The organism is Acinetobacter towneri (genome assembly GCF_001758345.1).
Classification (GTDB): domain Bacteria; phylum Pseudomonadota; class Gammaproteobacteria; order Pseudomonadales; family Moraxellaceae; genus Acinetobacter; species Acinetobacter towneri_A.
In genome coordinates, this window is record NZ_MKQS01000021.1 from 1 (window position 1) to 42159 (window position 42159).

Here is a 42159-nt window from a genome sequence, read left to right on the forward strand (position 1 = left end):
CAGCACCGTACTAGTAATGAATTACGCAAGAAGGGTGTATTCGTTTCAGGGAGTGGGGTTCGCTCTATATGGCTTCGTCATGATTTAGAAAACTTTAAGAAGCGTTTAAAAGCACTTGAGGCTAAAGTGGCACAGGATGGTATTGAATTAAATGATCAGCAGATTGCGGCACTTGAACGTAAGCATGAGGATGACGTTGCTTGTGGTGAAATCGAAACAGCTCATCCAGGCTATTTAGGCGCGCAAGACACCTTTTATGTCGGGAATCTCAAAGGTGTTGGACGAATCTACCAACAAACATTCATCGACACTTATAGTAAGGTCGTTCATTGCAAGCTCTATACAACAAAAACACCGATTACAGCGGCTGATTTACTCAATGATCGTGTGTTGCCATTCTATCAATCTCAGGACTTACCAATGCTTCGCATCCTCACAGACAGAGGTACTGAGTATTGCGGTAAGGTAGAACAACATGACTATGAGTTGTATCTGGCAGTTAATGATATTGATCACACGAAGACAAAAGCAGCTTCCCCGCAAACAAATGGTATATGTGAGCGTTTCCATAAGACGATTTTGCAGGAGTTCTATCAAATTACGTTTAGGAAGAAGCTTTATAGCTCATTGGAAGAATTACAAGTTGATCTAGACGATTGGCTGAAATTCTATAATACTGAACGGACTCATCAAGGAAAAATGTGCTGTGGTCGTACACCACTTGAAACTTTACTTGATGCCGCAAACAAATGGTATATGTGAGCGTTTCCATAAGACGATTTTGCAGGAGTTCTATCAAATTACGTTTAGGAAGAAGCTTTATAGCTCATTGGAAGAATTACAAGTTGATCTAGACGATTGGCTGAAATTCTATAATACTGAACGGACTCATCAAGGAAAAATGTGCTGTGGTCGTACACCACTTGAAACTTTACTTGATGGAAAACGGATTTGGGCTGAGAAAAATTTAGCTCAAATTTAACCTGACAGGCACAATAAAAAATGGGTAACTGTCAGATCAGGTTTGAGCTAGTACAAATTAAAGACCCATTTCTTGCTCTTTGAGTAAGTTCAGGCGCAATTTCTTGCATGGCTAAATAATGTGACAAATAAACTTTTCCATTTAAATGCTGTAAAAGTTTTGAATGCTGTAATTTGTCCATTACAGGGCCTTTAATTTCTGAAAAATGCAGACAGATATTTAATTTTTCGAGTTCAAGATTTAAATCTTCCAGCATTTCGAGTGCGCTTAAATCAATACTGCTAATACTCGAACAATTCACCACAACATGCTTTAACTCAGGGTTTTGACTGACTTGATTAATAAAAAAGCCTTTTAAAGTATTGGCATTTAAAAAAGTTAGATTTTCGTCAATTCGCATAGAAAGCACATGTGGCGCGGTACGTACTTGATGTCGCTCAATATTACGAAAATGTTGTGTGCCTTCAAGTAAACCGATTACTGCTATATGTGGTCGGCTAATACGCCACAACATTAGAATAAAGGTAGAAATTATACCCATAATTAAACCTGTCGAAATATCAATTAACACAACACTAAAGAACGTAACCCACATGGCTAGACCATCGGCTTTGGAATAACGCCAAGTTTCTATAAAAGATTGGAACTCAACCAGTTTCCAAATTGAAACAATAATGGTTGCAGCCAAAACAGCCAGTGGTAAGTCCTGGAAAAATCCCGTGAAGTATAAACTGACAATAACAATCAGGATGGAGGTGAATATACCTGCCATTGGTGTTTTTGCACCTGCATCGGCATTGACAACGGTACGTGACAAACTACCCGTGACGGGAAAAGAGGAACTGACACCTGCACCAAGATTGGCTAATCCGAGTGCAATGAGTTCCTGATTGCTATTTAAGTGACTGCGTTGCTGTAAGGCAGTGGCTTGCGCAATAGACAATGACTCTACAAAACTAATCATCGAAATCATGGCTGCGCCTGGCATAAGTTGGAGAACGAGTTGTGTATTCCATTCAGGGAGTTGAATAGGCGGGAATCCTGAAGGAATTTCTCCTACTGTTTTAATGCCGACCTGTTGCAAATGCAGTGAATAAACCAAAGCAATTGAACCGATCACCAATACCAATGGCAAGGCTTTTAAGAGAAAACCACTACCTCGAACACGTTCACGAATGGCATTACTGTTGATGATTTTAGGCGCACAAATTAGAAATAAAATGGCAGCAACACCCAAGAGCACGCTATAAAGATGGGTTTTTCCCACATATTGCCAAAAGCTGTGTAAGAATTCAGGTAAGTTATTGGCTTTAAGGGGGATGTCTAAAACAAATTTAAGCTGTCCAATGGCAATCATTAATGCAGAGGCAATAATGAAGCTTTTAATGACAGGATGGCTAATGAGTTGAATTAAAAAACCGAAACGAAAAACACCTAAAAGTAGTGAAATAATGCCGACCAACAGGGCAAGTAAACAGGCTGCTTGAATATAAGCCGCCGAACCAACTTCAAACAATGGATTGAGCGTCGCAAAGGTCATCATGGAAATAATGGCGACTGGGCCAATGGACAAGGTTGGGCTGCCACCAAACAAGGCGTACATGATCATGGGGATCACGCTTGCATATAAACCCATGACAGGAGGTAAACCTGCAAGCATTGCATAAGCCATTCCTTGAGGTACCAATATGGCTATGACGATAAACGCAGACAACAGGTCAGTTTTAAATGTTTCTGCATTGTATTTTCGCAGCCATTGCCAAGCAGGTAGCACCCGTGCCAATAGTGAATTGAAATCTGACATAGTAAAATCTAAATCATAAATTTAGATATATTATGAACAAAAAATGCTAAGAAGTCTTTGAGATAGGAGGGGGAATTAAATTTTATGGATATGCCTGATATATAGGCATCATTATTTAGTCCTGTGGGCAATAAAGTGAGTATAGGATATTAAGAATCTGCACCATTTTGTCATCTTTAATTGAATAAAAAATTTGCTTGCCATCACGACGGGTATTCACTACATCACTTTTACGCAGCATCATTAATTGTTGCGATAACGTAGGTTGATGAATTTGGGTTAACTCTTCAATTTGAGAAACATTTAATTCTTGCTGAGATAAATGACAAAGAATTAAAAGGCGGTCAGTATTCGCCAAAGATTTTAAAATTCCAACAACCGTATCCGCAGATTCGCGCATTGATGTGATTTCAAGCCCATCGTTCATTGTTTATTCTCTTAATTTACAGCTAACCCAATATATTAGGCGGGAGTGGAAGATAAATGATATAACATAAATCATTGGTTATATATGAGAACAATTATGCTTTTTTAAATCATATCAGCCCATCATAAATATAGGGCTGATATTCTAATAAAAAAGTTGATCAAAATGTGGTTGAGTTACAATTAAACCTATTTTTTTATCTGTTCAAAATTTTTTAATTCTTTCTCACTAAATTCACTAGACGCAGTTAACAATTCCTGAATTTCTGGGTTGTACCAAGCAAAACATTCTGACATTTTGGTTCTAAAAGTATCATCTAGGATTATATGTGTAGCATTGTGTTGTAAGATGCCTTGTTGATCTAAACTGCTAACAAAACTTTTTAAGGTTGCACTATCAAAATAATAACCAGACTTAAATTGTGCAGAATCTGCAGCGCGTTGTAATACTGTTTTGGCCATTTTTTCCAAAACTTTTAGATTTAAAGGAATGTGTTGGCTATAATGCAGCAAAAGTCCTTGAATCAATACGAAATTATTTAAACTTGGTTTTGCCAGTTCCGCTAAGGCATAGAATTCATGCTGGGTAATTAGGTTCGGCAGTAGTTGTTGATTTGTTTCTGTCATCCAGTTTTGTTGGATAAAATACGCCACAATTTTTTCTATTTCTTGAGCAAGGTCCTGTGGTGCCCATGCCAAGAAAAACTCTTGTTTCAAATATGGATAAATCGCCTGCATTTTTTGCATTAATTCTGCGCGGGATAATACTAAGTTTTGTTCATTAAACTGCTGCACAATTAATGCGACACACGCCGGTAAAATAAAGCAATGTAAAATATTATTGCTAAAATAGCTCAATAAGATTTTTTGGCTTTCAGCGACTCGAATTCGTTCTATATCATCTTCTTTAAAATGCTGCACTTGTTTAAGTTTTAGTGCATATTCAATAATTTCTTGTGGATTTAATTCCGTAATAATCATACGGGGGTCATAACATAATTGTTTGAGCAAATAGCGATATTGTTCAATTCGTCTGAGTAGCTCATCTTGTGTCAAGGCATGCTGATCGACATTTAATAAAATCAGTGAGATGAGTGCAATTGGATTAATCACTACGGCTTTATTGATATTTTCCAAAATCGCATGCGCAGTATGATCTACCGTATGAATTACAGAGCTCGGTAGTTCGTCATTGATATTCAGTTTTACATTGTGTGCTTGGTTGGCTACTAAAACATCATCTAAAAATACAGGTTCACCAAAGTTGACATAGACCTTACCAAAGACTTTTTCAATTTTACGGGCAGAGTTTAAAATGCCCCATAAAGATTCGGCTTCTTTGGGTTTGCCGTTTAATTCATTTAAATAAGATGTACCCTCAATCAGTTTTTCATAACCAAAATACGTCGGAATAAATGCAATAGGTTTGGTTGCTCCGCGTAAATGACTTTGAATAGTCATCGACAACATGCCTTTTTTCGGTGGTAACAATAAACCTGTGCGTGATCGTCCACCTTCAATAAAGTATTCAAGTGGGGTGTTGCGTGACAATAAGCTGTGTAAATATTCTTTAAATACTGAGGTGTATAATTCATTGCCGCTAAAAGTACGGCGAATAAAATACGCACCACCACCACGCATGAGTTGACCTACAATCGGTAAATTTAAATTAATACCTGCTGCAATATGCGGTACCATCAATCCACGATTGAAAATTACATAAGACAGCAATAAATAGTCGATGTGGCTACGATGACAAGGGGTATAGACAATTTCATAATCTTTGGCGAGTTCACGTACTGTGTCAAAGTGATGCACTTCAATGCCATCATAGAGCTGTGTCCAAAGCTTGGTCAGTGCCAATTCAGCAAAACGCAAAGTCGAATAAGAAAAGTCCGATACAATTTCAGTTAAATAGTTTTTAGCGCGCTTTTCTGCCTCAAACATACTCACTTTTTGTTCGATACTTTCTTTGCGAATAGCTTGTTGTACAGCTTCAGTTTTCATCAAAGTATGAATTAGATTACGGCGGTCAGATAAGTCTGGACCCAAAATTGCTTCTTTGTATTGATTAAAATTATGTTCTAGATGTTTCTCAATAAAGTGTGCAGGAGATAAGTGTGGCTGTTGTAGCGTGGCTTGTGTAATGAGCTGACGTAAAGAAATCGCTTTATGAAACTCGATATAGTTATCACGTGAATAGAGTGAAATATTAAGAATTTGTTTGAGCTTGTTTGGCGTAGACCACGCATCGGCAAATAATGCTTTAAACCAAGAGTCTTCGTATTCGGGTGAGCGCCCCCAAAGTACTGTCACGGGAACGAACAGCACATCATGTTCAGGATGTTGCTTTAGGGTTTCAATTAAACGAATCAATTTGGCAGAGTAGTGATAAGCACTGTGCTGTGGGTTTTTCTCATGCAAGACCAAAATGGAATCATCTTCCTGGTGCCCTGCAATGATCAAAGGCGCATATACGGAAGGTAAACCCCGAGATTGCGTCTGCTGATCAATCAAGGCGATATTGCTGAGAGAGGCATCTTGCAGCACATAACAAAATTGTGTTTTTTCAGAGCTTTGAGCAATACGATGTTCTAATTCTGCAGTCGTGCCTAATACTTGTGGCGTCACAATCTTATTTAAGATTTTTTTAGTGAAATTACGATAAAGCTGACTGTAACGTTTATTAGACATTGCATTCCCTACATTTTGTTATGTGTTGCTATTGTCAAAAAATAAATAGCGAATTTCAAACCCAAGTGCCGATAAAATCGACAGTTAAACTGAGGTTGTCATTGCTTTATTCTAATTCGTGTTTTGTTGAAAGCTAATCATATTTTGTATAAAACAATTTTAACGAAACATCGGCAACAAAATTATAAAAAGGTATGATAATTTAAAATTTGTTTATATAGATATAACGTAGGAAATTATCATGACCACAGATGCAGCTTTTCCAACACCAGCAAACTTAGGCATTGCCGTATATAGTAATAACGCCGAAGCGATTGGTAACACGCCATTGGTACGCATTAACCGTTTAATTTCTGGCGGTGCAACGGTTTTAGCCAAGGTGGAAAGCCGCAACCCTGCATTTTCTGTGAAATGCCGTATTGGAGCAGCTTTAATTGCCGATGCAGAAAAACGTGGCGTGTTAAAAGCGGGCATGCATATTGTCGAACCGACCAGCGGTAATACAGGAATCGCTTTGGCATTTGTAGCTGCAGCAAAAGGTTATGAAATTACACTAACTATGCCTGCAAGCATGAGTATCGAGCGCCGTAAGGTTTTGAAAGCTTTGGGTGCAAATTTGGTGTTGACTGAGCCTGCAAAAGGCATGAAAGGCGCGGTGGATGAAGCAGAGCGTTTAGCAACTGAACATCCAGAAACTTATTTTTTGCCGCAGCAGTTTAATAACCCTGCCAATCCACAAATTCATGAAGAAACCACAGGTCCCGAAATTTGGGCAGCAACAGGTGGGAAGGTAGATATTCTTGTTGCCGGTGTAGGTACAGGCGGTACCATTTCTGGTATTTCACGTTATTTCAAAAAGGTAAAAGGTCAGGCATTGCATAGTGTTGCAGTTGAGCCTGCAGAATCTCCAATTATTGGTCAAACAAAGCGTGGCGAAGCCCTTACACCTGCACCACATAAAATTCAGGGGATTGGCGCCAACTTTATTCCAAAAAATCTAGATTTAGATTTGGTGGATGAAGTGATTAGCATTGAAAGTGCTGAAGCAATTGATTGGGCGCGTAGAACAGCAACTCATGAAGGTATTTTAGTCGGTATTTCTAGTGGTGCAGCAATGGCTGCAGCAGCTAAATTGGCTGCACGTCCTGAAAATGCAGGTAAAAATATTGTGGTGATTTTACCTGATAGTGGTGAGCGTTATTTATCATCAGTGTTGTTTGAAGATATTAGTGCAGAATAATGTGTCTTCAGATTGACAGAATCCTTTAAAAAATCCCAAAGTTATGACTTTGGGATTTTTTTGGAGAATAAATTGATGAGGTGGATAAAGAGACATTCTGCAAATCAACTTTCTTTGTACTGAGACTCTAATCTTTAGTAGGTTCAGCAATGAATCAAACTCAAATAATGGAAGATACTTTATCTAGCATCATCAGAGCTACCATTATTATATAACTTGATTAATCGTTCACGTCATCCATGGCTTTTTGAGAATTTATGGAGTGGAGTAATAATGAGGCACAATAATTCACTTTGTAAATATAATATAGATAATTACTCATCGACATGGTGCTGTAAATCATGACTACTTTATGTATAGGTGGGGTGAAGTAACCGCAATTGCTGTGGAGCGAATTTAAGCCCAGTTTGATTCATTGTTGATTCATCTATAAAAAAGAGCTCTCGAAAGAGCTCTTTTTTTAACTTTTTTAACAATAAAGTTTTATGCTTGGATAAATTGCTTCACCGCTTGGTTAAATTCGTTTGACAATTCTACGTTAGAAATGTGCGATGCATTGATTTCAAACAATTGGCTATTGGCAATACGTTCAACCATAAATTGAGCATCGGCAACAGTTGTTATAGGGTCTTGCTGACCTGCAACTACTAAAACAGGCACACTGATGTCTTTAAGTTGTTCACGTACATCCGCTTTAGCCAAAGCTTCGCAACAGCTCGCATAACCTTCGGCGCTGCCAGCTGCCAAGTCGTTTTGAAGATTGTTGACCACTGTCGCGTTGCTCTGGATAAAGGGTTCAGTAAACCAGCGTGATGCTGCAGTCGAAGCAATCGGCTGTAAACCTTGTTCGCGTACCAATGCGGCACGGTCATTCCAAGCCTGTTCTTGACCAATTTTTGCTGCGGTATTACATACCACCACCTGATTAAAACGTTCAGGGCGATGAATCGCTAACCATTGACCTGTTAAACCACCCATAGAAATACCACAGAATGCCGCTTTTTCAACATTCAAGTGATCGAGTAGATTTACAAGATCTTGACCCAATTGATCAATGCTATATGGGCCTTGCGGAGCTGATGATGCACCGTGACCACGTGTGTCGTAGCAAATGACAAAAAAATCTTGCTGGAAAAAATCAATCTGTGCTTGCCACATTTTGAAATTTGTACCAAGCGAGTTTGAAAAAATCAGTGCAGGTTTTGCAGCATCACCAAAAGTTTGGTAATTGATTTGCGCATCATTTGAGGTAAAAGTTGGCATTTTTTTAAAATCCTTAATCTTATAGATCCACCTAAATCCCTCTTATGAAAGGGGGCTTTTAATGAGGATTAAACACGTTCAATGATCAAAGCAATACCTTGACCGACACCAATACACATTGAACATAAACCGTATTTTCCGCCAGTTTGTTCAAGTTGGTTCAGTGCTGTAGTGACTAAACGTGCACCAGATGCACCAAGTGGGTGACCCAAAGCAATTGCACCACCGTTTGGATTGACTTTCTCTGAACCATCTTCGATGCCTAAGTCGCGAGTACATGCTAACGCTTGAGCAGCAAAGGCTTCGTTCAGTTCAATCACGTCCATTTGTTCAATGGTTAAACCTGTTTGTGCCAACAATTTTTTGATCGCAGGCGCAGGACCAAAGCCCATAATACGTGGTTCAACACCAACAACAGTTGAAGCAATGATTTTGGCACGTGGTTTTAAGCCGTGTTGTGCAACCGCTTCTTCAGAAGCAATCAGTAGGGCAGCCGCACCATCGTTAATACCTGACGCGTTACCTGCAGTCACAGTACCGTCTGCTTTTACCACTGGCTTTAATTTTGCCAATGCTTCTGCTGTGGTTGATGCACGTGGATGTTCGTCTGCAGCAACAACGACAGGCTCGCCTTTACGTTGTGGAATTTCCACTGCAATAATTTCTTTGTCAAAGAAACCGCGTGCTTGTGCAGCAGCAGTACGTTGTTGGCTGGTTAGAGCAAACAAGTCTTGATCGGCGCGGTTAATATTGAACTGTTCCGCTACATTTTCAGCAGTTTGCGGCATAGTTTCTACGCCGTACATTTCTTTGAGTTTCGGGTTAATGAAACGCCAGCCCATTGTGGTGTCTTCAATTTTTTGACTACGACCATAAGCAGATTCTGATTTACCCATCACAAATGGAGCGCGGCTCATTGATTCAACACCACCTGCAATAATCAGGTTTGCTTCACCTGCTTTAATTGCACGTGCGGCCATTGCAATTGCGTCTAGCGATGAACCACATAAACGGTTTACAGTGGTTGCTGGCACTTGGTACGGTAAACCTGCTAAAAGTGCAGACATACGACCCACGTTACGGTTGTCTTCACCTGCTTGGTTGGCACAGCCGTAAATCACGTCATCAACTTGTTCCCAGTTTACAGATGGATTGCGTTGCATAAGTGCTTTGATCGGTAATGCGCCTAAGTCATCAGCACGGACTGGAGCTAAACCACCTGCATAACGACCAAATGGGGTACGGATGGCATCGACGATATATGCGTTTTTCATATTTTATTTTCCAAATATCTTAATCTCTCCCAACCTCCCTTTAAAAAAGGGAGGAGATTCCCACCTAAAATTACTTGATGGAAGTCCCCCTTTGAAAAAGGGGGATTTAGGGGGATTAAAAATTATATTTAAAGACGATTAAGCCTGAGTCGCATCAATCAGCTTTGCACCAGTCAATGACTGTAATTCTTCAAAGCTCAAGCCTTCAACTTTTTCAAGAACTTTCATACCTTCAGGAGTGACATCAATCACACACAAGTCTGTGTAAATGCGATCTACACACTTTAAGCCTGTAGCGGGATAAGTCAGTTCAGCTACAATTTTAGCTTCGCCTTTTTTGGTGACGTGATCGGTTGTAATAAAGACTTTTTTTGCACCCACGGCCAAGTCCATTGCACCACCAACCGCAGGAATCGCGTCAGGAGCGCCAGTATGCCAATTTGCCAAGTCACCATTTTCAGCCACTTGGAAAGCACCCAATACTGCGATGTCTAAGTGACCGCCACGCATCATGGCAAATGAGTCACCATGGTGGAAGAATGAACCGCCTGTAAGCATGGTTACGAACTCTTTACCGGCATTGATTAATTCAGGGTCTTCTTCTCCTGCAGAAGGTGGTGGGCCAAAAGCCAATAAACCATTTTCAGAATGTAAGAATACGTCTTTTTCTGAAGACAGGTAGTTAGAAATTTTAGTTGGTAAGCCTATGCCAAGGTTAACATAAGCACCGTCTGGAATGTCTTGTGCCACACGTTCAGCGATTTGATCACGTGTTAATTTGGTATAGCGCATGATGTTCTCCTTCATGTGACAGTTATGCAGATTGTTCAGGTTGTTTTGCGCCAACGGCAACAACGTGCTGAACGAAAATACCCGGAGTGATGATGTGTTCAGGATCTAACGCGCCTAACTCAACCACTTCAGAAACCTGTGCAATCGTCACATCGGCAGCCATCGCCATGATTGGTCCAAAGTTACGTGCAGATTTACGGTACACCAAGTTACCCCAACGATCACCTTGCTGTGCTTTAATTAAAGCAAAGTCTGCGCGGATTGGATTTTCAAGTACGTAGTCTTTACCTTCATACTTTAGGGTGGGTTTGCCTTCAGCAAGCAAAGTACCAAAACCTGTAGGGGTATAGATTGGACCGAGACCCATACCTGCAGCCTGAATACGGCATGCCAAGTTACCTTGTGGCACAAGTTCAAGCTCGATTTTGCCTGCGCGGTAAAGTTCATCAAATACCCAAGAGTCAGACTGACGTGGGAATGAACAGATGATTTTACGTACTGCGCCAGCTTTTAATAGCTTTGCTAAACCGTAGTCACCATTACCTGCGTTGTTGTTTACAATAATTAAATCTTTGATGCCAAGTTCAATCAAACCATCAATGAGTTCCGCTGGCTGACCTGCGGTACCAAAACCACCAATCATGATGGTTGAACCATCTTTAATTTGCGAAAGGACTTCTGTTAAAGAAGTTTGACTTTTATCAATCATAATGTGTCCTAGACAATTGCCTGTCCATTAACTTTTGGAACTTTGAGTTGAAGGTAGGGGGGGCGGTTGAGCTGTTACGTTTGGTTAATACCCAATGTGCGATCAAACCAATACAGATACCCCAAAATACAGAACTTAGCCCTAAAAACTGCATACCAGAGGCGGTTGCTAAAAAGGTGATGAGGGCCGCATCACGCTGTGATTCTTTACTCATTGCCACTGAAATATTGGTAGCAATTGCACCCAAAAGTGCAAGTCCAGCTAAAGCTGCAATCAGTTCTTTAGGCAATAGGCTAAATAGCATGACAATGCTACCCGCAAATAACCCACCTAAAATATAGAAAATACCGTTGGCAACACCTGCAATGTATCGCTTTTCTTTCAGTTCGTGCGCATCTTTACCTAAGCACAATGCCGCGGTAATAGAGGCTAGTACAATGGTAATGCCTCCCACACATGCAACGGCAAGAGAAGCCATACTGGTCGCACTAATAATAGGCTTAGCAGGCATGTCATAACCGCTAATTTTAATAATTGCCATACCGGGTAAAAACTGCCCAGACAAGCTGACTAAAATTAAAGGTAATGCCAAGTTTAAGGTTGAACTCCACGTCCATTCAGGAGCAATAAACTGTGGAATTGCTAAAGTAAAATTGGTGGTCACTGGGTTAATTTGACCGAGCATTAAGCTCAGTATAATGCCTGCAGCAAGCACCCAAATCATGGCATAACGTGGACTAAAACGCTTTGCCAATAAAAATACCGCCAGCATCCCAAATACAATGTATGGCAGAGTATTGGTTGCACTAAATAGGCCTAAACCAAATTGAACCAAGATACCTGCCATCATGCCTGCTGCGACTTCTTGCGGAATCCACGACAGGAGTTTGTCAAAATATCCTGTGATTCCAACCAAGAAAATCACCACAGCAGAGGTAATGTAGGCTGCAACAGCTTCATTCAGGCTAATATCGGGAAACAGAGTGACCAGCAATGCGGTACCAGGTGCTGACCAAGCGGTAACCACAGGCACTTTGTATTTAATGGATAAAAAGATACCTGCGACAGCAGCACCAATAGAAATTCCCCAAATCCATGAAATCATCATGTCTGGGGAAACGTGGGCTTGCTGTGCTGCTTGGAAAAAGATGATCAATGGTCCTGAATAAGAGATCAGCACTGCTAAAAACCCTGCAACAGTGGCTGAAATTGACCAGTCATTTTTTAAAGTTTGGAACAGGTGACTCATTGACGATTTGCCTCCTTGCGTCAAGCAATGATCCTGTAGAAGTTGGTCATGATCTTGGCTTAACCCTGATCACCACCACCTACAGGTACAACAGTGCCTGTGATGTACGATGATTCATCAGAAGCAAGGAATAGAATCGCATTCACTTGTTCCTGAATGGTGCCGTAGCGACCCATGAATGTACGATCAATTGTTTGATCGACCACTTGCTGCATCCACGCTTTTTCATTTTCAGACAATGGATTGGCATTGCGAGGCACTTTACGTGGTGGTGCTTCTGTACCACCAGTTGCAATGGCATTGACACGAATACCATCTTTGGCATGTTCAAAGGCGAGGGAAGCAGTTAAAGCGTTCACACCACCTTTAGACGCTGAATATGGCACGCGGTGAATACCACGAGTTGCAATAGAAGATACGTTTACGATTGTACCTTTTTGATTTTTAATCATTTCTGGAAGTACTGCACGGCAGCACCACATCGTCGGAAATAATGAGCGGTTCACTTCCTTAATGATTTCTTCTTCAGAAAATTCTTCAAAAGGTTTCATCCAAATTGCACCGCCTACGTTGTTAATCAGCACATCAACACGACCGTAGATTTCAAGTGCTTTAGCAACCACAGATTCTGCATCTGCAAAAGTTTCAAGGTTGGCTTTTACGGTTACTGCATCGCCACCATGTTCTTCAATTTCAGCCAACACTTCTTCTACATAGGGAGAAAGGTCAGCCATAACGACTTGGGCACCTTCACTCGCCACTTGTAAAGCCACACCGCGACCAATGCCTTGAGCGGCACCAGTCACGATTACAACTTTCTTTTCAAATCTTTTTGCACGGTTCATTTGATGCTCCTACAGCGGGTCAACTTAGTTCGCTGAAAATTTTTCGAACAGGAAGTTTGCCGGTTTAACACCTTCTGTATCGAGCCAACCACGAACTGCTTCTACCATTGGGACAGGACCACACAGGTAAATATCAATATTGCCGCCATTCAGCCATTCATTTTCGATATGACCTGTCACATAACCCTTACGCGCATGTGCAGATTCAGGATTTGCAACTACAGTGCGATATTCGAACCAAGAGAATTTTTCTTGGAGTTCATTTAATTTTTCAATTGCCACCAAGTCAAAGTCATTGGTTACACCAAATACTAAACGTACTGGATGTTCTGAACCTTTTTCTTCAAGCACTTGCAGCATAGACATGAATGGTGCAATACCTGTACCGCCTGCTAACATCAGCACTGGACGTGCTACATTACGCAAGTAGAAGCTACCAAATGGGCCAGTAAAAGTCATTTTGTCGCCCGCTTTAGCATTTCGGCTTAAGAATTCGCTCATTTTTCCGTTTGGTACGTTACGTACCACAAAGCTTGTTAAGCGCTTACCAGGCTTAGAGCTAAAAGAATAAGAACGGGTTTCTGTTGTACTAGGAATACCCACATTCACATATTGACCTGCAAGGAAGTGAATATCTGGTTGACCTTCATCTAACTGAATGTCAAAAGTAATGGTTGAGTCAGATAGGTTTTCTACCCCAGCCAAAGTACCTTCAAAAGCATGAATTTCAGTTTTACATACATCAGAAGTGGCTTGAATTTGGAACACTGCGTCAGAAGTTGGTTTACATTGGCATGCAAGAATGTAGCCTTGTTCAGCTTCTTCTGGTGTCAATGCATCTTCAATGTAAGTTTCTTCAGGCATGTCATACGAACCTGATTCACAAAACGCACGGCACGTTCCACATGCACCATCACGGCAGTCCAAAGGAATATTGATCTTTTGACGGTAAGCTGCGTCTGACAGTGTTTCACCATCTGTAACAGAAATAAAACGCGTAACGCCATCTTCAAATTGAAGTGCAACATTGTGGTTTGACATGGCTGAATATCCTTTAGAAATCTTTAAAACTTGACCCCCTCAGCCAAATTCCATCTGGCTGAAAGGTTTTACCTAGCTGTAAATCTATACAGTCTTAGAGGTGATAAATATCGATTACTTGGTTGATATAATCGTTTTTCAGCACCACGTACTTGCTTAAAATTTGTGGTTTGTCGCCAGAAAAATCGATTTCATAGCGTGACATCCCAAAATAGCTGTAGTTAGTTTTGTAACGGAAACTTAAAGTGTTCCAGTTAAAACGTACAGTGACTTTATCGCCTTCACGTTCCACAATTTCAATATTGCTAATGTTGTGGCTGGTACGTGTATCAGGCATGGTCGCAGATGAGCGTTCAGTCTTGATACGGAATACACGGTCTTCTAAACCTTGACGGTCTGGATAGTAAATCAAGGAAATTTCGGACTGTGGATCTTCAGTTAAAGTGTCATTGTCATCCCATGCAGGCATCCAGAAAGATGCATTAGGGGCATAGCACTGTAGCCAGTCATCCCATTGCTCATCATCTAAAAAGCGGGCTTCCTGATACAGGAACTGTGCAATGTTTTCTAAAGTGATGTCGCTCATGCGGTTTCTCCTTCAGTGTTTGCAGCAATTTCTTTTTCAGTCGCAATACCTTTTTTGATTAGATCTAACCAATGTTGGTGCTGTGAAAGATATAAACCTTCGTCTTCAGTTTTAATACCTGAAAGTTTTGGTTTTAAACCGATTTCGTTTGCAGCATCGTCTGGACCTTGGATCCAATGCTTAGAACCACGGCACATATCGTTCCACTCAAGTGCGATACCTGCGTAGCCAACTTGACATGCACGGAATTCTTCAAGATCGTCTGGTGTAGCCATACCTGATGCGTTAAAGAAGTCTTCGTACTGACGAATACGGCGTGCGCGTGCTTCTGGCTCTTCACCGACTGGACCGATACAGTAAATCGTCACTTCAGTCTTATCGACAGAAAGAGGACGTAACACACGAATTTGTGAACCGAACTGATCCATGAAGTACACGTTTGGATAGATACACAAGTTACGTGAACGCTCGATCATCCATTTCGCCATTGCTTCACCGAATTGCTCGGTGTATTCGTTTTTCTTGGCAAAGTTAGGACGGTCTTCTGGGTTAGCCCATTGCGTCCAAAGGAGCATGTGACCATTTTCAAAGCCGTAAGAACCACCGCCTTGTTTGCCCCATGAACCTGCGCTCATAGCACGAATATTGTCGCCAGCTTCTTTTTCTTTACGTTGCTGAGTCGTTGCAGCGTAGTTCCAGTGTACTGCAGACACGTGGTAACCATCGGCACCGTTTTCAGCAGTTAACTTCCAGTTACCTTCATAAGTGTAAGTAGAAGAACCACGTAAAACTTCAAGACCTTGTTGTGATTGCCCCACAATCATGTCAATGATTTTAGTTGCTTCACCTAAGTATTCTTCTAAAGAAGGAACATCTGGGTTCAAGCTACCAAACAAGAAACCTTTATAGCTTTCAAAACGGGCAACTTTTTTCAAGTCGTGTGAACCGTCTTTGTTGAAGCAATCTGAATAACCTGCATCTGCTGGGTCTTTCACTTTTAACAACTTACCAGAGTTGTTAAAAGTCCAACCGTGGAATGGGCAAGTATAAGTTGCTTTGTTACCACGCTTGTAACGACATAACTGTGCACCACGGTGTGAACACGCATTGATCATGGCATTCAATTCTCCATTGCGGTTACGCGCAATGATGATTGGCTGACGACCAATATAAGTGGTGTAGTAGTCATTGTTGTTTGGAATTTGGCTTTCGTGTGCCAAATAAACCCAGTTGCCTTCAAAAATGTATTTCATTTCTAGGTCAAACAAGGCTTGGTCTGTGAATACTGAGCGGTGTAGTTTAAATTCACCAGATTCAAAATCATCAACCAATAGCTCATCAATGCGGTCTAAGTGGCTGGTGTTAATTACAGGAATACGAGGCATGTCCTTTCTCCGGCTGTCCAATGAGGGGCAGTCAATCGGGAAGTGCCTGATTTATATTCAAGACACGTCCCGCTTTCCTTTTTGGGAATTAAGCGCTTGCGCGACGACGGTCGACTTCAGTGCTAGGCGCGTTTTCTTTTTCTTTCACAAGTTCAATATTGAACTGGATGTGTTTGAAAGGACCCTTTAGGCCACGGCGTGCAATTTCAGCTTCATCAGTTACATCAACAGCGGTTGCAACAAGGCCTTCTCGTGTAGCGAATGCAAAGTCATCCCACAGGTATTTATCACCCTCAATGTTGAATTGAGTAGTCAGTTTGCGGTAACCCGGTGCAGATACGAAATAGTGCACATGAGATGGGCGGTTACCATGACGGCCTAATTTGTCCAATACGAACTGAGTAGTACCTTCTGGTGGGCATCCATAACCAACTGGCATTGTAGTCAGTGCAACATATTTACCATCTTGGTCAGTGAAAATAGAGCGACGCAGATTGAAGTCAGACTGTGACTTATCAAAGAATGAGTAGTTACCCAAGCTGTTGGCGTGCCAAACTTCAACTTTAGCGCCTTCAATAATATTGCCTTCGGTATCAGTTACAGTACCTTCGATGATTAGAGTCGGGATTTTACCTTCTTCAGAACCATCATCCATACGTGCAAAGCCAACTGATTCAGGTGCGCCTGCTACATAAAGTGGACCTTCAATAGTCCGTGGTGTGCCACCGGTGATACCTGCTTTAGCATCAGCTTCATCTGCACGCAAGTCCAAGTAGTGCTCTAGCCCTAAGCCTGCAGCTAATAGACCTAACTCATTTGCTTGGCCCGCATCCGTAAAGTATTCCAAACCTTTCCAAAGCTCAGTTTGAGAAATATCAAGATCTTCAATCGCCTGGAACAGGTCACCTAACAAGCGCACAACAATCTGTTGTACTCGCTCATCTACAGGACCAGTCGCAGTATCGACGTTAATTTTCTTAACTAATACATCAATTTCTTGGCGGTTCATACTATTGCTCCTAAAACTATGTTTTTCATATTTTAGTGGCGCATCTTTAGCTTTATTAGCTGGCTAAATTTGGCTGGCCACAATCCCTTGTTGCAGTACTTTCTGTTTGGCTTTTGGATGAGAAATCTTGCGATTCCTCATCCGGTAATCAATTAACTGTCATCCTCTCGAACTGAAGATGGATGACGGTTTAATGGCATCACTTCAATATTCATGTATGGGTAGAGCGGTAGACCTTGTAAAATGTTGTGAAGTTCTTCGTTGCTCTCAACATCAAAAATACTGATGTTTGAATACTGGCCAGTAATACGCCAAATATGACGCCATTTACCTTGACGCTGTAATTCCTGTGAATATGCTTTTTCAACGACTTTAATTTCGTTTGCAGTTTCTGCTGGCATATCCAATGGAATGTTTACATCCATACGTACATGGAAAAGCATAAGTTTCTCCTAATTACTGACGACGCAAGTTGTCAATTTTGTCTTCATCCAACTCAACGCCTAAACCCGCACCTGATGGAAGGTGTAACTCAAAGTCTTGGTATTGAAGTGGGGTTTTTAAAATTTCTTCGGTCAGTAGTAATGGACCAAATAATTCTGTGCCATAAGTTAAATTCTGGAAGGTCGAGAACACATGCGCAGATGCAATCGTGCCTACAGGACCCTCAAGCATGGTGCCGCCATAAAGGTCAATACCTGCCAATTGTGCAACTGTGGCTACTTCACAGCCTTCAAGCAGACCAGCAGATTGGGCAACTTTGACTGCAAATACAGATGCAGCATGACGTTTTGCCAACTGATAAGCACTTTGTGGGCCTGTTAACGATTCATCTGCCATGATGGCAATATCAAATTTGCGCGTTAGACGCTCCATGGCATCAATGTTGTCAATTGCGCATGGTTGTTCAATTAAGTCGACACCGCCATCTTGTAAAAGCTGGATGCCTTTAATTGCGTCAAGCTCTGACCAAGCACGGTTTACGTCTACACGAATAGAAACGTCTTTACCTAAAGCTTGTTTAATAGCTAATACGTGTTCTACATCTTGCTCTACTGGGCGTGAACCGATTTTGAGCTTGAAGGTGTGGTGACGTTTTGCTGTAATCATTTTTTGTGCTTCAGCAATGTCTTTTTCTGTATCGCCAGATGCAAGTACCCATAAAACAGGAACCGAGTTGCGTAAGCGACCACCTAAAATTTCGCTTAAAGGTTGGTTTAAGCGCTGTGCTTGAATATCTAATAAAGCAGTTTGAATGGCACACTTCGCGAAACGGTTACCATTAATATTCTTTTTAATGACCTGTAAAGTTTGCGCAACATTTAAGCCAGCTAAAGTTTTTAGCAATGGTGCGAAATATGTTTCAATATTGGTTTTCACACTTTCTGGGCTTTCTTCACCATAGCCCAAGCCACCAATCGTGGTTGCTTCGCCCCAGCCAACAAAACCATCTTCAGTGGTGATTTTGACTAATACCAGAGTTTGGGTTTGCATGGTTGCAACAGCCATCTTGTGTGGACGGATGGTTGGTATTTCCAGCAGCAAAGTTTCTACTGACTTATACATGGTTTGCCCTTCATGTCATTGCTTTATTACATCTTGTGATATACCTTAAAAGAATAAATTGAATTGGTCTAAGATCAAATTTGCATTTTTTTATACTTTAAAGGTATTCTTAGCCATGGAACTCAGACATTTACGTTATTTTGTTGCTGTTGTAGAAGAGCAAAGTTTCACCAAGGCAGCAGAAAAACTCTTTATTGCTCAACCACCTTTGAGCAGACAGATTCAAAATTTAGAACAAGAGCTTGGAATTCAACTATTCGAGCGTGGAAGCAGGCCGCTTAAGACCACTGAGGCAGGGCAATTCTTTTATCAACATGCCGTTAAACTTTTGTCTAATGCGGAAGAAATTAAGTCGATGACAAAACGAGTCGGTATGACCGATCGTACCGTGACTATTGGCTTTGTTGGTTCTTTATTGTTCGGATTATTATCAAGAATTGTGTATTTGTTTAAGCAGCAGCACCCGCATTTAAAAATAGAAATGGTGGAAATGAGCACCAATGACCAAATTCAAGCACTTAAAGAAGGGCGTATAGATGTTGGTTTTGGACGTTTAAGAATTTCTGATCCTGCAATTAAACGTATTTTATTACGTGAGGAACGCTTGATGGTTGCAGTCCATTCTAGCCACCCGTTCGCGACACAAAAAGAAGGTGTATATTTAGCAGATGTTGTTGATCAACATCTATTTTTATATCCAAACCACACTAAGCCAAATTTTTCTACTCAAATTCGTGGCGTGTTTTCTGAGCATGGTTTAGAACCTCGAAAAATTCGTGAAGTACGTGAATTACAATTGGCATTGGGTTTTGTTGCTGCAGGAGAGGGTGTGTGTATCGTGCCAGAAAGCGCTCAAAACATTCATTTGGCGCATTTGCATTTTATACCTTTATTAGATAACACGGCTGTAAGTCCTATATTTATGGCAATCCGTAATATGGATGAAAGTGAAGATATTCGATCTTTGTTTGACTGTATTTATCAAGTCTATGATTTGGAAGCTGTCACTTATGACCGCAATGTATTCTAGTAAAACTATATAAAACAAACATTTATAAATATTTTTCTTGAGAAGAGCACAGATATTTTAAAAAAATACTGTTGTGTGAATTGCCCTGAAAAACTTGTTTAAGCATCACATCGCAGTATTTTTTTTCGCCTTATTATTTTTATTCAATTAAAAATCAATATATTACAATGTTGTAGACTTTTTAGGTATGTATTCATGCCTATTCAGTTTTGGACAAATTTTAACTTTTTATCCATTGTGTGCATCTGAGTTGGAGTAACGGACTTCACAATTAGGAGGTGGAGCAAGATGCAAAGCAATAAAATTAATATTAATACCTTGATTGACGAGGCCAAGTTCACGCCATTTCATTGGGGTGTATTGTTTTGGTGTCTGATGATCATTATTTTTGACGGTTATGATTTGGTCATTTATGGGGTTGCATTGCCGCTGCTCATGCAAGAGTGGGGTTTAAGTGCAGTTCAAGCTGGCTTACTGGCCAGTACCGCATTATTTGGAATGATGTTTGGTGCCATGACCTTTGGTACGTTATCGGACAAGTTAGGCCGAAAAAAAACCATTATGATTTGTGTGGCTATTTTCAGTGGCTTTACATTCTTAGGTGCATTTGCAAGCAATCCAGTGGAATTTGGTATTTTACGTTTCCTTGCAGGGCTTGGTATTGGTGGTGTCATGCCAAACGTTGTGGCATTAATGACTGAATATGCACCAAAACGTATTCGTAGTACTTTGGTTGCGCTCATGTTTAGTGGTTATGCAATTGGCGGTATGACATCAGCATTATTGGGAGCATGGTTAGTGCCACAATTTGGGTGGAAAATCATGTTCTACATCGCGATTATTCCTTTAGTCGCTTTACCGCTCATTTGGAAATTCTTGCCTGAGTCACTCATGTATTTGACCAACAAGAAAGAAATTGAGCAAACCCGTACAATCGTGCAAAAAATTTCACCAAGCCATCAATTAAATGGTGACACTGAGTTTGTACTAAATGAGGTGACTAAAGGCGATGAAGCACCTGTAAAAGCATTGTTCCAACAAGGTCGTATGTTCAGTACTTTCATGTTCTGGATCGCATTTTTCATGTGCTTGTTGATGGTGTATGCATTGGGCAGTTGGTTACCAAAATTAATGATCCAAGCGGGTTACTCACTTGGTGCAAGTATGATCTTCTTATTTGCCTTGAACATTGGCGGCATGATTGGCGCAATTGGAGGGGGTGCATTGGCTGACCGCTTCCATATCAAAAAAGTAGTGACCATTATGTTTATCTGTGGTGCAGCAGCATTAATTTTGCTTGGCTTTAACAGTCCACAAATTGTGTTGTATACCTTAATTGCAGTTGCAGGTGCAGCAACCATTGGTTCACAAATCCTGCTTTATACTTTTGTCGCACAATATTACCCATCTACTGTACGTTCTACAGGTATGGGCTGGGCGTCAGGTATTGGTCGCATCGGTGCAATCGTTGGGCCAGTACTCACAGGTGCACTATTAACCATGAATTTACCGCACCAAATGAACTTCTTTGCTATTGCGATTCCAGGTGTAATTGCTGCCTTAGCAATCTTCATGGTGAATTTAAAAACATCTGTAGAAGCTAAAGCCGCTGTGGAACCTGTTTTAAACAGCAATCCAGTCACACAAAAAGCAACCCAATAATTTTTTATCTTTTCTTTAATCTCAAGTCATCAACGATATAGATCGCCATCGTAAGCGATGGTGATCTGTTGCTAGATTTTGATGGCACAATAATAAGTGAGTTTAGGATGAACACGAAAACATTAACCCAATCCACACATTTTCAACCTACAACGGTTCGACCAACAATGCAGCGCACGCTCATGATGAGCATGATTGCATTGAGCATGGGCGGTATAAGTGTTGTAGCACAAGCGCAAACTGATCAGCAAAAAGAAATTGAACAACTTAGACAAGAAGTTCAGGCTTTACGTGGTTTGATTGAGCAGCAAAAAGTACAAAATGCACAAACAGCAACGGCAATTGCCAATGTTCAACGTACTGCAGCAGCACCAGTTGCTAATCCTGTGTTAAAAACTGCCAAAGGTGCCGAATTTAATTTATATGGTAACGTGCGTTTAGATGCTTCTTATCAGGTAGAAGGCGGCGCTAAAGATATGCCGTATAACCAAATTAACGGTGTACCACTTGAAGGAAATAATGAACAAAGTGATCGTTTAAGATCAACACTTTCAGCAACCCGTATAGGTTTAGATTTTAAAAGCCCAGTGGGTGATCAAGACGTAAAAGGTAAAATCGAAGTTGACTTCTTAGGTGGAGCAAACCTTGATAATTTACGTATTCGCCATGCTTATTTGAACTACGGAAATTGGTTGATTGGTCAAACTTGGTCAAACTTTGCGATTCCAGACTATATGCCTGAAACCATTGATGCTTTGGCGTATGTTGGTGGCGCGGTAAAACGTACACCTCAAGTACGTTATACAACAAAGTTTAGCCCACAAACCAATTTAGTGGTTGCAGCTGAAGACCCTAAAGACAGTTCAATCAACCAGCGTTTACCTGCATTAACTGCGCGTTTAAATCATCAGTTTGCAGATAATTTAAATGTCAGCCTACGTGCGATGGGACATGAAAAACGTGTCAATTCTGATGAAGAAATGGCTTGGGGCGTCGGTGTCGGTGCAAAATATGATGTTGTACCAGGCACGACTTTAAAAGCCGATTATTACCATGTAAAAGGGGATAGCAGCTTTGTGTCATTCACGAATAAAGGCGTGGTTGCTCAGACAAATGGTAGTCTTATTCAAAGCGAGTTTGACTCAATCATGGTTGGTATTACACAAAAGTTTGGTGACAACGTGCATGGTACTTTAGGTTATGGTTATATGAATTTTGACAAAGACCCTAACTATATTGCAGCTACACCAGACAAAACTACGATTAACAAAGATTTATGGCAAACTTGGGCAAACGTATTCTATAGCCCTCGTAAACCGTTAAGCTTTGGTCTTGAATATGTTTATGGTGAGCGTGAAGCATTCGGTGAAGCTGCGAATGGCAATAAAACAGGTGAAGATAATCGTTTAAATCTCGTGGCGATTTATAACTTCTAAAAATGCACTTTAAACTACAAAAGAGCTGAGTCAAAAACTCAGCTTTTTTTATTGTCGGGTGATCGGCTCTGTAATTCTAGGCATGAGTATATTGCGTGATGTGCTGTTGTATCACCTCAGACAAAACATCTAGTGCAGCAGCAATATTACTGTTCCAAGCAAAAGAGCAATTTAAACGAATAAAGTTTTGGCTGACTTGTTCAGAACGGAACAGTTGGCTTGGCGCAATGCCAATATTATTTTGAATCAATTGCTCATAAATTGTATAGCCATCTAAATATGCAGGCAGTTCAATCCATAAAAAATAACCACTAGAATAGTAGTGAATTTTGCAAGCTGGATTTAAGCGCTTTTTCAACTGCTGATAAAACACTTTCTTATGTTTTTCCAGTTCTTTGCGTAATTGGCGCAAATGTTTTTCGTAATGATGGTGTGAAAGAAAATCGACCAAAGTATTTTGGAGTAATGGGCTTGCCGAAACCGTGCTCATTAGCTGAAAATGCTGAATAGCATGGGAAAATTGTCCTGCATAAACCCAACCGACCCGCACAGCAGAACCCAATGTTTTAGAAAAAGAAGCGCAATGCAGTACGCGTTGTTGTCGGTCAAAATACTTCATGGGTAGCGGTTTTTGCGTACCGTAATACAATTCTTGATAGACATCATCTTCAATTAAATACACTTGATATTCTTCAAGCAAACTTGCAATACGTTGCTTAATTTCATCTCTGACACTAAAGCCAATAGGGTTATGAATATTCAACATCAACCAGCAGACTTTAATCGGGTATTGTTTTAAGGCTTGTTCAAATGACTCTAAATCGAAACCTGAAACAGGGTGTTCTGGAATGGTAATCACCTGTAAACCAAGACGTTCAGCTGCTTGCCATGCACCATAGAAAATAGTTTCTTGTAATAAAATAAAATCTCCAGGTTTGGTCAACGCCTGTAATGACAAATTGAGCGCATCTAAAGCACCTGATGTGATGACAATATCATTTGCATGGGTGGGTATGCCTTGCAAACAGTAGCGATTTGCAATGATAGTTCTTAATTCATAATTGCCTGGTGGCATGTGGTCATGGCTCATATAACTGGCTTTTCGCTTGGCATGCTGAGCTAAAATTTGCATGAATTTGGGGTTAAACAGCAATTCTGCATTGGGGAAGGCAGAACCCAAAGGGCTGACATCTGCAGGCTGAATTGATTTTAAATAGCCAAAGACCAAAGAGTTCATTTGAATATGTGCATTTAAACTCAAGCTACTTGGTACAGGTAGCTCCGTTTGATTGAGACGTTCTGCAACATAAAAACCTGACTTTTGTTTGGTATATACCAATCCCTGCGCTTCAAGTTCTTGATAAGCGTTCAGTACGGTCATTAAGCTATAACCACTGATTTGTGATTGTTCTCTTAACGAAGGCAACTTACTATGTGCTTTCCATGCGCCATTTTCAATGAGTTGCCGAATGTTTAACGCCAATTGTTCAGATTTATACATGGTACGACCAATCATTTTTGCATCTGTTAATTATTTTGATCTATTTTTGGATTTAAAACATTAAATAAATGTTATTTTTATAACAGATGAGTATGAATCTAAAATAATCTGTTATAGTTTTTAATGAATATTTTGTATCTATAGTAATAGATTAAAATTTTGCATAATCGCTATATTCCCCAAAATCTGGTTAGATTGGAGTTGATATGCAAGAAGATAACTCACGCAAACCTCAGAAATATGCCGATAGCAGTATTTCAGATAAAGCATTTAAGCACATGATTATTTGGTTTACCGTGTACGTGGCTTTATTTTGTATTGGCGTAGCTGTAGTGATAAATTTAGATAAGTTATAACAGTCTCTTGAATAACAGCATCTCTAAATCGGCTCAAGATATGAAAGCATTCATTTGAATTTTAATGAATGCTTTTTTGTTGATAAAACGATCATAAAGGTATATCTGAAAAGCAATAAAGATCGCAAAAATAATAGAATAGGCGTAAATTAAAGCTTTATTTGTAACGCATTTGTGGTTGTAATGATTTCGAGTTGGGTGCTCTTTACCTTAATGGCTGCATTTATGCAGGCATGGCGCAACGCCTTTCAAAAACAACTCAGCACAAGTGTCGATATTTATGGCGTGACTCTGGCGCGTTTTATTTTTGCCTTGCCTTTTGCACTGGTGTATTTAAGCATTTTACAATGGCAGCAGCCTGTTCAAGCCGAACTACATTTTAGTTCGATGTTTTGGCTGTATATCATCATTGCAGCAGTGTGTCAGATTTTAGCCACGGCTTTAATGGTAAAACTGTTTCAACAAAAAAATTATGCAGTAGGTGTCGGGCTTGCCAAAAGTGAGGCAGTTTTAGCTGCAATTGTAGGCGTGATTTTCCTACAAGAACATTTAAGCGCATTGGCTTGGTTAGGTGTTGCGATTGGTGGGATTGCAGTATTTCTGTTGAGTAAAGGCAGCCAACGTAGTGATTTTTCATTCACGACTTTAGCCATTGGAATCGGAAGTGGATTCAGTTTTGCTGTTACGTCACTTTTAGTACGAGAGGCCAGTTTAGAACTCGATTTCTTACCGTTTATTCACCGCGCTGCATGGGTTTTGGTTTGGGTCATTGGTTTACAATGCTGTATTTTATTGGTGTATTTAGGTATGTTTAGACGACATACCTTGTATGCCATGTGGCAGCGGGTGGGATTAACTTTTAAAGTGAGCGTCTGCAGTTTTTTAGCATCATTAGGTTGGTTTAGTGCCATGAGTATGCAAACTGTAGCGATTGTGAAAACACTCGGACAAATTGAAATATTATTCAGCTTACTAATTTCAGCCTATTTCTTTAAAGAAAAACTTGCTCGTACCGATCATTGGGGATTGGGATTGGTCGTACTTGCGGCAATGTTGGTGATTTGGGCGTAGGGTTATATTTCAAAGCTATGTAATTTCAAATTCATGTTATATCCTTTGCATTTGATTTAAGAATCTCAGAAATATAAAAATAAAGATTCTCTATCCGTACAATCTCGTTAGAATACTCACAGCTTATCTTAGAGAATTGTCATGTCTAAACCACAGCAAAAGCAAAAAAACTCAGCCTTAGCAGAATTGATAGAAGAACAAAAACTGCTCTGTGAAGAGTTTGGTTCAGCCTATATTGCAGTGAGTGGCGATGATGTTGTCGCAATTGCAGTCCAGACCTTAAATAAAGACCCAATTGTGGGATTGCGTAAAGCGCCAGAAGGGGAAGAAAAAGTTGCGTGGTATATTTATGGCGGTGAACTGGGTGAAGATGAAGTGAGCTTTGAAACCATGCCTGTGCGTGAGCTACAAGATATTTTGCCTGATGTGCTTCCATACTTGGCTTTAGAGCAAGGCTACCGCTTTATGATTGATGCAGATGACTATGAAGATGTCTGGAAAGAAGGCGATGCGTCTTAAGTTTATGCGTATGCCAATCATGGCAAAAATATTGGTGAGGATGATGCTTGGACTGCAAAGTCTGAGCGTAATGGCACAAGGTATCCAAGCGCAGCAGTTGGCGCTTGAAGCATCCTATACACCAATTACAATCCAACACGCAGTCAATGGATTGACTCAAACGCAATATCAAGACTTATTAAATCAATACACGCAAATTGTGAATGACAGCAAAAAAGTATTGGATGATCCTGCTAGCCAAGCAACGGCAGAACAACAAAAACAGGCATTTTGTGCACGCTATCACGCCTATAAAAATATTGCTGAAATTTCCGAGCACAATCCAAGTTTGTATCCTGCACCTATGATGTTAATGGTGGCAAAGCGATATCTAGAACAGCAGCACAACAGTTTTACGGCATCAGGGATGACCGAACAAGTTTTTTGTGCGGGTTCTACATCTAAATAGTAATCTGCCTTATAAGTAAATAATAAATCTGAAGATGCCAACATATAAGACTCAAAATTGAGGATTACTTTTATGCAGATTGTCAAGTCATGCATCATTTTTATTCATTTTCATGTAAAACTGACTTTGCAAAGCCTGTAGAATCTTTTAACTTGCATGTAGTGGACTGCGGGATAGGCGACATACATGAAATGGGATGAAATTGGTGAGCAGCCTTGTTCGATTGCACGAACTTTGTCGGTGATTGGTGACCGTTGGACGATGCTGATTATTCGTAATGCCTTTATGGGCATGCATCGTTTTGATGATTTTCAACAACATTTGGGCGTAACGCGGCATGTATTGTCGGATCGTTTAAAGCGTCTGGTGGAACATGAAATTTTAGTCAAAGTGCCTTATGTAGAACGCCAAGAACGTTTTGAATATAAATTGACTGAAAAAGGCTTGGAGCTTTATCCCTTAATGCTGTCTATGGCAAATTGGGCAGATAAATGGATGGATCAAGGTTTAGGTAAGCCTGTGGAATACATCCATAAAAATTGTGCTAAAACGTTTCAGCCTGTCGTGGTATGTTCAGAATGTGGCGAAGAACTTCATGCCAAACAGGTGAAGCCACAATTTACCTCAGTGTATTATCAGTACATCCAAGCACAGCAGAATTTAAAACAAGTCTAAATCAGTGTCGTATTCATCAGGAGCAATTTTTTATAAGCAGTTCGCTGGTTTAGGAATACCCGCTAAACGGCTTAAATGACGCGCCACTAAACCTGTATTAAATTTATCCTGCAAAACAGCATTGTTAATTTCTGGGCTTACAGTTTTCATTAAAAATTTGATTAAAGGGCGGGTTGCAGGTGAGTGTCCAAATTGCTGATAAAATTGGCGTACCGCATGCAGAACTTCAAAATGCCAAGCCGTGAGTTCGAGCGCTAAACTTTGCGCCAGTTCTTGTGCTACTTGTTCATTCCAGACAGTGTAATCCAGCAAATGTCCATCTTGATCTAATTCTAGTGTCATCTCTTGTTTCATTTACCATTAAAATTGCTTTGAGTTTTGTATCATTACGGCGTGTTATTTTAAGCTAATACAGCGCTGATGTGCTAAACACAGCGTTGCAAAAGCTGCATAATCAATCGGATGTACGTTTTTTGCCAAATGACCATTCAATATTTCTGCATCATTTTCCAGTACATATATTTTGTCTAGCTGGGCACAAAGCGGATGGTGTTGATGCAATACCGCATCACCCATCAGTACAACGCTATCTTGCGGAGCGTACATGGCATTTAGCTGGGCTAAACTTGTCGTAGTACTATCAAAACTTGCCTGGATTAAATATAAATTTGCGTCAGTCATGCTTTTCTCTATAGATGTTTAGATGTGGTCAAATGATCAATCAAACTGTTAAAGCGCCGATCAATCTACCAATATAAAACCCGATCAAAGGTTTGAATCAGCTCCCGATTCAGTTCCACCCATTCAATCTCATGTATCGTATTTTTAATAAACGGTGAGTGAGCATGTTTATGTTCAATCAAAATTGGGCTGAGGTCATAAAACTCAAAGCTATCGACCAAGTTGGATGCCACTTTAAAGGCGTGTTTAAATGAATCAAAAGCCAGTTCCGACTGTAATAGGCTTAATGCCGCATCTTGTAATAATACTTTGACTTCACAACCAAAAGTTGCCAGTACCATTGTTGCTGACAAGCTTTCATGTACTTGTAAGCTGTTTAAATTGGCCTGACGTAAAACCACGAGTACAGTTTTCACACAATTTACCTTTTTAATGCAACAGATTTACAAAATGAATCGCTTAAAATTGAATCAGGCGTTCTGTGGTTTGCACTGCATCGGCCAGTTCGCCCAAGCCAACCAATTCAAAGCCTGCAGCTAAATTGTGTTGGCTTAGTTGATGGCGTTTAGCATTGTCTGCATCGCTAATACCACGTGCCAGTGCTGCACTTACACATACCGGTAAACGAATAGACAATTTTTGCCATTCTGTTTTGAGGTTGCGTTGATCATCGGGTACCCATTGCAACTCATTCGCTACAGCAACGCCATCTTGATAAAAAAACACACGAAAAGCCTCATTTTTCTGTTGTAAGGCTTGAGCAAGACCAAGTGCATGCCATGCATGAATAGAGGTTGGTGCGGAGGTTATTAGTAATAAGGTGCTCATCAAAATTCACTAATGCAATGTGCTAAGGCGCATTCAGACTTTGTAAAAAAGGTAGTATAAATGATTTTAGTGACTGGTGGTTTAGGCTTTATAGGCTCACACATTGCATTAAGCCTCATGGCTCAAGGGCAAGAGGTCATTATTGTAGATAATTTATCCAATTCAAGTATGCAGACCTTAGAGCGACTTGAATATATTACAGGACGTTATGTGCCTTTTGCCAAACTAGATGTTAGAAATACGCCCGCGCTGAACAAAGTTTTTGAACAATATTCAATTACTGCAGTGGTGCATTGTGCAGGGTTTAAATCTTTAGAAGAATCAGTACTCAAACCGCTCGAATATTATAACGATAATGTCAGTTCTATTATGAGTTTATTGCGTTCTATGCAACGTACAGGCGTGCGTAGTTTGGTGCATCTTTCAAGTATAGCGGTCTATGGAAAGTCTGGATTAAATCTAGAAGAAAGCCAGAGCTTTAATTACAGCTACGCCAATCCCTATGTAAAATCTCAACAGATGGTTGAAGAAATCATCCGCGATACTTTTAGAACTGATGATGAATGGAACATTGCTATTTTGCGCTTGAGTAATATAGCAGGCGCATTTGAACACGGTATTTTAGGCGAAGTCGTTGCACCATTACCTAAAAATATTGTTCCTTTGGCGATGCAAGTTGCAGTAAAACAGCGTGAAGCAATTGAATTACGTCAGCAAGCCAATACTGCAGATCAAACCGTAGAACGCAGCTTTCTGCATGTACTAGATGTCTGTGAGGCTGTCATCGCAAGCCTGCATTGGTTATTCGAACAAACACATAGCTGCGAAGCCTTTAATATTGCAGGAGAAGTCGTCTCAATTCAGCAGTTACTTGCACGTATCGCTGAAGTCACCGATGCGGAAATTGCTACAGTCCCTGCAATTCATTATGAATATCCTGAGTTAGATCAGTTAGGTGCAGTTATAGATAAGGCACAACAGTATTTACACTGGCAGCCAAAACGTAGTTTAGAAAAAATGCTAGAGGATGAGTGGCGTTTTTATCAAAATACGCTCAAGCATTAAAACTAGTGCTATACAACTCTTTGAAAGTTTATTACGAAGCCTTATAGCTGAAACAAATACAACGCAACGGAACTATTGATAATAATTATCATTTACTTGACCAGCTGGTTTTTATAAGATCAATATATGAATACTTGACATCATAATCTATTCACGAAGGAATGAGGCTGAACATGCAAACACGTATTGAACATGACACCATGGGTGAGGTTCAAGTCCCGAATGATGCACTTTGGGGCGCGCAAACTCAGCGCAGCTTACAAAATTTTAAAATAGGTAATGAGCGTTTACCACGCGCCATGATTCGCGCGATGGGCTTAGTTAAAAAAGCGGCGGCAATCACTAATGCAAACTTAAGGCAAATCCCTCAAGAACTGGCGCAGTACATTGTTGGTGCAGCAGATGAAGTCATTGCAGGGCAGTGGGATAGTCAATTTCCTTTGGTGGTGTGGCAAACCGGTTCGGGGACGCAAAGTAACATGAACTGTAATGAAGTGATTGCCAATATTGCCAATCAGAAACTAGGTCATCCGTTAGGTGCACAGAATCCTGTACATCCGAATGATCATGTCAACCGTGCCCAATCAACCAATGATTCTTTTCCAACTGCAATTCATGTGGCAGCGAGTTTGCAAATTAATGAACTGCTCATTCCTGCAGTAAAGAGTTTGCGCGATACGTTGCATGCGAAAAGTGAAGAATTTTCTGAAATTGTCAAAATTGGACGTACACATTTACAAGATGCGACACCATTAACTTTAGGGCAGGAATTTAGTGGCTATGTATCGCAGCTAGATCATGGTTTAAAACGTCTAGAACAGGCTTTAACAGGCTTGTATGAGTTGCCATTGGGCGGTACAGCAGTCGGTACAGGCTTAAATGCACACCCTGATTATGCGGTAGAAGTAGCTGAAAAATTGGCACAGCTTACAGGCTTAGCTTTTGTGACTGCACCCAATAAGTTTGAGGCTTTGGCTGGGCGTGATGCTGCGGTATTTGCTTCAGGTGCATTAAAAACTTTGGCGGTGAGTTTAAATAAAATTGCCAATGATATTCGTTGGTTAGCCAGCGGCCCCCGTTGTGGTTTGGGTGAATTGCGAATTCCAGAAAATGAACCAGGTTCAAGTATTATGCCGGGCAAGGTTAATCCAACACAAAGCGAAGCAATGACCATGGTAGTTGCACAAGTGTTGGGTAATGACACCACAATTAACGTGGCAGGTGCGTCGGGCAATTTTGAGCTCAATGTATTTATGCCAGTGATCGCATATAACTTATTGCAATCTATTCAACTCTTGGGGGATGCTTGCAATAGCTTTAATGAACATTGCGCCGTGGGCATTCAAGCAAACCGTGAAAAAATAGATCACTTTTTGCATGATTCACTCATGTTAGTCACTGCTTTGAATCCTGTAATTGGTTATGAGAATGCAGCGAAGGTAGCTAAAACGGCTTATAAGGAAAATAAAACCTTAAAGCAAGTTGCAGTAGAGCTGAATTTGGTCACAGCAGAGCAGTTTGATGAAGTGGTACGTCCAGAACAGATGATTGCACCAAACACCAAATAGTCAGTTTAAGCATAGTTAAAGGTCTGTGTTTGTCTGCTTATGATGCGAGATAAACACAGACTTTGTTTATAAAAATCAGCGAAATTGTTGCAGATTAGTAAGGAGTAACCCGAACATTATTGATGTTAAGTCAAATTCATTTTATTTATAAACAGATATCATGAAATAAGGAAATTAATATGAGCAATATCAATTCATCTAATCAAGAATCTAACCCTCAAAAAGAGTCCAATGAGGATAAGGGTAAGCACGATCTTTATAAAAATACCGAGCCACAGAAAAAGCCAAATACAGAACCAGACCATCCGCTTAAGGAGCAAAAGTAAGTAGTTTGGTCTGAGATTTAAAACCAAATGGTAAGATAGTCGCAATTTGGCGGCTCTCTTCTTTGTGGGACTTTAGCTGAAGTACAAGCAACAATACAGCATTGAATAAATTATGATTGTTGATAAAATGCATCTCTCTTGTTGTTTAGGTGTTTGTGTATTACGCCGTAAATAACAATTTTTAGAATTTAAGGTTTTATTCAATGCTCTCAATTTATTTAACAGATGTTCAGCAACACGTGCAATTTAAAGATTACCCTGGTGAGCAGCCTGTTAAATTCATCTTGAATTTTAAAAAGATTTTTCCAAGTGTAATGGAGCTTTTACTCCCTGTATTGCCTGAAAACGAAAATCTGGAAGAAATGACGTGGGAATCGACCACTGCGGATTTAGAATTGTTTAAATTGCTGCTCAGTGGGTGGGGTGTGATTGAATTACGTTTAAATGCGCTCAGTCAGTTCAAGGGCAAGACATTTGCAGATCAGTTAGTGAAACAAGCCCAACAAAAACGTAAAGACTTCGCCAAAGCACAGCAACAATTACAAACTGTAGAGCTAGATTACTTATTTATGCATGAAACACATACTTTAATTGATGCTGAATTGGTAGAAGTAGGTGAGAAATTCTATTTGCAAATTTTGCGTGATTTATGGAAAGGTAAAGTATCTACAAAGGTATTGGAAGCGAAGTTTTAAGAACAATCCCTAATTAAAAAGCTGCCTCGGCAGCTTTTATTTTATAGAGCTTATACAATTAGCAACCATTGCGAATTTAAGATTAACTCAAAATAGCCTAAGCAAAAATTTTAGAAATTTCCTCTCTTAAAAAATAATGCCTTGAATTTTCCTGTAAATCTTTATGCCAAAACATCCCCATATTAATCAAAGGCAGATTTACAGGGACTTGAAAAATATTCAATTTTTGGCTCATATTTAAATGCTTTAAAATCATTTCAGGTATGGTCAATATTGCTTGAGGATACTGCTGTAAAATCTGTAAGGCCGTAGAATAATGCTGACAACGCATAAAAACCTGCCGTGATAATTGCTTTTGATGCAAATAAATATCTTCTAGCAACATACCTGTACGCCGTGATGAAACCCCAATATGTGCAGAAGATAAATACAGTGCGGTATTCATTTCTTGTTGTGAGCTACAAACTACAAAATGGTCTTGCACTAAGGGTTGAAACTGAATTTTATCACCAAAATTTTGTTCTAAATCAATTACAAAATCAATTTGTTGTGCCGCCAAATCTGCCACAACCATTTTACGGTCTAATTTGTGGCTCAGAAATTGAATATCCAAATTCAGCTTTTGAAAATGTGCCACCAATTTAGGAAAAATAATCGGTTCAATTTCATCATGGATGGCAATTTTAAGCGATTGCAACATATTCGGCTCAAATTGCTGCTTCTGTATTGCAATACTCTGAATCGCCAACAGGGCATTTTTAATCGTCGGATAAATTTGCTCGGCAAAAGGCGTAGGCAGCATTTGATTGCCACTTCGTACCAGTAAATCATCTTGTAAATGTTGTCTTAAACGTTGCAAAGCGTGACTGGCAGCAGATTGGCTAATACACAAAATTTGTGCAGCTTTGGAAATACTGCGCTGCTCATAAATTGCAACAAACATCGGGTATAAATTGATGTCTAAACGATGAAAAACGGCAAGATCAACTTTTGCATTGTTATGAACATGATTCATAGTGTTTTATTGAATTAAATCATTTTGTTCATATTAGTTTTCAAGTTAAGGTGTTGTAAAGCATTGAATACAATATTTTAAGGGATTTGAACCATGTTTGAGCTATCTGCACGCGCCAAAGACTATATAGAACGTGCCAAAGCCTTTATTACCAAAGAAATTGAGCCGATTGAAGCTGAATTCTGGCCAGAAGTTCACGAATCAAATCAGGGCGGTGACTGGACAAAATGGCAATGGCCGGCAGAGCTTGAAATATTGAAAGATAAAGCCAAAGCGGCAGGTCTCTGGAATATGTTTTTGCCTTGTCCAGAATTAGGTCAGGGATTATCCGTTCAGGAATATGCACATATCGCTGAACTTTCTGGACGAAGCCTGATTGCACCTACCGTCTTTAACTGTAATGCGCCAGATAGCGGTAATATGGAAGTATTGTGGCGCTATGGTTCTGAAGAACAAAAACAGCAATGGTTGATGCCACTTCTGGAAGGGAAAATCCGTTCAGTGTTCTGTATGACTGAACCTGCTGTGGCTTCAAGTGATGCTACCAATATGCAGGCGACGGCGGTAGTTGAAGGTGATGAAATTGTTTTGAATGGTCGTAAATGGTGGTCTTCAGGTTTGGGTGATCCAAATGCCAAAATCATCATCTTTATGGCACATACACCGGATGAATCCAAAGACCGTCATCATCAGCATTCCATGGTTTTAGTTCCAKTCGATACTGCAGGCGTAAAAATCGAACGGATGCTTCCAGTCTTTGGTGACTATGATGCACCACATGGCCACGGCGAAGTCAGCTTTGATAATGTTCGTGTTCCAGTTTCGAATTTTATTGGGGGTGCAGGTCAAGGCTTTGAAATTGCCCAAGGGCGTTTAGGGCCAGGCCGTATTCACCATTGTATGCGTTGCATCGGTGCTGCTGAAAAATCATTAGAGTTGATGATTGACCGGGGTATGAGCCGTACCGCATTTGGTAAAGAGATTTTAAAACTGGGTGGTAACCTGGAACGTGTGGCAGAAGCTCGCGTTGCCATTGATCAGGCTCGATTATTAACCTTGTATGCTGCCTATAAAATGGATACTTTAGGGAATATGGCAGCACTGACTGAAATTTCTGCAATTAAAGTGGTCGCGCCAAGTGTGCTGGAAAAAGTCGTGGATATGGCGATGCAGATTCATGGCGGCGCAGGCGTGTCTAGAGATACACCGCTGACAGCCTTTTTTGCTCAAGCGCGAAGTTTACGTCTTGCTGATGGGCCAGACGAAGTACACAAAGGCATGATCGCCAAACTTGAGTTGGCAAAACGTGGTTATCGTAGCAGCCGAAAAAAATAAGTCAGTTGCGAATTTTTTATTGTGTCGCTCGATAGTGTATTGGCAATATTTTCTATATTGCCGATACATCACAAGTGAACACCGAAAATCTATGTTAGATTAAAAAAATGGGAAATTAGGGAAAAATAATGTCAGTTATTGATGTAGGCGGCACAGTACGCAAAGGTGAAGAACTCGATATTCAGGCAGTGACAGCATGGTTAAAACAACAAAATGTCGATGTCTTAGAACCTGTAGAAGTCACACAATATTCAGGCGGTGCATCTAACTGGACATATCGCCTCAAGTACAGCAATGCTGATTTAATTTTGCGTCGTCCACCTAAAGGTACTAAAGCTAAATCCGCACACGACATGGCGCGTGAATATCATGTACAAAAGAATTTAGCCCCGTTTTATCCTGTATTACCTGAAATGGTAGCACTATGTCAGGACGAATCTGTCATTGGCAGCGATTTTTACGTGATGCAACGTATTGAAGGTATTATTCCACGTGCAAAATTGCCACCTGAGCTTGATTTTAGCGAAGCGCAAGTGCATGAACTTTGTGTAAATGTCATTGATAAACTCATCGAGCTGCATCAAGTACCTTATGCAGGAACTGAGCTAGAAAAATTAGGGAAAGGTGATGGTTATTGCCGACGTCAGGTAGAAGGTTGGGATGCACGCTATGCCAAAGCGCATACCATTAACGTGCCATCTTTTAAATATGTGCGTAAATGGTTACTAGATCATATTCCTGCAGATTCTAAAACCTGCATTATTCATAATGACTGGCGTTTTGATAATGTGATTTTAGACCCCAAAAATCCAACTCAAGTGATTGGGGTTTTGGATTGGGAAATGGCAACACTGGGCGATCCACTCATGGATTTAGGCTCTGCTTTGGCATATTGGGTGGAAGATAGCGATAACCAAATTTTTAAAGCAACTCGTCGTCAACCAACTCATTTAAAAGGCATGTTCACACGTCAGCAAGTCGTGGATTATTATTTACACAAAACAGGCTTGAGTACCGATAACTGGACATTCTATGAAGTGTTTGGAATTTTCCGTTTAGCAGTAATCGCCCAGCAAATTTATTATCGTTATTTCCACAAGCAAACCAATAATCCTGCATTTAAAGATTTTTGGATTGTCATTCATGCTTTGCATATCCGTGCTTTAAAGTTAATTGGCTTGCAAAAACTAGAAGCAAATGAATTGGCGCAAAAATATATCACCAAATTTAAGGAATTGATGCCGAAATGACCACTATTTATTTAATTCGTCATGGGCAAGCATCTTTCGGGGCAGAAAGTTATGACCAACTTTCGCCCAATGGTGAGTTACAAGCCAAATTGCTCGGACGTTATTTTGATCGCATTTTAAAAGAAGCACCTTATGTGGTGGCTGGTTCAATGCAGCGTCATCAGCAAACTGCTCAATTGGCTTTGTCAGAATGTTTTCCTGAGGTTGAAATTCATACCGATAGTGCATGGAATGAGTTTAATCATCAACAGGTTTTTGCTCAGTATGAACCGCGTTTTAATCAACCTGAATTGATGAAAGAAGATGTCGCGAAAGAGGTCAATCCTCGTGCATATTTGGCAAAAATCTTTGAAGGTGCGATAGAACGCTGGACAGGCGGTGAATATCACCACGAATATGAAGAATCTTGGCCGCATTTTAAACAGCGTGTCGAAAATGCATTGCAGCATTTATGTGATGATTTAGCCCAAAGACAACCACGATATGCTGTGGTATTTACTTCTGGTGGTGTGATTTCGGTGGTGGCAGGTAAAATTTTAGGCTTAACGCCCAATAAAACCTTTGCATTGAACTGGGCAATTACCAACTCAAGTATCACCACTTTGCGTTTGGTCGGCAGTGAACCACAACTGTTGAGCTTGAATGAACATCATTTTATCAAAGCTGAAAACTCAAATTTATTGACTTGGATTTAAGGATCAAACCATGACAAAAACAATTCTAATTACAGGTGCAAGTTCGGGTATTGGTGCGGGTATGGCACGTGAATTTGCTCAAATGGGTTATAACCTTGCGATTTGTGCCCGACGTATAGAGCGTTTAGAAACACTGAAACAAGAACTGGAAAGCCAGTTTGGTGTTCGTGTCATTGCAAAAACGCTGGATGTCACCAATTATGATCAAGTGTTTCTGGTATTTCGTGAATTTAAACAAGACTTTGGACAAATTGACCGCATTATTGTCAATGCAGGCGTAGGCGAAGGGCGCCGCATTGGTAAAGGTAATTTTGCCATTAACAAAGCTACGGTAGAAACCAACTTTATTTCAGCTTTGGCGCAGTGTGAAGCAGCGGTTGAAATTTTCCGTGAGCAAAACTCAGGACATTTGGTGATGATTTCATCTATGAGCGCTATTCGTGGGATGCCAAAACATCTTACTGCTTACGGCGCAAGTAAAGCTGCAGTGGCACATTTGGCAGAAGGGATTCGTGCAGAATTAATTGATACACCTATTCAAGTTACGACTATTTTCCCAGGTTATATTCGTACCGAAATCAACGAAGGTGCAAAAAAACTGCCTTTTGAGGTTGATGAAAAAACAGGTTCTCGCTTACTTGCAGCAGAAATTGAAAAAGCACCCATCAAAGCCTATGTACCTAAATGGCCATGGTTGCCACTAGGATTAGCTATGAAAGTTTTACCATTAAAATTGGTCAATAAGCTCGGATAAATCGCAGTAATCATAGTATTGAATAGCATCCTGAAATTTAAAGCTGATGATGAATGAAAGCACTTTCAATGACACGATGCTATTTTTTTATTTAAGTATCTACTTTTATTTAGGTTTTAAATTTTTTCGGTTTTTACATTTAAGAGCGAAGTGTGATGTGGCTTAGAACAGCAACCCTTGCTTTATTTCCTGCCTTGTTGATTCAGGGAAATCGGGTTAAAAAGAACACGATTCGATTGTCAGAAGCCGAAGGAGCACGTGACGGAATTACAGGGCAAGGGCAAACGCTAACATTATTGATTTTAGGTGATTCTGCCGCTGCAGGCGTTGGGGTAGCACATCAAAATGATGCACTATTGGGCGCGGTGGTTTCTGCCTTGCAACATCAGTATCAAGTACATTGGCGTTTAGAAGCACAGTCTGGAGATACGACCTCACAAGTTATTCAAAAGACCCAAAAAATGGTAAATCAAAAATATGATGTCGTGGTTACTTCTGTGGGTGTCAATGATGTGACTCGCTTAATGTCAGCACGGACTTGGATTAAACAACAGCAACAATTTTATCAGCTTATACAAGCGAAATTCCAACCTGAATTAATCATCGCTACGGGCGTTCCACCGATGCATTTATTTCCTGCATTACCCAATCAATTGTCTTGGTTATTTGGGCAATATGCGAAACAAATGAACTTACAACTAGAAAAAATGGTTTCAAAACAAAAAGATATGCAATGGATTGAATATGATATTCAAAAATATCAATCCATGAATTTAGAAATGGCAAAAGATGGTTTTCACCCAAGTAAAGAAATTTACCAAATTTGGGGCAAAGAAGTCGCGGATAGGATTTTAGAACGGTTTTAGGTAGAATTATTGTGACCTAAGATGTAAAAACTACTTTTGTTCTCCATTCATTTATTTTTTGTAGGCTATTTTGCTAAACGCAGATTCAAATCACTAATGCCCGCAGCATGCCCCAACGAGCTATAGACAGATACGGGGTTAGGATGTGAACCATGATATCGCTCGTTATTTTACTTGGCGAGGTTGTACCCGATTTTGATATTGTACTAAAAGTAGTGCATGCGTTGGGTTAAAATTTCGCTGTAACACATAAAACTACTTCTGCAAGCGCTTGACTCAACTTTAAGAAGTATAGTGAATGTCATATTTTATTTGTAATAGGCTATGGCTCTGTCAAGCACCTAGCTTCATTATTCATCTGTATATTTTGGAAGTAACTTTGTATAGCTATTTTCGAAAACTCCACTGTCAATTAAGTGATAATTTCCAGGCAAAAAAATCATATTGTGAAAATTTTGTGAATTTGATTTTTTAGCTAAATAATTAAACTCAGATCATTGCACTTTCCAGCTAAAATATATGCGATGATATACTTAATTTATATTAAATTCTTAACTTGTAAATGACTGATTCTAAAATAGAAACCCACCCACTCAAACCCTTTTTACCCACCAATGCTCAGCTGTTAATGCTAGGCAGTTTTCCACCACCTAAAAGCCGCTGGAAAATGGATTTTTATTATCCGAATTATCAAAATGATATGTGGCGAATTTTTGGCTTATGTTTTTTTCAGGATAAAAACTACTTTTTAAATGTAGAAGCTAAAAGTTTTCATCTTCATAAAATTATTGATTTTTTAAATACTACAGGTATTGCTATTTCAGATACCGCACAGCAGGTGATTCGCTTAAAAGGCAATGCATCAGACAAATTTTTACAGATTGAAAAACCAATGGATATTGCCGCACTTTTAAGCAATATGCCTTTGTGTCAAAGCATTATGACCACTGGCGACAAGGCAACAGATACACTTATGTTATCCATGCCTGAAACTGCCAAAAAACCTCAAATTGGGCAGGCGACACATTGTTATTTTGCCAACCGTGATTTGCATTTATATCGGATGCCTTCATCTTCACGAGCCTATCCGTTGGCTTTAGAGAAAAAAGCAGAGGCGTATTTTAACTTATTTAAAGAAATAGGCTTACTATAAGAAACATTGAAGTAATTGTAGGGGAAAGAAATATGATTCAATCAACTCATGCATATCCAATGTCATTACATCATCCATTCAATAGGGAATAATGACACTGTTTTCATTATAAACCGTTGAAATGGTGTAGTTTCAGGATCATGGTGATACGTTTGAATACTGCCATTTGCCTGATGATCTAACCAAATAATTTGATCGTTGTTATCTAATTTTAGTTCATACGCAATTTGTGGCAAATAACGATCTAAAGACTTGAAAACATCTTCTTGTAATTGTTCAGATTCTAACACCAAGCCAACCTCGGTATTTAAGTAGGCAGAACGAGGATCAAGGTTAAAAGAGCCTACAAAGACCATACCATCTATATCAAAGAATTTGGCATGTAAACTTGAGGCATTTTTGCCTTTTGCGGGAATTACGTTACCCGTTGCAACTTCATACCAAGTACGTTTTTTTCGCTCAATATAAGGCTTAAACTCATATAAACGAATGCCTGATTTAAGTAAATCTACGCGGTACTGCTGATAAAATGCATGTACTAAAGGCACATCATTGGCTAAAAATGAATTGGTTAATACGCGTATCTGTATTCCTTTTTTAGCCAGTTGAGTAAGTGTTTTTAGCCCATCTTCCGTTGGAACAAAATAGGCAGAAACCAGTTCCAAATGTTGTTTTGGTTCACCCATTAACTTTAACATTTGTTTATAAATCAGTTGCTCGCCTTGTGCTGTACCTCGAATTTTATTTGGCGAATCTGCCACAAAATACGCTCGTACCCACTGTACAGGTCTTCGGTCTAATTTGATGCTAATTTCTTCTTGTGCATTAGCCACACGTTCACGAATTTTATCTTTATATTTGTCATTTAAATCATAGCGATGACGTAATTCACGCAATTGCAACGCGTTTCCTGTGCCTAATAATTGCTTTACCGAATAGCTTAGTTCGTCATTCCAAAACTCTAAAAAAACATCATTAGCTTGGGGAACAGTACTGCCATAGAATAGAATATCCATATCTGTAAATTGAAAATTTTCACTGGCATCGAAATATTCACGGCTAATATTGCGCCCACCTGTCACGGCAATTGCACCATCGGCAATAATTAATTTGTTGTGCATACGGCGATTGATTTGTTTAAAACGAAACAAATAATCCATGACACGAAAATGCCGATATTTGTATGGATTAAAAATTTTTATTTCAAAATTAGGATGTTGGACAAGATGTTTGAATGTTTGATCAAGTTGTGTACCATTTTGATCGTCAATTAATAAACGCACTTTTACACCACGATCTGCAGCTTTAAGCAGTTCAGCCAACATCAACTGACCGATTAAATCATTTTCCCAAATGTAATATTGTAAATCTAAATGATGCTGTGCTTTTTGAATCAAATATAAACGCGAGGCGATGCTACCAAAGGCATCATTTAGCGAAAGATAAGCCGTTAAATTTTTAGCTAAGTGCGCATCAATTTCCTGACCATTCAGCCAATGATCTACATAAGGTTCGACAGGGCTATCCTTGCTCGCTTGATTCATCGGTAAACTGCATCCAGTCAGTAAAATAGCGTAAAAAGCGAACATTCCAAGCCAGTAATAAAATTTTTGGATTTTCATGATTATTCTTATGTCATTCTGTATTTATACATTGAGATCATCCTCATGTTAATGCTTTAAACTCTGAATAGAAAGAGGATATTGTTAGTCCTCTATTAATGTGTTTTTTAGGGATAATTAGCTCTTGAAATCACACGCAGCCGTCGCATTCGGCCTACGTTAGCCGCTTGAAAATGTTGAAATTCATGTTGTACCACCGTACGCTGAAGTAGTGTTGGTCAAAATTACCCACATAGGGCTATGCTATACCGATGCATTTACCTTATCGGGTGAAGCCCCTGAAGGGGATTTTTCCTGCAGTTCTTGGGTATAAAGGTGGAGGTATTATGGTGGAAGTTGGTGAAGGTGTGACCAGTATATTGGTGACAGGTCGTACTTGGAAAGGAACAGCATTTGGTGGTAAAAGGTCGTTCGCAATTGCCAGACATGCTTGAACAGGCTATGAAGGTGTATTAGTTCAGACTTGATCGTACATTCTTCTTGAAAAAGAGAAAGTTACCCGTTTTGATAAAGGTGTCGAAATCTTAATCAAACAAAGGTAACTTTCTTATGTTGCATACTAACAATCAAATCATTAAACACAAAGTAGGTCTGCTCAATTTAGCTGAAGAGCTTCAGAATGTATCCAGAGCATGCAAAGTGATGGGTGTTTCAAGAGATACATTTTATCGCTATCAAGAGTTAGTGAAGTCTGGTGATATTGACGCACTGATCAATAAATCCCGTCGAGTACCAAATTTAAA

43 protein-coding genes and 2 pseudogenes are annotated in these 42159 nt (G+C 39.9%); 23 read left to right on the forward strand and 22 right to left on the reverse strand.

Translation table 11 applies throughout. The features are described from left to right. Both BJN41_RS10605 and BJN41_RS10610 read left to right on the forward strand, forming a co-directional pair. Positions 1–762, forward strand: a 762-nt coding sequence (locus BJN41_RS10605; RefSeq protein ID WP_070155106.1) for an IS481 family transposase, incomplete at its 5' end; no start/stop codon positions are given. After that, positions 740–982, forward strand: a pseudogene (locus BJN41_RS10610) (integrase core domain-containing protein); the annotation flags it as partial. The gene BJN41_RS10605 and the pseudogene BJN41_RS10610, both read left to right, overlap by 23 nt. A gap of 31 nt (positions 983–1013) precedes the next feature. On the opposite strand, the gene BJN41_RS10615 reads toward BJN41_RS10610, so the two are convergent. The 3 genes from BJN41_RS10615 to plsB all read right to left on the reverse strand — a co-directional run bounded on the left by BJN41_RS10615 (position 1014) and on the right by plsB (position 5906). Further along, on the reverse strand, positions 1014–2786 hold the full coding sequence (locus BJN41_RS10615; protein ID WP_070155110.1) for a SulP family inorganic anion transporter: 1773 nt from the start codon (positions 2784–2786) through the stop codon (positions 1014–1016). Positions 2787–2901: 115 nt separating this feature from the next. Beyond that, positions 2902–3213 (reverse strand): ArsR/SmtB family transcription factor, encoded by a 312-nt coding sequence (locus tag BJN41_RS10620; RefSeq protein WP_070155112.1) that lies wholly within the window; start codon positions 3211–3213, stop codon positions 2902–2904. A 188-nt stretch (positions 3214–3401) separates the two neighbouring features. Further along, on the reverse strand, positions 3402–5906 hold the full coding sequence (gene plsB, locus BJN41_RS10625) for a glycerol-3-phosphate 1-O-acyltransferase PlsB (protein WP_070155114.1): 2505 nt from the start codon (positions 5904–5906) through the stop codon (positions 3402–3404). 241 nt (positions 5907–6147) lie between these two features. On the opposite strand from plsB, the gene cysK reads away from it, so the two are divergent. Continuing rightward, positions 6148–7146, forward strand: coding sequence for a cysteine synthase A (gene cysK / locus BJN41_RS10630; protein ID WP_070155116.1), 999 nt, complete (start codon positions 6148–6150; stop codon positions 7144–7146). A gap of 483 nt (positions 7147–7629) precedes the next feature. Here cysK and pcaD read toward each other — a convergent pair whose 3' ends face one another. The 12 genes from pcaD to BJN41_RS10690 all read right to left on the reverse strand — a co-directional run bounded on the left by pcaD (position 7630) and on the right by BJN41_RS10690 (position 18865). Then, a complete protein-coding gene (pcaD, locus tag BJN41_RS10635; RefSeq protein WP_070155118.1) occupies positions 7630–8409 on the reverse strand; it encodes a 3-oxoadipate enol-lactonase in 780 nt (259 codons plus the stop codon). Positions 8410–8477: 68 nt separating this feature from the next. Continuing rightward, positions 8478–9683, reverse strand: coding sequence for a 3-oxoadipyl-CoA thiolase (pcaF, locus tag BJN41_RS10640; protein ID WP_070155120.1), 1206 nt, complete (start codon positions 9681–9683; stop codon positions 8478–8480). A gap of 138 nt (positions 9684–9821) precedes the next feature. Next, a complete protein-coding gene (locus BJN41_RS10645; RefSeq protein ID WP_070155122.1) occupies positions 9822–10475 on the reverse strand; it encodes a 3-oxoacid CoA-transferase subunit B in 654 nt (217 codons plus the stop codon). Between the two features lie 22 nt (positions 10476–10497). Continuing rightward, positions 10498–11184 carry a 3-oxoacid CoA-transferase subunit A gene (locus BJN41_RS10650; RefSeq protein WP_019837575.1) on the reverse strand — a complete coding sequence of 229 codons (687 nt, stop codon included), beginning with the start codon at positions 11182–11184 and terminating at the stop codon, positions 10498–10500. Continuing rightward, positions 11177–12433: a benzoate/H(+) symporter BenE gene (benE, locus tag BJN41_RS10655; RefSeq protein WP_070155124.1), complete on the reverse strand. Its 1257-nt coding sequence runs from the start codon at positions 12431–12433 to the stop codon at positions 11177–11179. Before benE ends, BJN41_RS10650 begins: the two co-directional genes overlap by 8 nt. A gap of 59 nt (positions 12434–12492) precedes the next feature. Further along, positions 12493–13278: a benzoate diol dehydrogenase BenD gene (gene benD, locus BJN41_RS10660; RefSeq protein WP_070155125.1), complete on the reverse strand. Its 786-nt coding sequence runs from the start codon at positions 13276–13278 to the stop codon at positions 12493–12495. Between the two features lie 24 nt (positions 13279–13302). Then, on the reverse strand, positions 13303–14319 hold the full coding sequence (gene benC / locus BJN41_RS10665) for a benzoate 1,2-dioxygenase electron transfer component BenC (protein WP_070155127.1): 1017 nt from the start codon (positions 14317–14319) through the stop codon (positions 13303–13305). Between the two features lie 94 nt (positions 14320–14413). Further along, complete coding sequence (benB, locus tag BJN41_RS10670) at positions 14414–14905, reverse strand: benzoate 1,2-dioxygenase small subunit (RefSeq protein WP_070155129.1); 492 nt, start codon at positions 14903–14905, stop codon at positions 14414–14416. Further along, entirely contained in the window at positions 14902–16290 is a 1389-nt protein-coding gene (gene benA, locus BJN41_RS10675) for a benzoate 1,2-dioxygenase large subunit (protein WP_070155131.1), read from the reverse strand. The genes benB and benA overlap by 4 nt, the downstream gene beginning before the upstream one ends. An 88-nt stretch (positions 16291–16378) precedes the next feature. Next, positions 16379–17299, reverse strand: a complete 921-nt coding sequence (catA, locus tag BJN41_RS10680; RefSeq protein ID WP_070155137.1) for a catechol 1,2-dioxygenase — start codon at positions 17297–17299, stop codon at positions 16379–16381. 152 nt (positions 17300–17451) lie between these two features. Continuing rightward, positions 17452–17742: a muconolactone Delta-isomerase gene (catC, locus tag BJN41_RS10685; RefSeq protein WP_019837569.1), complete on the reverse strand. Its 291-nt coding sequence runs from the start codon at positions 17740–17742 to the stop codon at positions 17452–17454. 13 nt (positions 17743–17755) lie between these two features. Further along, on the reverse strand, positions 17756–18865 hold the full coding sequence (locus BJN41_RS10690) for a muconate/chloromuconate family cycloisomerase (RefSeq protein WP_019837568.1): 1110 nt from the start codon (positions 18863–18865) through the stop codon (positions 17756–17758). Between the two features lie 115 nt (positions 18866–18980). Between BJN41_RS10690 and BJN41_RS10695 the strand changes: the two genes are divergently transcribed. The 3 genes from BJN41_RS10695 (at position 18981) to BJN41_RS10705 (ending at position 22993) form a co-directional block, all read left to right on the forward strand. Continuing rightward, the gene (locus BJN41_RS10695; RefSeq protein WP_070155139.1) at positions 18981–19895 is read left to right on the forward strand and encodes a LysR family transcriptional regulator; all 915 of its coding nucleotides are present in this window, start codon (positions 18981–18983) and stop codon (positions 19893–19895) included. Positions 19896–20183: 288 nt separating this feature from the next. Beyond that, a complete protein-coding gene (locus tag BJN41_RS10700; protein WP_070155140.1) occupies positions 20184–21557 on the forward strand; it encodes an MFS transporter in 1374 nt (457 codons plus the stop codon). A gap of 107 nt (positions 21558–21664) precedes the next feature. After that, positions 21665–22993 carry a DcaP family trimeric outer membrane transporter gene (locus tag BJN41_RS10705; RefSeq protein WP_026438173.1) on the forward strand — a complete coding sequence of 443 codons (1329 nt, stop codon included), beginning with the start codon at positions 21665–21667 and terminating at the stop codon, positions 22991–22993. A gap of 76 nt (positions 22994–23069) precedes the next feature. Here the strand turns inward: BJN41_RS10705 and BJN41_RS10710 are convergent, their stop codons facing one another. Further along, the gene (locus BJN41_RS10710; RefSeq protein ID WP_070155171.1) at positions 23070–24494 is read right to left on the reverse strand and encodes a PLP-dependent aminotransferase family protein; all 1425 of its coding nucleotides are present in this window, start codon (positions 24492–24494) and stop codon (positions 23070–23072) included. Positions 24495–24700: 206 nt separating this feature from the next. Between BJN41_RS10710 and BJN41_RS15630 the strand changes: the two genes are divergently transcribed. The 5 genes from BJN41_RS15630 to BJN41_RS10730 all read left to right on the forward strand — a co-directional run bounded on the left by BJN41_RS15630 (position 24701) and on the right by BJN41_RS10730 (position 27563). Further along, positions 24701–24850 (forward strand): hypothetical protein, encoded by a 150-nt coding sequence (locus tag BJN41_RS15630; protein WP_019837564.1) that lies wholly within the window; start codon positions 24701–24703, stop codon positions 24848–24850. A gap of 183 nt (positions 24851–25033) precedes the next feature. Further along, positions 25034–25921: a DMT family transporter gene (locus BJN41_RS10715; RefSeq protein WP_070155142.1), complete on the forward strand. Its 888-nt coding sequence runs from the start codon at positions 25034–25036 to the stop codon at positions 25919–25921. 141 nt (positions 25922–26062) lie between these two features. Further along, a complete protein-coding gene (locus BJN41_RS10720) occupies positions 26063–26440 on the forward strand; it encodes a hypothetical protein (protein ID WP_070155144.1) in 378 nt (125 codons plus the stop codon). Next, positions 26430–26888: a hypothetical protein gene (locus tag BJN41_RS10725; RefSeq protein ID WP_070155146.1), complete on the forward strand. Its 459-nt coding sequence runs from the start codon at positions 26430–26432 to the stop codon at positions 26886–26888. The genes BJN41_RS10720 and BJN41_RS10725 overlap by 11 nt, the downstream gene beginning before the upstream one ends. A 186-nt stretch (positions 26889–27074) precedes the next feature. After that, positions 27075–27563, forward strand: coding sequence for a winged helix-turn-helix transcriptional regulator (locus BJN41_RS10730; protein ID WP_019837560.1), 489 nt, complete (start codon positions 27075–27077; stop codon positions 27561–27563). Positions 27564–27593: 30 nt separating this feature from the next. On the opposite strand, the gene BJN41_RS10735 is transcribed toward BJN41_RS10730, so the two are convergent. The 4 genes from BJN41_RS10735 to tusD form a co-directional block, all read right to left on the reverse strand. Further along, a complete protein-coding gene (locus BJN41_RS10735; protein ID WP_070155173.1) occupies positions 27594–27905 on the reverse strand; it encodes a TusE/DsrC/DsvC family sulfur relay protein in 312 nt (103 codons plus the stop codon). 54 nt (positions 27906–27959) lie between these two features. Continuing rightward, on the reverse strand, positions 27960–28244 hold the full coding sequence (locus BJN41_RS10740) for a DsrH/TusB family sulfur metabolism protein (RefSeq protein ID WP_070155148.1): 285 nt from the start codon (positions 28242–28244) through the stop codon (positions 27960–27962). Between the two features lie 65 nt (positions 28245–28309). Then, the gene (locus BJN41_RS10745; RefSeq protein WP_070155150.1) at positions 28310–28660 is read right to left on the reverse strand and encodes a hypothetical protein; all 351 of its coding nucleotides are present in this window, start codon (positions 28658–28660) and stop codon (positions 28310–28312) included. Between the two features lie 43 nt (positions 28661–28703). Beyond that, the gene (gene tusD, locus BJN41_RS10750) at positions 28704–29072 is read right to left on the reverse strand and encodes a sulfurtransferase complex subunit TusD (protein ID WP_019837556.1); all 369 of its coding nucleotides are present in this window, start codon (positions 29070–29072) and stop codon (positions 28704–28706) included. A 60-nt stretch (positions 29073–29132) separates the two neighbouring features. On the opposite strand from tusD, the gene BJN41_RS10755 reads away from it, so the two are divergent. The 4 genes from BJN41_RS10755 to BJN41_RS10765 all read left to right on the forward strand — a co-directional run bounded on the left by BJN41_RS10755 (position 29133) and on the right by BJN41_RS10765 (position 32726). After that, positions 29133–30137 carry an SDR family NAD(P)-dependent oxidoreductase gene (locus BJN41_RS10755; RefSeq protein ID WP_070155152.1) on the forward strand — a complete coding sequence of 335 codons (1005 nt, stop codon included), beginning with the start codon at positions 29133–29135 and terminating at the stop codon, positions 30135–30137. A gap of 173 nt (positions 30138–30310) precedes the next feature. Then, positions 30311–31705, forward strand: a complete 1395-nt coding sequence (gene fumC, locus BJN41_RS10760) for a class II fumarate hydratase (protein ID WP_070155154.1) — start codon at positions 30311–30313, stop codon at positions 31703–31705. A gap of 179 nt (positions 31706–31884) precedes the next feature. Then, positions 31885–32031 (forward strand): hypothetical protein, encoded by a 147-nt coding sequence (locus BJN41_RS15635; protein WP_167562408.1) that lies wholly within the window; start codon positions 31885–31887, stop codon positions 32029–32031. Between the two features lie 203 nt (positions 32032–32234). Continuing rightward, positions 32235–32726, forward strand: coding sequence for a hypothetical protein (locus BJN41_RS10765; RefSeq protein ID WP_070155156.1), 492 nt, complete (start codon positions 32235–32237; stop codon positions 32724–32726). 97 nt (positions 32727–32823) lie between these two features. Here the strand turns inward: BJN41_RS10765 and BJN41_RS10770 are convergent, their stop codons facing one another. Then, positions 32824–33741: a LysR family transcriptional regulator gene (locus BJN41_RS10770; protein ID WP_070155158.1), complete on the reverse strand. Its 918-nt coding sequence runs from the start codon at positions 33739–33741 to the stop codon at positions 32824–32826. 93 nt (positions 33742–33834) lie between these two features. Between BJN41_RS10770 and BJN41_RS10775 the strand changes: the two genes are divergently transcribed. The 6 genes from BJN41_RS10775 (at position 33835) to BJN41_RS10800 (ending at position 39794) form a co-directional block, all read left to right on the forward strand. Next, positions 33835–35076 carry an acyl-CoA dehydrogenase family protein gene (locus BJN41_RS10775; RefSeq protein WP_070155160.1) on the forward strand — a complete coding sequence of 414 codons (1242 nt, stop codon included), beginning with the start codon at positions 33835–33837 and terminating at the stop codon, positions 35074–35076. A 128-nt stretch (positions 35077–35204) separates the two neighbouring features. Then, positions 35205–36326, forward strand: coding sequence for a phosphotransferase family protein (locus tag BJN41_RS10780; protein WP_070155162.1), 1122 nt, complete (start codon positions 35205–35207; stop codon positions 36324–36326). Next, positions 36323–37021: a histidine phosphatase family protein gene (locus tag BJN41_RS10785; protein WP_070155163.1), complete on the forward strand. Its 699-nt coding sequence runs from the start codon at positions 36323–36325 to the stop codon at positions 37019–37021. Before BJN41_RS10780 ends, BJN41_RS10785 begins: the two co-directional genes overlap by 4 nt. A 10-nt stretch (positions 37022–37031) precedes the next feature. Next, on the forward strand, positions 37032–37775 hold the full coding sequence (locus BJN41_RS10790; RefSeq protein WP_070155165.1) for an SDR family oxidoreductase: 744 nt from the start codon (positions 37032–37034) through the stop codon (positions 37773–37775). A 155-nt stretch (positions 37776–37930) separates the two neighbouring features. Further along, complete coding sequence (locus BJN41_RS10795; protein ID WP_070155167.1) at positions 37931–38641, forward strand: SGNH/GDSL hydrolase family protein; 711 nt, start codon at positions 37931–37933, stop codon at positions 38639–38641. A 562-nt stretch (positions 38642–39203) separates the two neighbouring features. Next, positions 39204–39794, forward strand: coding sequence for a uracil-DNA glycosylase family protein (locus BJN41_RS10800; RefSeq protein ID WP_070155169.1), 591 nt, complete (start codon positions 39204–39206; stop codon positions 39792–39794). 65 nt (positions 39795–39859) lie between these two features. Here BJN41_RS10800 and BJN41_RS10805 read toward each other — a convergent pair whose 3' ends face one another. Beyond that, a complete protein-coding gene (locus BJN41_RS10805; RefSeq protein ID WP_070155175.1) occupies positions 39860–41383 on the reverse strand; it encodes a phospholipase D family protein in 1524 nt (507 codons plus the stop codon). 214 nt (positions 41384–41597) lie between these two features. On the opposite strand from BJN41_RS10805, the pseudogene BJN41_RS14830 reads away from it, so the two are divergent. Both BJN41_RS14830 and BJN41_RS14835 read left to right on the forward strand, forming a co-directional pair. Beyond that, positions 41598–41775, forward strand: a pseudogene (locus BJN41_RS14830) (alcohol dehydrogenase catalytic domain-containing protein); the annotation flags it as partial. A 190-nt stretch (positions 41776–41965) separates the two neighbouring features. Next, a partial coding sequence (locus BJN41_RS14835; protein ID WP_141730375.1) for a helix-turn-helix domain-containing protein occupies positions 41966–42159 on the forward strand: 194 nt, incomplete at its 3' end.

What these genes read in the sequence shown, in the direction of transcription:
- BJN41_RS10710 (WP_070155171.1), bottom strand. Translation starts at nt 24,494, where the DNA reads ATGTATAAATCTGAACAATTGGCGTTAAACATTCGGCAACTCATTGAA.
- benE (WP_070155124.1), bottom strand. Translation starts at nt 12,433, where the DNA reads ATGAGTCACCTGTTCCAAACTTTAAAAAATGACTGGTCAATTTCAGCC.
- catA (WP_070155137.1), bottom strand. Translation starts at nt 17,299, where the DNA reads ATGAACCGCCAAGAAATTGATGTATTAGTTAAGAAAATTAACGTCGAT.
- BJN41_RS10695 (WP_070155139.1), top strand. Translation starts at nt 18,981, where the DNA reads ATGGAACTCAGACATTTACGTTATTTTGTTGCTGTTGTAGAAGAGCAA.
- BJN41_RS15635 (WP_167562408.1), top strand. Translation starts at nt 31,885, where the DNA reads ATGAGCAATATCAATTCATCTAATCAAGAATCTAACCCTCAAAAAGAG.
- BJN41_RS10790 (WP_070155165.1), top strand. Translation starts at nt 37,032, where the DNA reads ATGACAAAAACAATTCTAATTACAGGTGCAAGTTCGGGTATTGGTGCG.
- benB (WP_070155129.1), bottom strand. Translation starts at nt 14,905, where the DNA reads ATGAGCGACATCACTTTAGAAAACATTGCACAGTTCCTGTATCAGGAA.
- BJN41_RS10805 (WP_070155175.1), bottom strand. Translation starts at nt 41,383, where the DNA reads ATGTTCGCTTTTTACGCTATTTTACTGACTGGATGCAGTTTACCGATG.
- tusD (WP_019837556.1), bottom strand. Translation starts at nt 29,072, where the DNA reads ATGAGCACCTTATTACTAATAACCTCCGCACCAACCTCTATTCATGCA.
- BJN41_RS10615 (WP_070155110.1), bottom strand. Translation starts at nt 2,786, where the DNA reads ATGTCAGATTTCAATTCACTATTGGCACGGGTGCTACCTGCTTGGCAA.
- fumC (WP_070155154.1), top strand. Translation starts at nt 30,311, where the DNA reads ATGCAAACACGTATTGAACATGACACCATGGGTGAGGTTCAAGTCCCG.
- BJN41_RS10725 (WP_070155146.1), top strand. Translation starts at nt 26,430, where the DNA reads ATGCGTCTTAAGTTTATGCGTATGCCAATCATGGCAAAAATATTGGTG.
- benC (WP_070155127.1), bottom strand. Translation starts at nt 14,319, where the DNA reads ATGTCAAACCACAATGTTGCACTTCAATTTGAAGATGGCGTTACGCGT.
- BJN41_RS10620 (WP_070155112.1), bottom strand. Translation starts at nt 3,213, where the DNA reads ATGAACGATGGGCTTGAAATCACATCAATGCGCGAATCTGCGGATACG.
- BJN41_RS10720 (WP_070155144.1), top strand. Translation starts at nt 26,063, where the DNA reads ATGTCTAAACCACAGCAAAAGCAAAAAAACTCAGCCTTAGCAGAATTG.
- BJN41_RS10715 (WP_070155142.1), top strand. Translation starts at nt 25,034, where the DNA reads ATGATTTCGAGTTGGGTGCTCTTTACCTTAATGGCTGCATTTATGCAG.
- benA (WP_070155131.1), bottom strand. Translation starts at nt 16,290, where the DNA reads ATGCCTCGTATTCCTGTAATTAACACCAGCCACTTAGACCGCATTGAT.
- BJN41_RS10645 (WP_070155122.1), bottom strand. Translation starts at nt 10,475, where the DNA reads ATGCGCTATACCAAATTAACACGTGATCAAATCGCTGAACGTGTGGCA.
- BJN41_RS10705 (WP_026438173.1), top strand. Translation starts at nt 21,665, where the DNA reads ATGAACACGAAAACATTAACCCAATCCACACATTTTCAACCTACAACG.
- BJN41_RS10690 (WP_019837568.1), bottom strand. Translation starts at nt 18,865, where the DNA reads ATGTATAAGTCAGTAGAAACTTTGCTGCTGGAAATACCAACCATCCGT.
- plsB (WP_070155114.1), bottom strand. Translation starts at nt 5,906, where the DNA reads ATGTCTAATAAACGTTACAGTCAGCTTTATCGTAATTTCACTAAAAAA.
- BJN41_RS10755 (WP_070155152.1), top strand. Translation starts at nt 29,133, where the DNA reads ATGATTTTAGTGACTGGTGGTTTAGGCTTTATAGGCTCACACATTGCA.
- BJN41_RS10740 (WP_070155148.1), bottom strand. Translation starts at nt 28,244, where the DNA reads ATGACTGACGCAAATTTATATTTAATCCAGGCAAGTTTTGATAGTACT.
- BJN41_RS10730 (WP_019837560.1), top strand. Translation starts at nt 27,075, where the DNA reads ATGAAATGGGATGAAATTGGTGAGCAGCCTTGTTCGATTGCACGAACT.
- BJN41_RS10700 (WP_070155140.1), top strand. Translation starts at nt 20,184, where the DNA reads ATGCAAAGCAATAAAATTAATATTAATACCTTGATTGACGAGGCCAAG.
- pcaF (WP_070155120.1), bottom strand. Translation starts at nt 9,683, where the DNA reads ATGAAAAACGCATATATCGTCGATGCCATCCGTACCCCATTTGGTCGT.
- benD (WP_070155125.1), bottom strand. Translation starts at nt 13,278, where the DNA reads ATGAACCGTGCAAAAAGATTTGAAAAGAAAGTTGTAATCGTGACTGGT.
- pcaD (WP_070155118.1), bottom strand. Translation starts at nt 8,409, where the DNA reads ATGCCAACTTTTACCTCAAATGATGCGCAAATCAATTACCAAACTTTT.
- BJN41_RS10650 (WP_019837575.1), bottom strand. Translation starts at nt 11,184, where the DNA reads ATGATTGATAAAAGTCAAACTTCTTTAACAGAAGTCCTTTCGCAAATT.
- BJN41_RS15630 (WP_019837564.1), top strand. Translation starts at nt 24,701, where the DNA reads ATGCAAGAAGATAACTCACGCAAACCTCAGAAATATGCCGATAGCAGT.
- cysK (WP_070155116.1), top strand. Translation starts at nt 6,148, where the DNA reads ATGACCACAGATGCAGCTTTTCCAACACCAGCAAACTTAGGCATTGCC.
- BJN41_RS10770 (WP_070155158.1), bottom strand. Translation starts at nt 33,741, where the DNA reads ATGAATCATGTTCATAACAATGCAAAAGTTGATCTTGCCGTTTTTCAT.
- BJN41_RS10800 (WP_070155169.1), top strand. Translation starts at nt 39,204, where the DNA reads ATGACTGATTCTAAAATAGAAACCCACCCACTCAAACCCTTTTTACCC.
- BJN41_RS10780 (WP_070155162.1), top strand. Translation starts at nt 35,205, where the DNA reads ATGTCAGTTATTGATGTAGGCGGCACAGTACGCAAAGGTGAAGAACTC.
- BJN41_RS10785 (WP_070155163.1), top strand. Translation starts at nt 36,323, where the DNA reads ATGACCACTATTTATTTAATTCGTCATGGGCAAGCATCTTTCGGGGCA.
- BJN41_RS10765 (WP_070155156.1), top strand. Translation starts at nt 32,235, where the DNA reads ATGCTCTCAATTTATTTAACAGATGTTCAGCAACACGTGCAATTTAAA.
- BJN41_RS10795 (WP_070155167.1), top strand. Translation starts at nt 37,931, where the DNA reads ATGTGGCTTAGAACAGCAACCCTTGCTTTATTTCCTGCCTTGTTGATT.
- catC (WP_019837569.1), bottom strand. Translation starts at nt 17,742, where the DNA reads ATGCTTTTCCATGTACGTATGGATGTAAACATTCCATTGGATATGCCA.
- BJN41_RS10735 (WP_070155173.1), bottom strand. Translation starts at nt 27,905, where the DNA reads ATGACACTAGAATTAGATCAAGATGGACATTTGCTGGATTACACTGTC.